The 57,671-nt window shown below is 56.8% G+C and carries 48 protein-coding genes, 1 tRNA gene and 1 pseudogene (1 of these 50 running past the window's edge); 32 read left to right on the top strand and 18 right to left on the bottom strand.

Features of this window, described 5'->3' with window-relative positions:
- Together BHW66_RS05445 and BHW66_RS05440 are read left to right on the top strand one after the other, a co-directional pair.
- Positions 1-159 carry the final stretch of an ABC transporter permease gene (locus BHW66_RS05445; protein ID WP_102735278.1) on the top strand. Its footprint begins 954 nt before the window's first position, so the window shows 159 of its 1,113 coding nt (coding positions 955-1,113); its start codon lies beyond the left edge, outside the window; it ends in the stop codon at positions 157-159.
- A 151-nt stretch (positions 160-310) separates the two neighbouring features.
- A tRNA-Arg gene (locus tag BHW66_RS05440) sits at positions 311-385 on the top strand.
- 269 nt (positions 386-654) lie between these two features.
- On the opposite strand, the gene BHW66_RS05435 is transcribed toward BHW66_RS05440, so the two are convergent.
- Together BHW66_RS05435 and BHW66_RS05430 are read right to left on the bottom strand one after the other, a co-directional pair.
- Positions 655-1,500, bottom strand: a complete 846-nt coding sequence (locus BHW66_RS05435; protein WP_102758948.1) for a PEP-CTERM sorting domain-containing protein — start codon at positions 1,498-1,500, stop codon at positions 655-657.
- 716 nt (positions 1,501-2,216) lie between these two features.
- Positions 2,217-3,536 (bottom strand): MFS transporter, encoded by a 1,320-nt coding sequence (locus BHW66_RS05430; protein WP_102758946.1) that lies wholly within the window; start codon positions 3,534-3,536, stop codon positions 2,217-2,219.
- 186 nt (positions 3,537-3,722) lie between these two features.
- On the opposite strand from BHW66_RS05430, the gene dinB reads away from it, so the two are divergent.
- The 5 genes from dinB (at position 3,723) to recR (ending at position 8,087) form a co-directional block, all read left to right on the top strand.
- A complete protein-coding gene (gene dinB, locus BHW66_RS05425; protein WP_012420369.1) occupies positions 3,723-4,802 on the top strand; it encodes a DNA polymerase IV in 1,080 nt (359 codons plus the stop codon).
- Positions 4,803-4,876: 74 nt separating this feature from the next.
- Entirely contained in the window at positions 4,877-5,428 is a 552-nt protein-coding gene (locus BHW66_RS05420) for a peptide-methionine (R)-S-oxide reductase (protein WP_257227950.1), read from the top strand.
- Between the two features lie 273 nt (positions 5,429-5,701).
- Entirely contained in the window at positions 5,702-6,949 is a 1,248-nt protein-coding gene (gene fabF, locus BHW66_RS05415; RefSeq protein ID WP_102735280.1) for a beta-ketoacyl-ACP synthase II, read from the top strand.
- Between the two features lie 87 nt (positions 6,950-7,036).
- Positions 7,037-7,486: a hypothetical protein gene (locus tag BHW66_RS05410; protein ID WP_102758945.1), complete on the top strand. Its 450-nt coding sequence runs from the start codon at positions 7,037-7,039 to the stop codon at positions 7,484-7,486.
- Positions 7,479-8,087, top strand: coding sequence for a recombination mediator RecR (recR, locus tag BHW66_RS05405; protein WP_012420364.1), 609 nt, complete (start codon positions 7,479-7,481; stop codon positions 8,085-8,087). The genes BHW66_RS05410 and recR overlap by 8 nt, the downstream gene beginning before the upstream one ends.
- A gap of 166 nt (positions 8,088-8,253) precedes the next feature.
- Here the strand turns inward: recR and BHW66_RS05400 are convergent, their stop codons facing one another.
- The 3 genes from BHW66_RS05400 to BHW66_RS05390 all read right to left on the bottom strand — a co-directional run bounded on the left by BHW66_RS05400 (position 8,254) and on the right by BHW66_RS05390 (position 11,853).
- A complete protein-coding gene (locus BHW66_RS05400) occupies positions 8,254-8,478 on the bottom strand; it encodes a hypothetical protein (protein ID WP_102738267.1) in 225 nt (74 codons plus the stop codon).
- 13 nt (positions 8,479-8,491) lie between these two features.
- Positions 8,492-10,051: a hypothetical protein gene (locus BHW66_RS05395; protein ID WP_102758944.1), complete on the bottom strand. Its 1,560-nt coding sequence runs from the start codon at positions 10,049-10,051 to the stop codon at positions 8,492-8,494.
- A gap of 92 nt (positions 10,052-10,143) precedes the next feature.
- On the bottom strand, positions 10,144-11,853 hold the full coding sequence (locus tag BHW66_RS05390; protein ID WP_164907804.1) for a sodium:calcium symporter: 1,710 nt from the start codon (positions 11,851-11,853) through the stop codon (positions 10,144-10,146).
- A 134-nt stretch (positions 11,854-11,987) separates the two neighbouring features.
- Between BHW66_RS05390 and BHW66_RS05385 the strand changes: the two genes are divergently transcribed.
- From BHW66_RS05385 to BHW66_RS05350, 8 genes are all read left to right on the top strand, one after another.
- On the top strand, positions 11,988-12,611 hold the full coding sequence (locus tag BHW66_RS05385; protein ID WP_046435424.1) for a peroxiredoxin: 624 nt from the start codon (positions 11,988-11,990) through the stop codon (positions 12,609-12,611).
- A gap of 283 nt (positions 12,612-12,894) precedes the next feature.
- On the top strand, positions 12,895-13,788 hold the full coding sequence (locus BHW66_RS05380) for a mechanosensitive ion channel family protein (protein ID WP_180975878.1): 894 nt from the start codon (positions 12,895-12,897) through the stop codon (positions 13,786-13,788).
- A gap of 66 nt (positions 13,789-13,854) precedes the next feature.
- Positions 13,855-14,580: a UMP kinase gene (pyrH, locus tag BHW66_RS05375; RefSeq protein WP_012420358.1), complete on the top strand. Its 726-nt coding sequence runs from the start codon at positions 13,855-13,857 to the stop codon at positions 14,578-14,580.
- A 51-nt stretch (positions 14,581-14,631) separates the two neighbouring features.
- Positions 14,632-15,198 carry a ribosome recycling factor gene (gene frr / locus BHW66_RS05370; protein WP_102758941.1) on the top strand — a complete coding sequence of 189 codons (567 nt, stop codon included), beginning with the start codon at positions 14,632-14,634 and terminating at the stop codon, positions 15,196-15,198.
- 24 nt (positions 15,199-15,222) lie between these two features.
- Positions 15,223-15,543, top strand: coding sequence for a polymer-forming cytoskeletal protein (locus BHW66_RS05365; RefSeq protein WP_012420356.1), 321 nt, complete (start codon positions 15,223-15,225; stop codon positions 15,541-15,543).
- Between the two features lie 736 nt (positions 15,544-16,279).
- Positions 16,280-16,741: a MarR family transcriptional regulator gene (locus BHW66_RS05360; protein ID WP_102758939.1), complete on the top strand. Its 462-nt coding sequence runs from the start codon at positions 16,280-16,282 to the stop codon at positions 16,739-16,741.
- Complete coding sequence (locus BHW66_RS05355) at positions 16,738-17,652, top strand: DUF1848 domain-containing protein (protein ID WP_102758938.1); 915 nt, start codon at positions 16,738-16,740, stop codon at positions 17,650-17,652. Before BHW66_RS05360 ends, BHW66_RS05355 begins: the two co-directional genes overlap by 4 nt.
- Entirely contained in the window at positions 17,649-18,584 is a 936-nt protein-coding gene (locus BHW66_RS05350; protein ID WP_046435410.1) for a radical SAM mobile pair protein B, read from the top strand. Before BHW66_RS05355 ends, BHW66_RS05350 begins: the two co-directional genes overlap by 4 nt.
- Positions 18,585-18,586: 2 nt before the next feature.
- Here BHW66_RS05350 and BHW66_RS05345 read toward each other — a convergent pair whose 3' ends face one another.
- The 3 genes from BHW66_RS05345 to BHW66_RS05335 form a co-directional block, all read right to left on the bottom strand.
- On the bottom strand, positions 18,587-19,156 hold the full coding sequence (locus tag BHW66_RS05345) for a sugar O-acetyltransferase (RefSeq protein WP_046435409.1): 570 nt from the start codon (positions 19,154-19,156) through the stop codon (positions 18,587-18,589).
- A complete protein-coding gene (locus BHW66_RS05340) occupies positions 19,149-19,766 on the bottom strand; it encodes an HD domain-containing protein (protein ID WP_046435407.1) in 618 nt (205 codons plus the stop codon). The genes BHW66_RS05345 and BHW66_RS05340 overlap by 8 nt, the downstream gene beginning before the upstream one ends.
- Before the next feature lie 162 nt (positions 19,767-19,928).
- On the bottom strand, positions 19,929-22,451 hold the full coding sequence (locus BHW66_RS05335) for a pitrilysin family protein (RefSeq protein ID WP_102758937.1): 2,523 nt from the start codon (positions 22,449-22,451) through the stop codon (positions 19,929-19,931).
- Between the two features lie 239 nt (positions 22,452-22,690).
- Between BHW66_RS05335 and BHW66_RS05330 the strand changes: the two genes are divergently transcribed.
- From BHW66_RS05330 to BHW66_RS05320, 3 genes are all read left to right on the top strand, one after another.
- Complete coding sequence (locus BHW66_RS05330) at positions 22,691-22,933, top strand: hypothetical protein (protein ID WP_012420350.1); 243 nt, start codon at positions 22,691-22,693, stop codon at positions 22,931-22,933.
- 145 nt (positions 22,934-23,078) lie between these two features.
- The gene (locus tag BHW66_RS05325) at positions 23,079-23,558 is read left to right on the top strand and encodes a glycine zipper 2TM domain-containing protein (RefSeq protein ID WP_012420349.1); all 480 of its coding nucleotides are present in this window, start codon (positions 23,079-23,081) and stop codon (positions 23,556-23,558) included.
- 35 nt (positions 23,559-23,593) lie between these two features.
- On the top strand, positions 23,594-24,553 hold the full coding sequence (locus tag BHW66_RS05320; RefSeq protein WP_102758936.1) for an aldose epimerase family protein: 960 nt from the start codon (positions 23,594-23,596) through the stop codon (positions 24,551-24,553).
- 84 nt (positions 24,554-24,637) lie between these two features.
- Here BHW66_RS05320 and BHW66_RS05315 read toward each other — a convergent pair whose 3' ends face one another.
- On the bottom strand, positions 24,638-25,285 hold the full coding sequence (locus BHW66_RS05315; RefSeq protein ID WP_012420347.1) for a PhoU domain-containing protein: 648 nt from the start codon (positions 25,283-25,285) through the stop codon (positions 24,638-24,640).
- 185 nt (positions 25,286-25,470) lie between these two features.
- Positions 25,471-26,253 (bottom strand): phosphate ABC transporter ATP-binding protein PstB, encoded by a 783-nt coding sequence (gene pstB / locus BHW66_RS05310; protein ID WP_046435399.1) that lies wholly within the window; start codon positions 26,251-26,253, stop codon positions 25,471-25,473.
- Positions 26,254-26,455: 202 nt separating this feature from the next.
- Between pstB (BHW66_RS05310) and BHW66_RS05305 the strand changes: the two genes are divergently transcribed.
- The 13 genes from BHW66_RS05305 to BHW66_RS05245 all read left to right on the top strand — a co-directional run bounded on the left by BHW66_RS05305 (position 26,456) and on the right by BHW66_RS05245 (position 42,415).
- Positions 26,456-27,418 carry a phosphate ABC transporter substrate-binding protein gene (locus BHW66_RS05305; protein WP_031930921.1) on the top strand — a complete coding sequence of 321 codons (963 nt, stop codon included), beginning with the start codon at positions 26,456-26,458 and terminating at the stop codon, positions 27,416-27,418.
- A gap of 91 nt (positions 27,419-27,509) precedes the next feature.
- A complete protein-coding gene (locus BHW66_RS05300; protein WP_094139890.1) occupies positions 27,510-29,864 on the top strand; it encodes an ABC transporter permease subunit in 2,355 nt (784 codons plus the stop codon).
- A gap of 37 nt (positions 29,865-29,901) precedes the next feature.
- Entirely contained in the window at positions 29,902-31,656 is a 1,755-nt protein-coding gene (pstA, locus tag BHW66_RS05295) for a phosphate ABC transporter permease PstA (protein WP_046435395.1), read from the top strand.
- Positions 31,657-31,678: 22 nt separating this feature from the next.
- A complete protein-coding gene (gene pstB, locus BHW66_RS05290) occupies positions 31,679-32,458 on the top strand; it encodes a phosphate ABC transporter ATP-binding protein PstB (RefSeq protein WP_022198888.1) in 780 nt (259 codons plus the stop codon).
- Positions 32,459-32,483: 25 nt separating this feature from the next.
- The gene (locus BHW66_RS05285) at positions 32,484-33,158 is read left to right on the top strand and encodes a phosphate uptake regulator PhoU (RefSeq protein WP_022198889.1); all 675 of its coding nucleotides are present in this window, start codon (positions 32,484-32,486) and stop codon (positions 33,156-33,158) included.
- Between the two features lie 609 nt (positions 33,159-33,767).
- The gene (gene cysK, locus BHW66_RS05280) at positions 33,768-34,697 is read left to right on the top strand and encodes a cysteine synthase A (RefSeq protein WP_046435389.1); all 930 of its coding nucleotides are present in this window, start codon (positions 33,768-33,770) and stop codon (positions 34,695-34,697) included.
- A gap of 56 nt (positions 34,698-34,753) precedes the next feature.
- Positions 34,754-35,437, top strand: a complete 684-nt coding sequence (locus tag BHW66_RS05275; protein WP_102758934.1) for a phosphoadenylyl-sulfate reductase — start codon at positions 34,754-34,756, stop codon at positions 35,435-35,437.
- The gene (gene cysD, locus BHW66_RS05270) at positions 35,407-36,372 is read left to right on the top strand and encodes a sulfate adenylyltransferase subunit CysD (RefSeq protein WP_257999710.1); all 966 of its coding nucleotides are present in this window, start codon (positions 35,407-35,409) and stop codon (positions 36,370-36,372) included. The genes BHW66_RS05275 and cysD overlap by 31 nt, the downstream gene beginning before the upstream one ends.
- 45 nt (positions 36,373-36,417) lie before the next feature.
- Positions 36,418-38,145 carry a sulfate adenylyltransferase subunit CysN gene (cysN, locus tag BHW66_RS05265; RefSeq protein ID WP_102758932.1) on the top strand — a complete coding sequence of 576 codons (1,728 nt, stop codon included), beginning with the start codon at positions 36,418-36,420 and terminating at the stop codon, positions 38,143-38,145.
- Between the two features lie 85 nt (positions 38,146-38,230).
- Complete coding sequence (locus BHW66_RS05260) at positions 38,231-39,205, top strand: ABC transporter substrate-binding protein (RefSeq protein ID WP_180975877.1); 975 nt, start codon at positions 38,231-38,233, stop codon at positions 39,203-39,205.
- Complete coding sequence (locus BHW66_RS05255) at positions 39,198-39,995, top strand: ABC transporter ATP-binding protein (protein ID WP_094139900.1); 798 nt, start codon at positions 39,198-39,200, stop codon at positions 39,993-39,995. The genes BHW66_RS05260 and BHW66_RS05255 overlap by 8 nt, the downstream gene beginning before the upstream one ends.
- Positions 39,980-40,759: an ABC transporter permease gene (locus BHW66_RS05250; protein WP_022198896.1), complete on the top strand. Its 780-nt coding sequence runs from the start codon at positions 39,980-39,982 to the stop codon at positions 40,757-40,759. The genes BHW66_RS05255 and BHW66_RS05250 overlap by 16 nt, the downstream gene beginning before the upstream one ends.
- A 15-nt stretch (positions 40,760-40,774) precedes the next feature.
- Entirely contained in the window at positions 40,775-42,415 is a 1,641-nt protein-coding gene (locus BHW66_RS05245) for an NADPH-dependent assimilatory sulfite reductase hemoprotein subunit (RefSeq protein ID WP_102758931.1), read from the top strand.
- Positions 42,416-42,564: 149 nt separating this feature from the next.
- On the opposite strand, the gene BHW66_RS05240 is transcribed toward BHW66_RS05245, so the two are convergent.
- From BHW66_RS05240 to BHW66_RS05225, 4 genes are all read right to left on the bottom strand, one after another.
- A complete protein-coding gene (locus BHW66_RS05240; RefSeq protein WP_102758930.1) occupies positions 42,565-42,948 on the bottom strand; it encodes a hypothetical protein in 384 nt (127 codons plus the stop codon).
- Positions 42,949-43,027: 79 nt separating this feature from the next.
- Entirely contained in the window at positions 43,028-44,152 is a 1,125-nt protein-coding gene (locus tag BHW66_RS05235; protein WP_102758929.1) for a Rid family hydrolase, read from the bottom strand.
- Positions 44,153-44,169: 17 nt separating this feature from the next.
- Positions 44,170-46,032, bottom strand: a complete 1,863-nt coding sequence (locus tag BHW66_RS05230) for a PQQ-binding-like beta-propeller repeat protein (protein WP_102758928.1) — start codon at positions 46,030-46,032, stop codon at positions 44,170-44,172.
- 14 nt (positions 46,033-46,046) lie between these two features.
- On the bottom strand, positions 46,047-49,592 hold the full coding sequence (locus BHW66_RS05225; protein ID WP_146023980.1) for an SUMF1/EgtB/PvdO family nonheme iron enzyme: 3,546 nt from the start codon (positions 49,590-49,592) through the stop codon (positions 46,047-46,049).
- Positions 49,593-49,747: 155 nt separating this feature from the next.
- Here BHW66_RS05225 and BHW66_RS05220 point away from each other — a divergent pair.
- Positions 49,748-49,972, top strand: a pseudogene (locus BHW66_RS05220) (hypothetical protein); the annotation flags it as partial.
- 68 nt (positions 49,973-50,040) lie between these two features.
- Here the strand turns inward: BHW66_RS05220 and BHW66_RS05215 are convergent.
- Genes BHW66_RS05215 through gyrB form a run of 4 tightly spaced genes read right to left on the bottom strand, consistent with a single transcriptional unit; the run spans position 50,041 to position 57,211 of the window.
- Positions 50,041-51,312: a peptidase U32 family protein gene (locus tag BHW66_RS05215; protein WP_102758926.1), complete on the bottom strand. Its 1,272-nt coding sequence runs from the start codon at positions 51,310-51,312 to the stop codon at positions 50,041-50,043.
- 3 nt (positions 51,313-51,315) lie between these two features.
- Positions 51,316-51,948, bottom strand: coding sequence for a lactate utilization protein (locus BHW66_RS05210; protein WP_046435481.1), 633 nt, complete (start codon positions 51,946-51,948; stop codon positions 51,316-51,318).
- 59 nt (positions 51,949-52,007) lie between these two features.
- Positions 52,008-54,629: a DNA gyrase subunit A gene (gene gyrA, locus BHW66_RS05205; RefSeq protein WP_102758925.1), complete on the bottom strand. Its 2,622-nt coding sequence runs from the start codon at positions 54,627-54,629 to the stop codon at positions 52,008-52,010.
- A 23-nt stretch (positions 54,630-54,652) separates the two neighbouring features.
- Positions 54,653-57,211, bottom strand: coding sequence for a DNA topoisomerase (ATP-hydrolyzing) subunit B (gyrB, locus tag BHW66_RS05200; RefSeq protein ID WP_102731945.1), 2,559 nt, complete (start codon positions 57,209-57,211; stop codon positions 54,653-54,655).
- Positions 57,212-57,671: the final 460 nt, after the last annotated feature.

Here is a 57,671-nt window from a genome sequence, read left to right as displayed (position 1 = left end):
CTGCTCAACCCCATGAGATACGGGCTGGAACTCATCCAGCGCATCTTTCTGGAAGGAGCCGGCTTCCTGGATCTCTGGCCCCTTTTCGCGGCCATCATGGCCGTTACCGTGGTGGCCGTCCTGGCTGCCGTCTTTTCTTTCCATCACAAAATTTCCTGACACCCCTTCCTTCTCTCCGGAATACCCGGAAACCTCCCTGCCCTGAATTTCCCCGTTTCATATTTTCATCATGCCAATCCCGTCACCGGCATAAAAATACTTGCATCCGGCCCGTTTTTTCTATTCTATTTCTCTCGTTCCTCGGGAACATGGGCTCGTCGTTCAATGGATAGGACATCGGTTTCCGGTACCGACGATGTAGGTTCGATTCCTACCGGGCCTACCACTTTTTTTTTTTGAAAGAAAGTGGTTACTCCCGGCAATAACAGGCCTTTTTCCTTTCTTGCAGCGTTGCAGAACAATAGCCGGGGCTAATCCGGTTACGGCATCCTCCGGGGAAGAATAGGCCCATGCATATGCACTCTCCCGGCTTCTCTCTCCCGTTCCGCCCGGACATCTTCCGGAAATACGCCGCCCTTCCGGGAAATAATAAAAAAACTCCCTTCCGTTAACCGCGGAAGGGAGCTGAATGGAAACAGGAATCCAAGTTTGCCGTTACTTGCGGCGGCGGCGCATCGCCAGGCCAGCCAGGCCCAGCAGGCTCAGGGAAGCCGCTGCGGGTTCCGGAACCACATAGGAAACGCTGTATCCGTTTCCATCCTTGGTAATCATATAAGAACCAACTTCGGCATTAGTCAAATCGTCCACAGCGGTGAGGGAATCAATGCCTGCAATGCCGCTGAGCATTTCCAAGGAAGTGTCCGTGCCGTCAAAAGACATATTGCTTCCCAGGGTAACCAGGTTCCTGGTCAGGATTTGATGACCGCTGGCAGTTACTCCGCTGGCGGTGCCTCCGTCAAGAGTCAGCGTAGCGGTCAGACTTGCTATCTTGGCATTGTATGAACTACCGTTGGAGGAAGTAAGGTTCATGATGCCCGTGGCTCCCAAATTGACGTAAAATCCTTCCCCACCCTGGCTCTTGGTATAAGCCAGGTTAAACGTGCCGTAGTTGTTCAACGTCGTGCGCTCACCATCGTTGCCGCCGTCATAACTGTTGAAGGTCAGCGTAGATGATTGATCAATATCAATAGAACAGCCGCCCTGGAATTTTTTTACGTTCCCTACAGTCAAATCCGCACCGTTTTGCAGGGCAAGCTTCAATGTCCAGCCTTCCAGCTGGGAAATGCTGCCGCTCGCGCCGGAAACGGAAATAAGAGACCATGCGTTGGAATTGGGCGTGCCGGGACCGGTTCCTGCCGACGGCCAGGAATCTGAACCGGTGATGGACCAGCTGGATTCTGTCTGCCAAAGCTCCTGGGTAATGCTCTCACCGCCGTTCCATACAAAATCGGCATGAGCCATTCCCGCCAGAGCAATGAGCGTAATGAGTGTCTTCTTCATTATCAGAGGAATATATAACAATAGTAATGACGGAATCATCTAACGGAAAGATGACCAGCATACTTGCCTCACAGAGGCTTGGGCTTCAATAACGGATTTTCAATCCGTTTCATGTGCCGGAGTGGATGGAGGGTTGCATGTGGCAGATGTCTTGCGGCATGGGGAAATTAATCTTTATTTTTAAAGTAACTTTTTTATATTAAAAATATTACATTTTGTTAAAATGTGATATTGGTGTCAAAATTGTTTCCAAAAAAACAACAGGAAATGCCCGCCACGGCAGGGAGTTTTTTTGGAGGAAAAATCATCCTGAAAACAGGGTTGAAATGATACTTAAATTATTTTTCCACAATATTTAGTATTGATTCCGGGTTGAAAATCCGCATGTTGCCGCCGCAGAGGGAAACCGCCGTCAAATAAAGAACATTCCAGAAATTATTCATCGCCGGAGAAAAACATCTGTCTTGCCTCCCGCCGCTTCCGCCATCAAGGGCATCACGCAATCCCCTGCCTGCAACTATCCCTCAACGGAAGGCCTGGCACTTATTCCTCCACAGAACACGGCTTTGCCACGCTTTTTCAAAACGCGCCAGATTCCCCAATACCCCAGCAGTTCACCTCTGACGGCGGCAGCCGCCGGAAAAGAGGCATCACCAGGAATTGCCGCATCTGGCGGGCCGTATCCGGACAAAACGGAAAATTCCCCGCCATAAGGATCATTTCTTTCCCTGTACTCCGGCCATTTTCCGGAACCTGTCCGCAAGCAGGAATCCGGTGGCCGCCCAAAGAAAGGAAATGGCGGCTCCGGCCAGCATGGCCCACGGAGAATGGGCCCCCAACACGTTAAAGTAGCTTTTCAGCCATGCGCTGACGGCGTCGCCGCCACGGTAAAGGACTGTATCAATAAAGCTCTTGGCTTTATATTTTTCTTCCGGGGACAATACGGAATTCAGCATTTCACGGCCGGGACGCACCATTCCGTATTCCCCGATGCGGCGTACCGCCATCACCACGGCCACGACGGCAAATACCGGAGCGAAAGCCATCCATACAAAACCCAGGGAAATAAGAACAGGAACAGCCGCCAGCAACGCCGCCAATCCGAATTTCCGAACAATGCGTCCCGCGAGAAATACCTGAAGCAGCATGGTACACCCCTGAACAACAACGTCCAGCACTCCGAATACCTGCGTCTGGCGCACCGGATCAGGAAAGGAAGACGCTACAACGCTCATCAGCTCAAAATACAGGAACGTATTGGTCCCGGCCAGCAGGATGATGAACAGCCCGATGCCCATCAGGAAGGGAGACCGGAATACGGCAGACGCCCCGGCAAACGGATTCCCTCCCAGAGGGCGTTCCCGGCAATCGGCCGGAAGACGAACTCCCGTTTCCGCATCTTCCGGGGAATTCCCGTCACACCAGCGGTGCAGGTACATTCCCGCCAGCATCGCCAGCGCCAGAAGAACAGCGGCGGCAAGGAACAACCACAGAAGGCCGGCCACTCCGGCAAGGGCGGCCGTCACCGCCGGCCCCGTCATGGCCCCAAGACTGCTTCCGCTGGCAATCAGGGCAAACAGGCGTTTCATCTGCCCCGGCTTCATGACGTCCGACAACACGCTCCACGCCACGGAAACGGTAAGCAGGTTAAATACGGACAGCCACACATAAAACGAACGGGCCGTCCAGATATTTCCCGGGCATGCCAGCACGAGCGCCGCGAAAACCGCCAGGTTAAGAATGAAAAAACCGTACGTCCACGGAAGAATGGCCTTTCTCCGCACCTTTGAGGAAACCCATCCAAATAAAAACTGGACTCCTATGGAAGCGGCGAAAGTAGCCGTAAAAAGCCACTGCAAACTCTGAACGCCTCCGGCAATGCCCATCGTTTCCCGGACCGGCCTCAACATGGAATAGGCCAGGAACAACAGGAAAAACAGGAGGATTCCCCCCACTGCGGCAGGCAATTCGCGGGTTTCCGCATGCAGCACCTTTTCCAGGCTCCGGCACAGGCGTTCCTTCATTCCGCTGGACATGTCCGGAATTTACCATGCCCGGAAGATTTTTTCACTTAAATCGTCCCGTTCCCCAAAAATCCGCCTTTCTTTCACCTCCCTGCCGGAGTTTCTCCTTCCAACTGGACTTGCAGGATAAGCCGGATTATGCTGGGGCATCCCATTCCCTCATGTTTCCCGCCTCATCAGGAATCATGAAGCGCTCCCATGAACCAGAGAAAAATCATCCATGTGGATATGGATGCCTTTTACGCATCCATAGAACAGCGGGACCATCCCGAATACCGCGGCAAGCCCATCGCCGTAGGCAGGCCGGAAATGCGCGGCGTGGTGGCGGCGGCCAGTTATGAGGCGCGCCGTTTCGGAGTGCGTTCCGCCATGCCTTCCATGAAAGCTCTCAAGCTTTGCCCCCATCTGATTTTCACCCGCAACCGCATGGATGTGTACAAGGCCGTCTCCGCGCAGATACACGCCATTTTCCACCGTTACACAGATCTGGTGGAACCCCTTTCCCTGGATGAAGCCTTTCTGGACGTCACGGAAAACAAGCCGGGCATTCCGCTGGCCGTCGACATTGCGAGGAGGATTAAGAAGGAAATCCGCCGGGAACTTCACCTGACGGCCTCCGCCGGCGTTTCCTACAATAAATTCCTGGCAAAAATCGCTTCCGATTACCGCAAGCCGGATGGGCTGTTCACAATCCATCCATCCCGGGCGGAAAAATTCATCGCGGCACTTCCCATTGAAGCTTTCTGGGGAGTCGGGCACGCCACCGCCGAACGCATGCGCGCCCTTTCCATCACCAACGGGGCGCAGCTCCGGGCACGGGACAAAGACTTCCTGGTAAGGCATTTCGGCAAGACAGGAGCCATCTTCTACAACTTCGCCCGCGGTGTGGACGACCGCCCTGTGGAACCTTCCCGCATGCGCAAATCCGTGGGTTGTGAAGAAACCTACCGGGAAAACGTCACCAGGGCGGAAGCGCTGGAACAACGCCTCCCCCTGCTGGCGGAAGAACTCGCGGGGCGGCTGGCCCGTTCCGGCTTCCGGGGAAACACCCTTACCCTGAAGGTTAAGTTCCCGGACTTTGTCCAGAAGACCCGCTGCGCGACCGTTCCGGAAATCCTGACGGAGAAAGAAGGCATCCTCCCCCTGGCCCGCACCCTGATGGAAGAACTGGATTCCGGGGACCGTACATTCCGCCTTCTGGGGCTGTCCGTCTCCCATCCCCAGGAAGAACAGCGGCAGGGCATTTGGGAACAGCTCTGGCTGGAGCTGGAGTATTAACTCTTCCACAGACTGCCATATTTTCAGGACTCTCCCCTTAAAAACGGCAATATCCACAAGATATTGTTTCAGGAATGAGCAAAACCCGCTCCAACCAGGTCATAAGCCATATGAATCAGGAAGAACGGAGACACTGGGCGTCATGGATAGGCATGATTGCGGAAGGCGTGGCTGGAGTCATGGCCGTGGATGGAGGGATTCCCGCCTCCCGGGACGTACCCGATCCCGGCCCTGCCCGTACGCGCCGCCCCCTCACGGAAACGGAAAAACGCATTATCGAACACCAGGGAACGGAACCGCCCTTTTCCGGGGAATTCGTCAGCTTATTTGAAACGGGCATCTATTCCTGCCGCAAATGCGGTGCTCCTCTGTTCCGGTCGGAAGACAAATTCGATGCCGGATGCGGCTGGCCCTGTTTTGATGATTCCCTGCCGGACGCCGTCACAAGCGTCCATGCGGGCTGCGGGCGGCGCACGGAAATCACATGCGCCCGCTGCGGAGGCCATCTGGGACACATTTTCAATGGAGAACGCCTGACTCCGAAGAATATGCGCTACTGCGTCAATTCCCTTTCCCTGGAATTCCGGGCAGCCCCTCTTCCGATAGCGGCGGATGCCCCCCGTTAAAGGGGCGCGGCAAGAAAAAATATCCGGCCGCCCTCCCACGCGCTGCCGGGCGCGGCCGCCGCAGCGGAATTTACCCAAAAATCCGTTCACGGCCCCGGAGTCTCAGCAGGCAACAGGAAATATCCTTGACCCGCAAAACCCTTGCCGACAGCAGGATACGCCTTTCAGCCCAACCTGTTTCCCCCGTGCCGGGAAACAGGGGGGATTAGCTTGACTTTCCCGCAATGTCGCCTATTCTGGTTCAAGCATTATTTGCAACCACTCACACTTATTATGACCGACCGCAGAATTGTTATCACCGGCATCGGAGTGATCAGCCCCCTGGGCAATGATCTCGCATCCACCTGGGAAGCCATGAAGGCTGGCCGCAGCGGCATTGACACCATCAAATCCATGGATGTTACCGGCTACTCCACGAAAATCGCCGGTGAAGTCAAAGATTTCGATCCCGCCCCGTACTTCAAGACGCCCAAGGACGCCCGCCGCGTGGACCGCTTCACGCACTTTGCCATGGGCGCTGCCGGAATGGCTCTCAAGGATTCCGGGCTGGATCTGGAAGCGGAGGACAAAACCCGCATCGGCGTCATGGTGGGCAGCGGCATCGGCGGCCTCGGCACGCTGGAAAGCCAGCATGCCACGCTTCTTTCCAAAGGGCCTGCCCGCGTGTCCCCCTTCATGATTCCGTACATGATCAGCAACATTGCCTCCGGTCTCATCTCCATGGAATACGGCCTCGGCGGTCCGAACATGTCCATCGTCACGGCCTGCGCCACCTCCAACCACAACATCGGGGAAGCCTGGCGCATCATGAAATTCGGGGATGCCGACGTCATGGTCTGCGGCGGGGCGGAAGCTACCATCCTGCCCACGGGCGTGGCCGGGTTCAGCAACATGAAAGCCCTCAGCTCCCGCAATGACGAGCCCCAGCGGGCCTCCCGCCCGTACGACGTGGACCGCGACGGCTTCGTCATGGGCGAAGGCGCCGGCGTTGTCATTCTGGAAACGCTGGAACACGCCCAGAAGCGCGGCGCAAAAATTTACGGGGAACTCGTCGGCTACGGCATCTCCGCGGACGCCTACCACCTTACCGCCCCGGACCCGGAAGGCCGCGGCGCTGCCCGCTGCATGAAGATGGCTCTGGAACACGCGGGAATGAAGCCGGAAGAAATCGACTACGTCAACACGCACGGCACCTCCACTCCGCTGGGCGACATCTGCGAAATCAAGGCCATCAAGGCCGTTTTCGGCGACCACGCTAAAAACGGACTGCTTATCAGCTCCACCAAATCCATGACCGGCCACCTCCTGGGCGCCGCGGGAGGCGTGGAACTGGCCGCCTGCCTGATGGCCATGCAGGACAACATCATCCCGCCCACCATCAATGTGGACAACCAGGATCCGGAATGCGACCTGGACTGCGTGCCCAATAAGGCCCGTGAAACCAGGGTGGACGCCGTCCTGAGCAATTCCTTCGGCTTCGGGGGGCATAACTCCTCCGTCATCGTGAAACGATTCGCCTGACCCTTTCAGGCCTCTCCTTTCCGGCGGAAGCGCTGATGTTTGCGGCCACCGCAGCCATCGCGCTTCCGCTTTTTTCATTTAAAAGCCATGCCCGCCAAAACGCACCAGGACATTCTGCTCATGCGCTGGGCCCTGTTCTCCGTAGCCGGGCTTATCCTGCTCGTGGCGCTCTATTCCCTGGGCCTTACTCCCATCTGGGCCCGGGAGCTGAAGGAAGCCATGGCCTCCGCCCCGTTTCTGCTTCCCCCGGACGCCCCCGCCCTTTCTCCCGGCACGGGATTCCTGCTGTGCATGGCGTTGACGCTGGCTCTTGTTTACGATTTGCTGCTCATCCGCGGCACGCTCCGCAAAACGGCCGTTCTGGCCGCTTTCCTCCTTCTTCTGGCCAGCTTTACCCCGGTGCTGGGGCTGTGGGGCCTTTTCTTCAATGCCATCCCATGCCTGCTCTCCGCAGGAAGCGCGGGCACGCTCGCCATCCTCTGGCCCCAAACGCCCCCCGCCCGGCGTCATTCCGAACCTCCTTCCGCTCATGAATAATCTGGACTATCCCATACCCGTGCTTGAACTGGTAACCGCCCTGAAACAGCTTCCGGGCATCGGCACCCGCGGCGCGGAACGCATGGCCCTGTGGATGCTCCAGGGGCACATGGGAGAAGCGGAGGCGATTGCCCGCACCATCGGCCAGGCGGCGGAACACGTCACGCCCTGCCCCGTCTGCGGCTTCTTCAGCACGGAAGGGGAACCCTGCGCCGCCTGCCGGGATGAAGAACGGGACAGCCGCCTCATCTGCGTGGTGGAACAGGCCACGGACGTCATCCCCATTGAACGCAGCAGCGCCTACCGCGGATTGTACCACTGCCTGGGCGGCAAGCTTTCCCCTCTGGATGATGTGGAGCCGGAAGACCTCAACATTCAATCCCTGGTGGAACGCGTCTCCCGGCAGCCTGATTGCGAAGTCATTCTGGCAACAGGCTCTGACGTGGAAGGGGAGGCAACGGCCACCTACCTCCACCATCTGCTCAAAGAAATGGATTGCAGGATATCCCGCCCTGCCCAGGGGCTGCCTGCCGGCTCCGGCCTCAGCCACGCGGACACGCTGACGCTGATGAAGGCTCTGGAAGGACGCACCCGGCTGTAAAGGAAAGCCCTTCCCGCATCAATCCCGGCACGGAAAAATTCCCGCCCATGCCCCCGTTCTTCACCGTCCGGAATCCCGGCATGGGAACGATTCCGTCTTTACAGCGGTTTTCCTGCACCGGGCGCGACACCTCTTTACCCCAATAACGAAGGGAAACATGTCCGCCTCATCCCGCCAGTCCGTCCACACGGGCGCGGTCAAAATCCGCCGGGCAAATCGTCACGTTCACCCGGTCGCCCGGTTTGAGCAGTTCCCTCAGGGAAGCGTTCTTTTTTTCTACAAAAGCCACGGCGGTTTTGCCATTCGGAAGGGTGGCGCGGAAAGCCGTATCCGCGATACGCTCCACAATAACGGCGACCGCCTGCACCATCTGGCAGGGATAAGGTTTCATATGAAAAAACGGGTTACCAATTCATTAATTCGTTCATCAGGTCATTCCCGGTTTTAAGCCCTTTTTCCGCAGCGTCCTGCAGCCGCGGCACAACCGGGACGGGTACTCCGTCCCCGGCGGGAATCCTGAACTTGCGGCCATTACGCTCCGCTCCATCCCCCGCTCCGTTTTCCCCGGTTCCCCTGTTCAGCAGCCGCGCCGCGACATCCGCCACCTCAGCCGCCTTGCCCATTCCTATTTCCGTCAGGCGGTTTCCCGCCGCCTTGATGAGCCGCGCGGACAAGTCCTCCGACGGATTGTCCAGCGTCCCGCCGATATTCACATTGGCCCACGCCAGATTGCCTCCCGCTCCCTGGCGGGAAACGGAAAACACATCGGAAAACCCCGGAAGAGCTTTCCACAGGCCGTCGGCCCGCAGCCCCACCTGCAGCCTTCCGGTCAGCGCCCCCCCTTTCCCGATTTCCAGCCAGCCTTCCACCCTCACCAGGTTTTCGCTTTCCACCAGAATATTGGAAATATGCCAGGCGGATTCCTGATAGGTGAACTGGGCGGACGCCTCGTGCAGGGGAAGATTCCGGAATCTGGAAGAACCGCAGAACAGGGCCAGCCTGTCCAGAACGGGAAGGCCGGTCAACATGCCGCCCTGCAACCTGGCGAGCCCGGCCACATGGGTTACGCCGTCCCGGCCGCCGCGCAGGTCTATCCCGCCGCTTACGCTGCCCTGGACATGCTTTTTCCAATGGTCTTCCAGGACGGAAGAGGCGGGGACGCCGTTCACCACCATATTCGCCGTCCAGGAGGAGGAAGAGCCGTCCCAGTCACCCTTGATGTCCAGATAACCGCCGGCAGCCGTAGTCAGGCGGCAGGACGGGACGTTCACCCTCCTGCTGGCATGGTTAAACTGCGCCGTGCCGGACATCAGGGAAAACTCCGGGCATCCCTTGAAAGGAAGGAGCAGCCTTCCCCCCTGCATTTCAAACCTGTACTGGCTGGAACCGGCGTCATAGGCGCTCTCCACGCGGGTCCCGTCCAAAACATACAGCTGGCCGACCTCCCCATAGGAAACGGACAGGGAATCAATGCTCCCCTTTTCCAGGCGGAACGTATCCGGCAGAATATTCTCTTCCGCCCAGCTCCTGGCCCCTTCCGGCTTTTCCCGGAAACGGAAAGGCACGGGAGCGAGCCGAAGCTTCAGCTCCGCAATATTGACGGAGGTAATGACGAACGCGCGCTTCAGCAGCTCCCAACGGCTGAATTCCGTCTCAATGTTCCTGGCCTGAAGGGAAGTCAAAAACTCATGCCCCTCCATCGTTACGCCGCCGCACCGGATGCCGGAACCGTCCCAGTCAAGAGGGTCTATCCTGGCGGTCTCCACATTCATATCATCAACAGCGGACTGTTCCAGCATGGCTAAAAAACCATCGCTCTTCAAATAGGCCCTGACGTACAGATAGGATCCCGCCACCACAGCCGCCGCCAGAACAAGCAACCCCAGCACGCCCCACAGCAGCAGCTTTTTCCAGACGCTGCCGGCACGGGGCTTTTTCCTGCGTATCCTCCTTATTCTGGGCATGACGCCAGCCTATATCAAATCCGGCTCCGGTCAAGCCTCCGGATTGCCGCAAACTGCGGGGAACGGGCATCCGCGCAGCAGGCCTTCCCCGCCTATCGCGGACCGTGGTACACCTTATGCCTTCCGGAAGCCATGGTGATGAAAATCAGGAACAGGGCATAAGCCGCCAGAAACCCCATGGGAATGACCGCTCCATGTTCCCCACGCCCCAGCGCTTCAATGGGCGCGGCCTGCTTCACCCAGATATTCTGCGCCAGCCAGGCCAGGAAAATCGCCAGCAGCAGCGTAGGCGTCACAAACTTCATGATGAAACGGTAAATTCTGGGAATGCGGATGACGGAACCGTCCTCCAGATCCTTCAACCCCCGGTCCACCCCCAGTTTCCAGGAAAACAGAATCATCATCACCATGGCGCTCACAAAGAAGCACAGCGTGCCCAGAAAGAAATCATAAGTATCCATCGCCAGCAGGTTGCCGCTGTACCAGGCAACGACAAACGTACCCGTAGCCGTAAAAAAGCCCTGCACCACCACAGCCATTTTGCGTTTCAGCCCCATGAATTCCTCAATAAAGGATAGGCCCACCTGCATCATGGAAATGGAGCTGGTCACCGCCGCCACCGTCAGAAGAAGGAAAAACAGGCTGCCGAATACCACGCTGGACCCCATTTTTGCAAAAGCCTGCGGAAGCACCATGAAACCCAGCGCGAAGGTCCCCTGCCCGGCGGCTCCGGCCACTCCCAGGAACGCCACGGCGGCGGGAACCGTCATCATGCCGGCAATGCCCACCTCGCACACTTCATTGGAGGCGGCGGCCGAAAAGCCGCTCAGCGCGATATCCTCCTTCTTTTTTACATAGCTGGCATACGTCAGAATCAGCCCCGTTCCTACGGAAAGGCTCAGGAAAACCTGTCCGGCAGCCGCAATCCAAAGCTCAATGTTTTTCAGGCCGTCCCACAGGGTCACCTCAGTCAGCCTCCGGGTTCCTCCGGACATTTCCACCTGCCGCACGGCTTCATCCATGGCTCCCGCCTGGGAGGCCGAGACCATGGAAACCGTCTTCCAGTCCCCGCTGTTCCGGTCCAGCTCCTCCACCAGCACCTTGCCGGGATTCCACATATACCCCAGCCCCTGTTCGATGCTGCGGTCCGGATAAGAAGGATCCGGCGTGCCAATGCACAAAATGCGCACCAGCAGCACCAGGGAAATCAGAAGCAGCAACGGCATGAACCAGCGCGAAAACATTTCGATGCCCCTGCTGATGCCCCGGTAAATAATCCCCAGGTTCAGAAGGATGACCCCGCTGACGATCCAGAGCAGCCCGTTGTCCGACAACAGGGCGCTCCCGTCGCCGTACATGCCCGTGAAACTGAAAAAAGTCTGCGCCGTCCCCTCCGCCGTGGCAAAAACCTCCGGGCAGGTGAGCATCTTCCAGAAATAGCCGCAGCACCACGCTTCCACCACCATGTAATAAAAGGCCACGGAAGAAGGCCCCAGAACCGCCAGCACGCCCAGGAACTTCCACAGCCTGGACCCTTTGGTCAGGTACCAGAACACGCCGGGGGCGCAATGGGCGCCCATCTGGCCGCCGCGCCGCCCGATGGACCACTCCGCCCACGCCACGGGCACGCCCACCAGAACCAGCATGAGGCCGTAAGCCACCATGAAGGCGCCCCCTCCGTATTGGGCAGCCAGCCCCGGAAAGCGCAGAAAATTTCCCAGCCCGACGGCACTGCCGGCCACAGCGAGAATCACGCCTATTTTTCCGGACCACTCGTCTTGTTGCGCCTTTGAGGATGACATGGAGGGAATACTGACAAAAAAAGCTTCATTTTCAAGAGAAAACAGGCTCTTTTGGAACGAACGGGATATCATTGCCGCTTGACTTTCGTCCGTTTTTTGGAATCATTCTTTTAGAACCAAACCAAAAAACAACCATGCTTCTCATAGGAAAACCGGCACCTCATTTCAGCGCTAACGCAGTAGTAAACGGTACCATCGTACCGGATTTCAGCCTTGACCAGTTTAAGGGCAAAAAGTACGTAATCCTGTTCTTCTACCCGAAGGATTTTACCTTCGTGTGTCCTACCGAGCTGATCGGCTTCCAGGAAGCCCTGGGCGAATTCGAAAAGCGTGACGTGGCCGTCGTCGGCTGCTCCACAGACAGCGAATTCTCCCACTGGGCCTGGGTCAACACCCCCCGCAGCCAGGGCGGCATTCAGGGCGTGACCTACCCCATCGTCTCCGACATCAACAAGACCATTTCCGCCGATTACGGCGTGCTGGCCGGGGACGAGGAAATTGACGAAGACGGCAATGTGGAAGTCAACGGAGAACTGATCGCCTACCGCGGCCTCTTCCTGATTGACAAAGACGGCATCGTCCGCCACCAGCTCATCAATGACTTCCCGCTGGGCCGCTCCATTGATGAAGCCATCCGCGTGGTTGACGCCCTCCAGCACTTCGAACTGTACGGGGAAGTCTGCCCCCTTGGCTGGCACAAGGGAGACGCGGCCATGACCCCGTCCCACGAAGGCGTGGCCTCCTACCTCAGCAAGTAAGCAGCCCCCCCGGCAATATTTCAAGGCCGCTCCCCTCTCCGGGGAACGGCCTTTTTTCATCCCCGCCTTCCCCTCTTCCCAACCAGGCGCCATATCCGGCCATGCATCCGCCGCCTTTCTTGCGCCGGAAACCGCTCCCCTTCTGCGGGATGAACCTGTGCGTCCGCCGTGCCTGAACACCGTGCCCTTTCCGCAGCCGGAGGAACTGTCATAAACCGGGGGGAATACGCGCGCGCCCCTTGAGCCGGGAAGAAGCGTCTGCTACATCCTTCATATGAATCTCATGGCAGACGCATCCTCCAGGGAAGATATCTGGACAAAAACCATGGACTTCCTGAACATGCCGGACTGGCTCAAGCTGGAAATGGTGCAGTCCGTGGGCGCCAAAATCCTGCATGTGGCGGTCTGGCTGGTAATCAGCTGGATACTCCTGAAACTGTTCTGCCAGGTGCTCCGGAAAATCACTGTGCTGAAAATGTCGCCCCAGGCCTCCCGCCTGACGGTAAAAATCGTCAAAAACGCCGGCTACATTATTATAGGCGTGGAGGCCTTTGCCCTGATGGGGTTCGATATCCTGACCCTGCTGGGAGCGGCCAGCATCATCGGCGTCGCCGTAGGCTTCGCCTCCCAGACTTCCCTGTCCAACATCATCAGCGGCCTCTTCCTGGTAGGGGAAAAGCAGATCAACCTGGGGGATATGATTGAAGTGAATGGAATCACCGGGAACGTGGACTCCATCAACCTGATGTCCGTCCAGCTCCGGCTGCCGAACAACACCATGGTGCGCATCCCCAATGAAATAATCATCAAGAATCCGGTCAGCAATATCACCCGTTTTTCCACGCGCCGGTGCGACCTGAGCCTGGGCGTGGACTATAACTGCGACATTGAGCATGTCGTGAACGTCCTCCGGGAAGTGGTCAAACAAAACAAATTCTGCCTGGATGACCCCGCGCCCCTCATCTCGTTTTCAGGGTTCCAGGACTCTTCCCTGGGCTTTACCGTAGGGGCCTGGTGCCGGAAAGACAATTTCCTGGACTGCCAGAAAACGCTCGCCCATGACATCAAGCGCCGCTTTGAGGAAGAAGGCATTTCCTTCCCCTTCCCCACCCGCAGCCTGGAGAGCAGAAGCCCCATCAAGGTGGAAATCTCCGGACCTCCGGAGAAAAATCAATAAGGAATCTCTTTTTGCTTTCTTTTTGCCCCGTGAAATTTCAATCTTGTCTGCGTAAAATCCGCATCTATGTCTGACACATCCGCACCAGCCTATCGAAGAATCCTTCTGAAACTCAGTGGGGAAGCCTTGCGCAGCCCCGGCAGCATGGACAACATTTCCCCGGAAATCGTCGCCCGCATTGCTGAAGAAATCGCTCAGGCGCACCGCGCCGGCGTCCAAATAGGCCTGGTCGTGGGCGGCGGCAATTTCTGGCGCGGGGCGAAAGCCAGCGTGCGCGGCATGGACCGCGCCACGGCGGATTACGTGGGCATGCTCGCCACCGTGATGAACGCCCTGGCCCTTCAAAGCGCGCTGGAACGCGCGGGGGTCCCCTGCGTGGTGCAATCCGCCATTGAAATGAAAAATGTCGCGGAATCCTTCATCCGCCTGAAGGCCCGCTCGTATCTGGACAACAATAAAATCGTCATCTTCGCCGCCGGCACCGGTAACCCGTTCTTTTCCACGGACACCACGGCTGCCCTGCGCGCCAGCGAAATCAATGCGGAAGTGGTCATGAAGGCCACCTCCGTGGACGGGGTGTATGATGCGGACCCCAAAAAAGTCTCCGGCGCCAAGCGATTCGACACCATCTCCTATCAGGAATGCCTGGAACGCCAGCTCAAAGTAATGGACTCCACGGCCTTCACCCTGTGCATGGACAACAAAAAGCCCATCATCGTATTCGACATGCATACGCCGGGCAACATCACGCGCGCGCTTCTCGGGGAACCGATCGGCACCACCATCAGCTGAACCCCGCATTCCTTTTCAACCCACCAAAAACACTTAGCACCCACCATCATCATGGACGCAGAAACATTATTATTGGAAACGGAGGAATCCATGCTCAAGGCCGTGGACTTCGCCAAACAGGAATTCTCCGGCGTACGCACGGGCAAGGCTTCCCCCGGCCTCGTGGAAAACCTGGACGTGCATGTCTCCAGCTACGGCTCCGTCATGAAACTGAAGGGCCTGGCCGTCATCAGCACGCCGGAACCCCGTCTCATCCTCATCCAGCCCTTTGATCCGAGCACCGTCCACGACATCGGCCGCGCCATCAATGAAAGCAAGCTGAACCTCAATCCCCTGGTGGAAGGCCGTTCCATCCGCCTGCCCATTCCCGCCCTCACGGAAGAACGCCGCAAAGACCTTGTGAAGCTTGTCAAATCCCATGCGGAAGAAGCCCGTGTGCGCGTGCGCGGCGCCCGGAAGGCCGCCATGGATTCCGCCAAAAAGCTCAAGGCGGAAAACATCGTTACGGAAGACGGCCAGCGCGATCTGGAAACGCAGATCCAGAAGCTGACGGACAAATACGTGAAGGAGATTGACGAACTGGTGGCCGTCAAGGAAAAGGATATCATGACCATTTAACCCATCCCCAACCATTTTACGACAATGACAGACAACGTAACCAACTTCCTCGCCTCCGGCATCGAAATCAAGGGAACCATCCGTTTCCAGAATGACATGCACATCGACGGCAAAATCGAAGGCGAAATCATCTCCGACAAGGGAAAAGTCACCATCGGTGAAACCGCCCAAATCAAGGGAGACATCACTGCCGGAGACGTCCGCATCTACGGCAACGTGGAAGGCAAGGTCACCTCTGACCGCTGCGAACTCAAGCAGCAGGCCCGTGTCGTCGGGGACATGAAGACACGCAGCCTCGCCATGGAGGAAGGCGCCCACCTGCTGGGCCGCACGGAAATCGGCTAAAAAACAGCCGCCTCTGTTCTTCCCTGGCGTGCCTGCCTTGTACGGGCCGCTTCTCCAAAAGCGTAAAAGCGCGCCGGGGTTTCTCAGGGGGCGGCGAAAATGAGGAACGGAAAAAAGGTACCGCACTTTTTTCCAAATACCGTTCCCGCTCCGGAAGCGGAATTGCTGGGAACCCCTGGGTCATCTCCCGTTCTTCAGGAAGCGGACGGATGCCGTTTTACACAAATACCATCCGGCAGAAAAACCGCTTCTTTCTTCTGTCCGAACCATCGCCGGATATCACGCAGGCGCATCGCCGCCTGCGTTTTTTATTGAGTCTCCACGCTCTCTCTCCGCCTCCGGCGAAACATCCGTCACCGGAGCAGGCGGAACTTGCCCCGGTGCGGAAAAGCCCCGCCGGGCAAGCTCTCCAACTCCCGTGAACACGGAAAAACGTTTCCCCGGCAGCCACAGGCACCTGTCTTCCGAAGCCATGCGGCAAAAAAAACTCTTCTGCCGCGAAACAGAAGATACGGGAATAAAAACGGAAAACGTCCCGGATTCTTGAAAGGCCGGCAGCCATTGCCGCGCCGGCACCGTTTCCGGAAATTTGCCTGGCCACGCAAAAAGCCGTCCCTATCCCCCGCCTCTTTATCTGGAGCTTTATATTTGGGGCTTTACAAAAAACGCGTAAAGAGCTACATTCTTTTTATCAAATATCAGACCATCAAATATCATACTTTATTCATCTCCGCCTATGAGCAAAGAGAGCGTCAATATCCACGTAAACAACTACTGCCAGCTGCGGGACAAACAATATGCCGTCTATACGGAATACGCCAGAAAACACGGGTTAACCACCAAAGAGCTGTTTATTCTGGATATCATCTATTTCGCTCAGGACGGCTGCACGCAGGCCGGGATTTGCGAACGCCTCTCCGCCACGAAGCAAACCGTCAGCGCCGCCATCAAAAAATTCTGGAAGCTGGGGTACCTTTCTTTTGAAGAATCCAAAACCGACCGGAGAATCAGGTTGATACGCTTCACCGCAGCCGGAAAGGAATACGTGGAACGCATCATCCCCCCTGCCGCGCAGGCGGAAAACGACGCCATGGCGGAATTGAGTGGAGAACAGCAAGCGGAATTGATTCGTTTAACCGACCTTTTTTCGGAACAAATGCGTCTGAAATTTCAATCCATCAACAAAAACACGCTATGATTATCAATACAGGAGGACGGAAAGACACCGTCCAGTATTACACCCGCTGGCTGCTGAAGAGGTTTGAAGAAGGCTATGTCCTTTCCCGCAATCCCCTGTTCCAACATAAGGTGACTCGTTATGAACTGACGCCGGACCAAGTGGACTGTGTTGTCTTCTGCTCTAAAAATTATGCCCCCATTCTTCCGCATATCAACAGCATCACCGAGCGCTTCCATACCTACTTCCACTATACGATTACGGCCTACGGAAAGGAAATAGAACCGGGTGTTCCCGGCATTGATGAAAGCATGGCCACGCTGACAAAACTTTCGGAAATTGTCGGAGCAAACCGCATCGCATGGCGGTATGACCCGGTATTGCTGACAAGTGAATATACCGTCAGAAGGCATCTGGAGACCTTTGAACGCATGGCGTCCTTCTTATCCGGCCACATCGACCGCTGCATTTTCAGCTTTGTGGAAATGTACAGGAAGCTGCAAACCAACATGCCGGAACTAATCCCCCTCACGGAAAAAGACAAGGAGGAGCTGGCGGCCGGGCTGGGAGCAATCGCGGCCAAATATAAAATCCCCATTCAAACCTGCGGAACCAATGGCGATTACACGCGTTACGGCATTTCATCCTCCGGCTGCATGACCCTGAACATTCTGGGACAGGCCAACGGCGTTCAATTCCGCAACCTGAAACATCAAGGAATGCGGCAGGGCTGCCATTGCATTGAGAGCCGGGACATAGGAGCGTATGACACCTGCCTTAACGGCTGCAAATACTGCTATGCAAATACGAACCGGCAAAAGGCCCGTGAAAATTACAAACTCCATGACCCGGACTCTCCGTTGCTGCTGGGGCATCTGCGCCCTTCCGATACCGTGCAGCAGGGAATGCAAAGGAGCTTTTTAAAACCATGAACGCTGATGCAATCAAAGTAAGGGAAATTCAGGTAAAGAGCATCCTGTCAACGTCAAATCTGCCTGTGACCGATTACTCGGTCAATCCTTACGTGGGCTGCCCCCACGCCTGTAAATACTGCTACGCCTCGTTCATGAAACGGTTCACCGGTCATCCGGAACCATGGGGAACCTTTCTGGACGTCAAATACTGGCCGGAAATACGCAACCCCGGGAAATACGCGGGAAAACAGCTGTTTATCGGTTCCGTGACCGACCCTTACGGACCTCAGGAAGAAATCTACAAAAGAACAAGGGCGCTCCTGGAACAGCTTCAAGGCAGCGGCGCGGAAATCAGTATAGCTACAAAATCCGATTTGGTGCTGCGGGACCTGGATTTGATAAAAACATTTCCCCATGCCCGCGTTTCCTGGTCCGTCAACACGCTTGACGAGCGCTTTCAGGCAGATATGGACATGGCGGTGAGCATCTCGCGGAGGCTGGCCGCCATGAAGGCCTTCCATGAGGCAGGAATCCGCACCACCTGCTTCATCTCCCCCATTTTTCCGGGCATTACGGATATTCCGGCGATTGTGGAGCAGGCTGAAGACAAATGCAACCTGATCTGGCTGGAAAACCTGAATCTGCGGGGCAGCTACAAATCCGTAATTCTGGAGTACATCAACAAACGCTATCCGCACCTGGTGCCCCTCTATCGGGAAATTTACCAGAAAGGCAGCCGCGGCTACTGGGAAGGACTGGACGCAGCAATACGGCAGCTGGCGGAAAAACGGGGGTTGCCGTACCTGCGCAATGACGATTCCATGCACCGGCCGTTCAACGAACCGCCGGTTATCGTGAATTACTTTTACCATGAGCAGATCAAACGTTCCGGCATGAAAAGAGGGGCGCTTCCGAATCCGCCGCCTCCCGCGGCGGCCTCCAGCCGTTGATGTCAAAAACGCCTGATAACCCTGCATGGACTCCCAACAGCAACGCAGCCGGCCGGCACAGAATGAGTAACGACACTTCCCGCTCCAATGACGCAGCCTTTTCCTATCCTCACACCTGGCAGTAGAATGCTGCCGCCTCCAATCCATACCTGATCCTCAATTTCTATTGGCAGTGCATAGGTGCGGAAAAATGTTCCCTTACCTTTTTTCCACCCCGTCACAAGGCGTTCCTGGGGCAAGACCGGATGCGAAGCCGTATAAATCTGAACATTGGACGCAATCAACACCTGGCTGCCAATGCGGATGGGCACATTATCCACCAAAGTGCAGTTCATGTTGATGACCACGTTGTTCCCTAAAAAGATGTTTTTCCCGTAGTCGCAATGAAAGGGCGTATCTATCATCACGTTATCCCCAATCCCACCCAGTAATTCCCGGAGAATTTCACTTCTTCTCCGCGTATCACTATATGCGGAAAAATAATATTCCCTTGTCAATTCCCTCGCCCGGGCGATTTGCCTTAGCGCATCGGGATGCGCCGTTTCCAAAAAATCTTCCGCTTCATCACACATGGCTTTCCTCCTGGCGGAAACTGTTTTCAACGACGCCCGGCAGAAGCTCATAAATGGAACAGCCCGCTTTTTTCTCAAAGAACGCCTTGAGCTGCAGAATTTTTTTCCACCGGTCCACCGTAAACGGATGCACTCCATACCGGAGTGTCACATCTACAAACCGTTTTTCCAAAAGGCAGAAACCTGTCGGCATGGCCAAAGCGTCACATAACTGGACCAGGCGGTCGTAGTCGTCATAGACCGCGTTCTCTACAAAATTTTTCATGAACAGGTAATCCTCCCCACTCACGTCAAACGTGCCGATGGAAGTATTGATATCCTGTATCATAAACGCATGGGAAATACAAATCTGCGCCGCCTTTTTCCAGCCTCTTGCCGCACAATAGCGGTACCCGTCTATCAAATGCTTTTCGGAACTTACTCCGGCATACCGTCCAATATCATGCAACAGCCCCAGGACATAAGCTTTTTCACCGGATAACCCTTTACAGTGCGAGGCTATATTTTTACAGGCTTCCGCCACATAGCGGGAATGTTCCGCCCAGCCCCCCGGGTTGGATTTATACGCTTCCCTGATTGCCCGTTCCGCAGTTTTCCTGTCCGGCTCCATCTCAGTCATGGCTGCCACTATAGCGCATCACCACTAAAATAAAAATCACGATTCCGCTACACCCCTCCCCCAGCCTTCAGATGATGTAACGCAAAAATATTCCTTTTTATTTAATCCTGCCTTTTTCCCGGACAGGGAAAAAGGAAATGATTTTCCGGGGAATTACTCCCCGGCAGGCGAACGCACGATGGACCAGGAACGCGGCTGGGCGGGATCCAGCACCTTCCTGATAAAGGCGTTCATCCGGGCCAGATCCATATTCCTGATAGCGTCCGTCTGCTGTTCAAACGCTTCCAGAGGCAGACCGAACAGGATATCCAGCGCCAGCATCTGGCACAAAGTTCCATTCGACTGCATGGCCAGCAGACGGGAAGACAGGGCGGCCGCCCTGGTGCGTTCCAGTTCCTCCTCCGTCATGCCCTGTTCATCAATCATCTCCAGTGTTTTTTCCAGCCTCCGCCCGGCTTCCTCCAATTGTTCCGGGGAGGTGCCCAGATAGAAGCAGATGCCTCCGGCATCCATGCCGATGAACAGGGAAGAACTGGCATAATAGGCCAGTCCGGCCTCCTCCCGGATATTGGTGAAAACGGGACCGGCCATATCACTGCACCAGGACTGGAACAGCAGAGCCTGGGCCATCTCCGGGGAAGCCACGTCCACGCCCGGCACCCCCACTACCAGCACGGCCTGCTGTTTATCCAGAACGGCCACTTCCCGGCCGGCCCGCAGCGCGGGCGTGGGAGTCAGGGCTGGAGGCGTTCCCGCCCTCATGCCTCCCAGATGTTTTTCCAGAAGAGGCAGGACCTCCTCCTTCCTGACATCTCCGGAAATGCAAATCACGGCGTTGGAAGCGCAGATAATGCGTTCATACTGTTTTTTGATGTCCTGAACCGTCAATGAAGACAGGCTTTCCGGCGTGCCGGAAGGGGAATTCCCATAGGAAACATGCCCGTAAGCCACCTTCCGCTCCTGCCGGAACGCCACGGAAAGAGGGTCTTCCATATCCTCCTCCGCATCCGCCACAAAAGATTCCTTTTCCCTCAGAAAGGCGTCTTCCGGGAAAGACGGATTCATGACCACATCCGCCATCAGCTCCAATCCGGCGTCCAGGTCTTCCGCCAGAACCTGACATCCCACGCTCAGGGAATTGTTACCGGTGGACGTGTTGATGGCTCCCCCGATGTCCTCCAGAAAACGGGCTATATCCGCCGCGGAACGGGTGGAGGTTCCTTTCAGCAGGCACTCGGACATCAGGTCCGTCACCCCGGCGTCATGCTCATTCTCCGCACGGCATCCAGCCTTGAACGCCATGCAGGCATAGGCCAGCGGCAGGCGATGGTCTTCACGGATCACCACCTTCATGCCGTTGCCAAGAACATGCTCGCTCAGGGCCGTTCCCGCAGAGGCGGAGGCCCTTTCTTCATCCCCGGCGTTGCTGCCCGGGGGGTCCAGGCTGACTTCCGTCACATTCGGGGAAGACAGCCAGGTGGAACAAACGCGGTGCAAATCTTCCGTAGTCACCCGTTCAATAGCTTCCTGCCATTCGGAAGACAGGTTCAAATTGCGCGAGCCGAACCAGTCCGCCCCCATTTCCGAGGCCACCCCGGAAGCGGAACTCCTGCGGCGCAGGCGACTGACCCGGGTCTGTTTGCAAACTCTCTTCAGGTCCTCCGTAAAATCCTCTTCCGCCAGATTGCGAAGCTCCTGAAGCACCAGGTCCCGCACCTTGTCGCGCTGGGCGCGGTCCACGTCCATGCTGATGGTAAACGCCCCTTCATCCGTCTCAGACTGGTTGGAATGCACCTCAATGCTGTACACCAGGCCCAGGCGGTCATGGAACTTTTCATAAAAACGGGCGGAACGTCCGCCTCCCAGAATGCTGGACAGAGCGGAAAGGGCTGGCGTATCCGGATGGGCGGAACAGGGCAGGCGCCAGGCAAGGTGCAGCTTGGAGTAAGGCACGGCAAACTCCTTCCGCACCCTGCGGGAACCGAACTGGTGAGGTTCATGGGGAATGGGTTCCCGGTTCAGGGGACGGGATTTCAGGTCTTCCACCAGCAATTCCAGATGGGAAAGAATCTCCGCGGCATCCACGTCCCCCGCGATGGAAAGAACCACGTTGTTCGGAACATAACGGCTGGCATGGTAATCCAGCACGTCCTGCCGCGTCAGGCAGTCAAAGGCGGCGCGCTCACCCAGAACGGGCCAGCGGCGGGGATGCTTGAGATACAGCGTCTGCATCAGAAGCTGGTAGGCCACGGAATCGGGATCATCCGCATACATGGCCATCTCCCGGCGCACGACCTCCTTCTCCCGCTCCATCTCGTCTTCCGGGAACGTGGGGAAAAATACAAGCTCCGTCAGAAGATTCAGGAAAATCTGCCAGGACTCCGCAGGGCCGTCTATATAGTACACGGTGCGGTTCACGCTGGTGTACGCATTCCAGTGGCCGCCGCGTTCCTGCACCTTGCGGGCCAGTTCCTGCCCGGAAAAATGCGCCGTTCCCTTAAACACCAGATGCTCCAGCAAATGGGAAAGTCCGCTCCCCTGCCAGTGCCCCTCATTCATGGACCCCGTGCCTACCCAGTACTGGAGGGACACTACGGGATGAGACTTGTCCTCCTTAATCAAAACCGTCAAACCATTTCCAAAACGGCGCGTCACAGGTTCCTTGGCTGAACTCATGTTCCCTACCGTGCCTCAAGAAGGCGCCCCATGCAAGCCGGCGCTCCGTACGTGCCCCCGGACTGTCAAACTTACCCCGGAGGCCAAAAGCGCGTCCTCATCAAAAAAAACCGCCCTAAAAAGAATCCTCTCCGCGCATTTTTTTGAACAAATATCACTCCCTGCCGCTCTATCTGTCGTAGAACGGCAGCTCTTCTGCCGCTGCATTACCAACACCACACAACCTCACATATCATTATATGAAAAAAATCCTCGCTGTAGCAGCCTTTGCTTTCGCCTTCAGTGTCAACGGTTACGCTCAGGAAGCCGCCGCTCCGGCGGAGTCCCCCGCCCCCGCTGCCCAGAAGTGCTGCAAGAAAGACAAAAAGTGCCCCAGGAAATGCGCCAAGGAAGGCAAATGCCCAGAAAAATGCGGCCAGCCTTGCAGCAAAGGGGAAAAGCCCTGCGACTGCCCCAAAAAGGGAGAAGCCCCCAAGGCCTGACCCAACGGACCGTTAAAATAAATAAGAACCCTTGCCGGAACCTTCCGGCAAGGGTTTTCTCCGCCGGAAGAGGGCAGCCGCGCTCCTTCCGTTGACTGCGAAATTACTTGATCTTAACCTTCAACCCATTTTATAAATCGTCATCATGAAAACAGCTTCCATTCTTACCATCGGCTGTGCAGCCATGGCGCTGTCCATTACTTCCTGCACCAACTTCGGTTCCCCGAACACCTATAACCTGAACGAAATCGGCGGAGCCCAGGAAACCTATACCGGCACGGTCACCAGCGTGGAAAACGTCAAGATCCAGGCCAATAACGCCAACACCGGCACCGGAATCGGCGCCGTGGCGGGCGGGTTGACCGGCGCCATGTTCGGGGGCGGCAACGCCAAATTCGCGACGGCGGCGGGCGGCGCCATTCTGGGCGGCATTGCCGGCAACCAGATTGACAAGGCCGTCAACAACACGACCGGGGAACGCATCACCGTGCGTCTGGACCAGAAGAGGAACGGCACCCGCAACTACACGGTCGTCCAGGTCGCCAGCAGGAACAACCCGATTCAGGTCGGGCAGCGCGTGCGCGTGATCATCGGCAACAACGGTTCCCGCGTGCTGGCCTATTAATTGGACATCCACTACTGACCAAGCTATATACCGGCATGATCTTCGGCACCTTACCCGGCGGCGCACCTGTAGAATTGTTTGAACTGTCTTCCGACAAGCTGACGGTACGCATCAGCAACTACGGGGGGCGCATCATCTCCGTCGTCAAGGACGGCATGGACATGATCGTAGGGCCCAAACGCTTTGAAGACATGCTGAAAGACACCTGTTATTGCGGTGCGATTTGCGGACGTGTCGCGAATCGCATCGCAAAAGGCAGGTTCTCCATTGACGGGGATTCCCGCACCGTGGCCGTCAACAACGGCCCCAACCACCTGCACGGCGGCATCCAGGGGTTCGACAGCAAAGTCTGGCAGGTGCAGGAAGCCGGGCGCAATACGCTGGTGCTGACCCTGCACTCCGCAGACGGTGAGGAAAATTACCCCGGCAACCTGGAAGTGGTAGCCACCTACACCGTGGTGGAAGAAACCCTTCATCTCCGCCTGGAAGCGTATGCGGACGCGGCCACAATCGTCAACCTCACCAACCACGCTTACTGGAACCTGTCCGGCAAACCCACCATTGATTCCATGACCCTGGAGATACGGGCCTCCGCCTATACTCCGGTGGACGCGACCAATATCCCCGACGGCCGTATTCTTCCCGTGGAAGGAACGGACTTTGACCTGCGGAAAGCAGCCCTGCTGGGGGAACGCAACTCCGCCGCCCACCCGGACACCGCCGCCGGACTGGACCACAACTACGTGCTGGATTCCGAACCGGGCGACAAAATCGCCGCCATCCTTCTTGATCCGGAATCCCGGCACCGCCTGATTGTGGCGACGGATGCTCCCGGCCTCCAGGTATATACCGGGGAATACCTGCCCCAGGCGCGCCAGGGAATAGCGCTGGAAGCCCAAGGCTTCCCCAATGCCGTCAATACCCCCCACTTCCCCAGCGTCATTCTGCGTCCCGGCCAATCCGCCACGCGCAGCATTACCTGGACTGTCAGATAGGCGGCATGCCTGAATCCCGTTTCCGAACAAAAAACGGCGCTTCAACAACGCCCGCTGCGGGCTTTCCTGTGCAGGCACGCGGCATCAGGAGGCCGCGTAAAGCCCTTCCGCCGCTACCTTTTGGAGCCCTTCCGCGATGCGTTCCAGGGAACGGCTCACAAAAACCAGATCCGCAACGGAAACCAGATTGTCCTGATATTGCTCAGGCAAGCAGGCAAATGCCTCCGTCAGGGACGCCGCATGCTCCGCCAAATCCTCCAGCGCAGGGACAAGCTCCGCCAGAGCCTCCCCGTCCCAGGAGGAAACAGCCTTATTCACAGCCCTGAACCGCTCCGCCATTTCCCGATAGACAGGATCCGCCAAGGCAGCCTCCCGGATGCGCGGGCGCTTATTCAGCCTGTTGGCCCTTTTGGCGATGGTCACGGCCTCATCACCAATCCGTTCATACATGGAGGACATGCGCAGGGAAGCCAGCACCACTTTGAGGTCGGAAGCCACCGGACTGAAAAAAGCCAGCAGATGCAGCCCTTCCCTGTCCACCGTCATTTCCAGCTCGTCCAATTCTTCGTCATCAGCAATAACCCGGTTGGCGGAAGACTCATTCTGCTGCAAAAGGCCGGCGGCGGCCAAATCAAGGGCGCTCTGCGCCTTATAGGCCATCTGGAGCAAATGCGTATTCAGGGAGGAAAGGGCGGCGTCAAACTCCCTCAGGGTGTGCGCGTCGTGATTCATGATTCGGAATATTGGCTTGATGATTGGATAAGGTTTTGCCGGCATGATAAAAAAGATGCTGCTTGCGCAGGCTGTTCTTTCTGGCGGCGCTGGCAGCCAGCCTTCGTCCAGAGCCGGGAACATGGGGAACACGCCCGGCTCCATTTTTGGAAATATTCTTTGGAAAAATCATAATCGTCTCTCTGTTAACTGAATCTTCCCGTAATGTAATCCTCCGTTTCTTTCAGGGAGGGATTGGAAAAAATCTTCTCCGTAGCATCAAATTCCACCAGCCTGCCCAACATGAAAAAACCGGTCAGGTCCGAAACGCGCGTGGCCTGCTGCATATTATGGGTAACCACAATGATGGTAAACTTGTCCTTGAGACGGTGCATCAACTCTTCCACCCTCACCGTCGCAATGGGGTCCAGGGCGGAACAGGGTTCGTCCATCAGCAGGATGCGCGGCTTCACGGCAATGGAACGGGCAATGCACAGCCGCTGCTGCTGGCCGCCGGAAAGACCATTGGCGGAAGCATGGAGACGGTCCTTTACCTCATCCCAAAGAGCGGCATGCCGCAGGCTTTCCTCCACAGCCTCGTCCAGAATGCCGCGTTTTTTTACCCCCGCCAGCTTCAATCCGTAGGCTACATTCTCATAAATGCTCATCGGGAAAGGGTTGGACTTCTGGAAAACCATGCCCACCTCCCGGCGCAGACGAATGGTATCCAGGGAAGGAGAAGTCACGTCCACCCCATCAATGCGGATGGAGCCTCCCGTAACGCGCGCCTCCGGAATACGGTCATTCATCCGGTTGATACAGCGCAGCAGCGTGGACTTCCCGCACCCGGAAGGGCCGATGAACGCTGTCACCCTGTTCCTAGGGACTTTCATGGTGACGTTGAACAGGGATTGCTTGCTCCCATAACAAAAATCCAGGGAATCCACCTCTACGGCGGTCTGGTCGGCTGCTGCTGGATGCGGAGTCATGTTCTTCTAATGGCGCGTCCTGCGCCTCTGGACGCATGGTATCCCAAAAACAGGGCTCCCTGGCTACTCCGGGTTTGTGACGATTTCTTAACCAGGATTCTCTTCCTCACCATGGGGGCGGGAGGGTATCACTACCCCGTCTTCCGCCATGAACGGCCCCGCCGGACGGAAACGGAAGACGCAACACACCAAAAAAGACGCCATGAAATTTGTCGCCAAAATCCTGACCATCGCCGCCGCCCTCAGCTCCCTGAGCATGGGCGCCAACCAAGTGACCGTTGACAGCAGCATCAAGCCGTATGCGCCCACCAGCGGCGTTTCCGGCAACCTGAACGCCGTCGGCTCCGATACGCTGAACAACCTGATGACCCTCTGGGCGGAAGGATTCAGCAAAAAATATCCCAGCGTCAAAGTCGGCGTTGAAGGCAAAGGCTCTTCCACTGCGCCGCCCGCCCTCACGGCAGGCACGGCCCAGCTCGCCCCCATGAGCCGCCAGATGAAGCGGGAGGAAATCGCCGCCTTTGAAGCCAAATACGGCTACAAGCCGACGGAAATCAAAGTGGCCCTGGACGCCGTGGCCTTCTTTGTCAACAAGAACAATCCCATCCAGGCCCTTACCCTGGCGCAGATCGACTCCATTTTCTCCTCCACTTTCAAGCGCGGCGGCTCCAACATCACCGACTGGGGCGATGCGGGAGTGCCCTCCATGAAAGGAAAAGCCATCTCCATCTACGGCAGAAACAGCGCCTCCGGCACGAACGGGTTCGTGAAGGAAATAGCCCTGAAAAAAGGGGATTATAAAAACTCCGTGAAGGAACAGCCCGGTTCCTCCGCCGTCGTGCAGGGCATCAGTTCCGACGAACAGGGAATCGGCTATTCCGGCATCGGATACGTCACCTCCGGCGTAAAAACCCTCTCCCTGGCGGAAAAAAGCGGAAAGGCGGCGGTACAGCCTTCCTACGATAACTGCATCAACGGAACATACCCGCTCTCCCGTTACCTGCTGATTTACGTCAACAAGAAACCGGGAGAACCCCTGGACACCCTGACCAGGGAATTCATCAAATTCATCGTATCCAAAGACGGCCAGGAAATCGTGACCAAGGACGGTTATTACCCGATTCCCGCCAAAGTCAGCGCAGAAGTGCTCAAGAGCATTGAATAAACACTCCCTTCCCGTGCCGTAAACACATGCCGGGGCAGGACTCCGGCCCGCCCGCCGGAGTCCTGCCCTCCAACTTCTCCTCTCTGCCGTCATGAGTTCCAATGCTCCCTCCCCCACACCTTCCAGAAAGCCCAAACCCGTTCCGGAACGCTTTCAGGTGGCAAAAACCACGCTGTGGTTTGACCGCATCATGACCAAAACCATCATCGGCGGAGGATTCACCGTCATTGTAGCCGTTTTCGGCATTCTTTTCTTCCTGCTGGCCGTTACGATTCCTCTCTTCCAGAGCGCGGACGTGGAAGAACGGCAGCACCCCGCGCCCTCCTCTCCGGTTCCGGGAACCTGGGGCCTGGACCCTTCCGGCACGCTTCCCTTTGTCTACGGCAACGGGAAAAACATCTTCTTCCTGGACAAAACTACCGGGAACCTGTCCTCCGTTCCCGTTTCCCTGCCGGACGGCGAAACCGTCTGCGCCCATTCCTATGACGCATCCCTTACCGCCTACCCCATCGCCACGGAATCCGGCAAGGTGGGCCTCATCCATGTTCATTCCGGACTCAACGTCCACGGCCGGACGAATGCCCACGGCCCGGACAAAGCCGGAGCGGAGGCCGGCCCTCTCTACCCCCTGACGGAAAACGGCTCCGTCCCCGGCAAAATATCCGGCATAGCCTATGCGGACGCGGGAGAACGGAAAATATTTACCGCAACCGTGGAGACGGAACAGGGCACGCGCCTCCTGCTGATGACGCTGGAAGAATCCCGCTCCCTGCTTCATGAGGGAGAACTGGCGCCTTCCGGATTCCATGACCTGACGGACCAGCTGGAAGGCCGCCCCACGGCCATGCTGCCCGGAGCCTCCGGAGACAGCCTCGTCATCGCTACGGACGCGGACAAACTTCTTTACTTCTCCTATGATGAAGATGGGGAAACATGGGTCAGACGCCAGATGATTCCGACCCCGCTGGGGAAAGGGGAAAAAATGACTTCCGTCAACTGGCTTTTCGGAGACATGTCCCTGGTCATAGGAGGCGACAGGGGAAGCCTTAAGATTTTCAGCCTTTATCCCCATTCCCGCCCGGACGGCACTTCCCTGCGCCTCTTCGGCCAGACCAGGCAATTCTCTCCCATGGACGGTCCGGTGCAGCATTACGCGGCATCCGGCATCAACCGTTCCTTCCTGGTCTCCACTCCGCGGGAACTCAGGCTCTGCTACGGAACCACGGCCGACATCCGCTGGAACAGCGGACCTCTGGAATTCGTTCCGGTCCAACTGGCCGCCAATACGGAATTCAACGCCGCCATTGCCGTGGACCCATCAGGAAACATCCATTTCTTCTCTCTGGAAGACAAACACCCGGAAGCCGGCGCCAAAGCCCTGGTCGGGAAAATATGGTATGAGGGGTACGATTCTCCCAAATGGCTCTGGCAATCCGTGGGCGGCACGGATGATTATGAATCCAAGCTGTCCCTGATGCCCCTGGTCTTCGGCACGCTGAAAGGCACCCTGTACGCCCTTGTCTTCGCCGTCCCGGTAGCGGTCACGGCCGCCATTTACACGGCCCACTTCATGGCCCCTGCCGTCAAACGGGTGGTAAAACCCGTCATGGAAATCATGGCCTCCCTTCCTTCCGTAGTACTGGGCTTCTTCGGCGCCCTTTACCTGGCCCCCAGAATGGAAGACAAAGTCCCCGCACTGCTCTGCATGGCCGTCCTCATTCCCGGCCTGGCGGCCCTCATCGCATGGTTCTGGACCACCCGGCCCGCAGCCTGGCGCAACAAATTCAGCCGCGGTGTGGAATACATCGTCATGACCCCCGTCATCCTGCTCTGCGCCTGGTTCTGCTGGGAATACCTGGGCTACTGGCTGGAACAGCCCCTCATCAGCCTCTGCCGCAGCGTCATGGGCCTGTGGGGAGACGGGGACTTCCAGGCCGCCAGTTTCGCAGACCTGTGGCGCAACGGCTTCGGCATGCCCTATGAACAGCGCAACTCCCTGGTGGTTGGATTCATCATGGGCTTTGCCGTCATCCCTGTCATCTTCACCATTTCCGAGGACGCCCTGAGCAACGTCCCCCCTTCCCTCATCGCCGCCTCGGAGGCTCTGGGGGCCAGCCGCTGGCAGATGGTCCGCACCGTTGTTCTTCCGGTGGCTTCCGCAGGCATTTTCTCCGCCCTGATGATAGGTCTGGGCCGAGCCGTGGGGGAAACCATGATCGTACTGATGGCCACGGGAAACACCCCCATCATGGACTGGAATATCTTCAACGGCATGCGCACCCTCTCCGCCAACATCGCCACGGAACTGCCGGAGGCGGCGCAGGACTCCACCCACTACCGGGTCCTCTTCCTGGGCGGCCTTATCCTCTTCTCCATGACATTCATTCTGAACACTCTGGCGGAAATAGTGCGCCAGCGTCTCCGCAAACGCTTCAACGTCGTGTGAACCATCCATCCCTTTCCCTCCCATCCATCCACCTTCCATGAAACAGGACTTCAGCCTTCCGCCCGCCCCCAAACGCCCCCTGGGGGAAGTCAATATCTGGCTCGCCTCCATCGGGCTCTCCCTGGGCCTCATCATGATTTTCGGCCTGCTGGGCATCATCGTCTTCAACGGTCTGGAGGCCTTCTGGCCCAAAACTATCCATGAACTGACGCTCGCCCCTTCTTCAAAAGAAGAACAACCGCTTGTCCTGTACGCCGGCATCACAAAGGACCAGACGCGCCACGTCCCCGCAGACCCCGCCCATCCCGGCTCCACAGCCAAAGACGTGCGGGAATACCAGCTTTTCACCGGCAGCAAGGAATCCTATGGACAATCCTACCGCTATGTGGACGCGCACAATGTCACTGCCTCCGCCACCCCCAAAGGCCTTCTGTGCCTGGAACGCATGGAGGGAGGGAAAGCCCTGGTCAAACCTCTGGAACTCAAGCTGGCCTCTGGAGAAACCATCCCCGCCGCCTCACCGGAATTCATGGAGGCTTTCCGCCGCGTGCTGGACCGGGAAACAGACCTGAGGGACAGGGTCAAAACCATTGACACCAGGGACATCGGCTCCGTCAATACCCGTCTGGCGGACGCCAGACGGGATATCAAGGCCATAGAACGTTCCTACGACATCCGGAAAGAAAATGGACAGCGTACGGCCGTCCCCAGGAAAAACCCCATTCTCACGGATATGGACGACCCGGCCGGTGAACTGGACCGGCTCCGCGCCAAAGAGGAACAGCTCAATGCCGAATACGCCCGGTACACCGCGGAAGCAGCCAGACTGAGGGCTCAACAGGGCCGAGACTCTCTTGTGTATGCCCTGGGAGACGGGGAAAAGAAAGAAATCCGCATGGATAAAATCGTTTACGGCTACCAGCCGAATGACCTGGGATTCTTCGGAAAATGCGGCATCTTCCTCCACAGCCTGTACCATTTCATCACGGATGATCCACGGGAGGCCAACACGGAGGGCGGCATCTTCCCCGCCATTTTCGGCACCTTCATCATGACTTTGCTCATGAGTGTGCTGGTCACGCCCGTGGGGGTCATCGGAGCCATCTACCTGAGGGAATACGCCAGACAGGGGACTCTGGTTCAGGCCGTGCGCATCTGCGTGAACAACCTGGCGGGCGTGCCTTCCATCGTCTTCGGCGTTTTCGGCCTCGGCTTCTTCGTTTACTATCTGGGAGGGAGCATCGACGAACTTTTCTACTGGAAAAAGCTGGCTGTGGACAACACGCCCACTTTCGGGACCTCCGGCATCCTGTGGGCATCCCTCACACTGGCCCTGATGACGCTGCCCGTAGTCATCGTCTCCACGGAGGAGGCACTCTCCGCCGTCCCCCGCGGGCTGCGGGAGGCGGCTCTGGCCTGCGGGGCCTCCAAATGGCAGATGATTAAACGCATCATCCTCCCCAGCGCCCTGCCGGGCGTCATGACCGGCCTCATTCTGGCCATGGCCCGTGGCGCCGGAGAGGTAGCCCCACTCATGGTCACGGGAGTGGTCAAGCTGGCCCCCTCCCTGCCCATTGACGGGGAAGGCCCCTTCATCCACCTGGAACGCAAATTCATGCATCTGGGCTTTCATATCTACGACGTGGGCTTCCAGTCTCCGGACTCGGACGCCGCCCAGCCCATGGTTTTCGCCACCACGCTGCTCCTCATCCTGCTGGTGGTGGTCATGAACCTCACGGCCATCCTCATCCGCAACCGCCTGCGCAAAAAATACGCGGCCTCCAGCTTCTAACCCCATTCTCCTTCACCATCCCATGACTGAACCAGCCTCCGCAGACGACGAGCCTATCATTGAAGTGGAAGACTTCTCCTTCTTTTACGGGAGCAAACAGGTTCTCTTCAACATCGGCATGACCTTTGAAACCAACCGGGTAACCGCCCTCATCGGGCCCTCCGGCTGCGGAAAATCCACGCTGCTCCGCAACATCAACCGCATGAACGACCTGGTCCCGGACGTGCGCCACCAGGGGGATATCCGCATTGACGGCACCAGCCTGTATGACCCGCGCGTGGAAGTCATCTCCCTGCGCAAGCGCGTAGGCATGGTCTTCCAGAAATACAACCCTTTCCCTAAAAGCATTTACGAAAACATCGTCTTTCCCCTCCGTGTGGCCGGCCGCAACAGGCGCGCGGAACTGGACGAAACCGTGGAACGAAGCCTGAAGGGAGCCGCCCTGTGGGATGAAGTGAAAGACAAGCTGCATGAAAGCGCCTACGGCCTTTCCGGCGGCCAGCAGCAGCGGCTGTGCATCGCGCGCGCCATTGCCAACCGCCCCCAAATCCTGCTGATGGATGAACCCTGCGCCGCCCTGGACCCTATCGCCACCTTAAAAATAGAGGACCTGATGGAAGACCTGAAAAAAGAACTCACCATTGTCATCGTCACCCATAACATGCAGCAGGCCACACGCATCGCGGACCGGACCGCCTTCATGTACATGGGCCGCCTGGTGGAATACGGGGAAACGTCCCAAATCTTCACCAATCCTACGGAAAAAGAAACGGAAGCCTACATTACGGGCCGTTTCAGCTAAAAGCCCATTCCAAACCATTCTCCTCATGACATCCCCCGGCAATCACATCCTCCCCCACTACGACGCGGCCCTGAACGCTATCCGCCTCCGCGTCAATGCCATCTGCGGAAGCCTGCTGAAATACATGGACATTCTGGAACGGGTCATTTCCGGCCCGGACAGCGACGGGGCCAACAGCATCATTGCGGACAGCGACCCGCTGCAGGAAGAAACCCGGCAGGTTCTCTCCCTCTGCTCCTCCGTACTCACCCAGTTCCATCCGCTGGGACGCGACCTGAGGCTCGTCATCACCTTCTCCCGATGCGGAGACAAGCTCCAGGAATGCATGGAGGAAATAACGGGTATCGCCAAGCATGCCAAGGCCTCCATCAGGCATCAGGAATCCCTCTCCCCGGATATTGTGCTCCCTCTGCTGGAAATGGCCGTATCCGAATTCAGAGACGCCGCCAGGTGTCTGGAAACGCAGGATGTGGACGCCGCCAGGGAAATACGCCTGCGCGACAAAAAACTGGACAAAGCCCATCGCAAAGCGCTGGCCCTTCTGGTCTCCCCCGAACGGGAGGACTCCTCTTCCCTCAACGTCAACCTTCTCTTCATTATCCGTTCTCTGGAACGGATAGGAGACATTGCCAAAACCATCGCCGCCACCGTCGTCTTCCTGAAGGAAGCCACGGACATCCGCCACGGAAGAGAAAGATAAAACAATTCCTGCCTGTACGGCGATTCCCTGTTGCCCATACAAAGATCATGATGAACAGCATGATCCGAATTTCGTGCGTCAGAGGCTTCCCCCATAAGTCCTAACGGCTCATCTTCTCAACAGCTGTGTTTTTGCACACCATCCTTCAAATAATCACAACTGCCAAATTATCAGCATACAGGCAATAAACATTCCAGGGATATGCGGCAAAGGATGGAATGGGGCAAAACAAACAGTTTTCCCAGCGCCACAATTACTCTCCGGGAAAAGGAATAATTCATAACGTCAACCGGAGAGACTCAATACAACTGCATGCTCCAGGAAGGCAAGGAAACAAGGCATCTGCCCCTCGCACGCATCCTTTCACCTTCACGGCCAATAGCTTGAAAACGGAGAAAACCGGCCTTTTACTCTCAATCTCTGAAATTTTACAGCCGTCCATTCCCAGCTCTTCTACCATTTTTATTTACATAAAAACACAAATAATAAAATAATATTTCATATTCTTTGATTCATATTGACACTTCCGGAGGATAAGAGTAACTAATCCCTATTATTCCTATCGGAATACAAAAGAAATCTAAATCTATCCCTGTAAAGCACGTCACGATGAACATTTACACCTCCATATCGGAACTGGTCGGGAAAACACCTCTTCTGGAGCCAAGGAATTATGCCCAGGCACATCGTCTGAATGCCCGGCTCCTGCTCAAGCTGGATCACCTGAATCCAGCAGGAAGCATGAAAGACCGTATCGCACTCGCCATGATCAACGAGGCAGAAGCATCGGGCCAGCTCCAATCGGGTTCCGTCATCATTGAACCAACCAGCGGCAACACGGGCATTGGCCTGGCGGCTATTGCCGCTTCCCGGGGATACCGCATCATTCTTACCATGCCGGAAAGCATGAGCGTTGAACGACGAAATATTCTAAAAGCCTACGGAGCCGATATTGTCCTGACAGAAGACAGCCAAGGGATGAAAGGAGCCATCGCCAAAGCCCAGGATCTGGCGGCCGCCACTCCGGGCTCCTTCATTCCCAGTCAATTCACCAACCCGACCAATCCCAGAGCCCATTATGAAACAACAGGTGTTGAAATATGGGAAGATACGGACGGAGAAGTAGATATCGTCGTAGCCGGAGTAGGCACCGGGGGAACAATAACCGGCATAGGCAGACTGCTCAAGGAACGCAAACCCGGAGGAATCACCGTCATTGCCGTGGAACCGGCAGATTCCCCCGTATTATCCGCCGGCCAGGCCGGAAGCCATCAAATTCAGGGAATAGGAGCCGGCTTTATCCCAGAAACCCTGGATACGGATATCTATGATGAAGTCATCACAGTTTCCAACGAAGATGCCTTTTCCACAGCTAAAGAATTGGGTGTCAGAGAAGGCATTCTGACCGGGATTTCCAGCGGAGCTGCCCTATGGGCGGCCGTCCAGGTTGCTAAAAGAAAAGAGAACACAGGGAAAAATGTAGTAGTGATCCTCCCCGATTCAGCGGATCGGTACTACTCAACTCCTCTGTTCATTTGACATCCCGTTCTTTTCTACCGGATACGGCTATCCACCTCCAACCAGCTCCAACATTCATGAACGCTCATTCCCCAACCGCTACAGACACGTTGCGACAAGCCGCAGCGCAATACGAAGGAAACCTTGTTTTTGCTACATCATTCGGGGCAGAAGACCAAGTGCTCACCCATATGATCTCCCATCTTGGTCTGAATATTCCTCTGGCGACTCTGGACACGGGGCGCTTGTTTCCGGAAACCTATGAACTCTGGGCAAGAACGGAGGAAATATACGGCATTCGCATTATTCCTTATTTTCCGGTAGCGGAAGAAGTGGAAAACATGATTCTGGACAAAGGCGTCAATCTGTTCCGCAACAGTATGGAATACCGTCACGAATGCTGCAATATCCGTAAACTGCGCCCTCTGGAAAGACTACTTGCCGGGAAAAAAGCGTGGATCTGCGGCTTACGCTCCACTCAGTCCATCACCCGGAAAGGGCTTCATATCACAGAAAACGATGAGGCGAACGGCATCATCAAAATCAACCCACTGGCCAACTGGTCAGAAGAAGATGTCTGGAACTATATCCGCGCCTACGGCGTTCCCTACAATCCTCTTCACGATGCAGGATTCCCCAGTATCGGGTGCGCCTGCTGCACAAGAGCCGTCAAAAGGACGGAAGATGTACGCGACGGACGATGGTGGTGGGAAGAAAAAGAACACAGGGAATGCGGCCTACACCGCAGGCCAAGACATTAACAATCAAAAAAAGAACATACAAAATGAACAGCATTTACAGACTCAGCCAGCTAAAGCAGTTGGAGGCAGAAAGCATTCACATTTTCCGGGATGCCATCAGCCAGTTTGAAAATCCCGTACTTCTTTATTCCATCGGGAAAGACTCCTCTGTACTGGTCCACTTAGCCAAAAAGGCATTCTATCCGGGCAGACTCCCATTCAAGCTTCTTCATATAGACTCCACATTCAAATTTCGCGAGATGATAGAATTCCGGGACAGATTCGTTCAGGAAAATGATCTGGATCTGATTGTCCACAGTAACCAGGAGGGCATTGCCGCCGGCGTTAATCCTTTTACTTACGGCAGCCGCAAATACACGGATATTATGAAAACACAGGCATTGATTCAGGCGTTGACCGCAGGAAAATATGATGCCGTATTCGGAGGCGCCCGCCGCGACGAAGAAAAATCACGGGCCAAGGAACGAATCTTCTCTTTCCGGGATAAATTCAACCAATGGGACCCAAAAAATCAACGGCCGGAATTATGGAACATTTATAACGGTCGTATCAATCCGGGAGAAAGCGTCCGTATCTTTCCTCTGTCCAACTGGACGGAACTGGATATCTGGCAATATATCCGCCTGGAAAAAATACAGGTGGTGGACCTGTATTTCGCTAAACCCCGTCCCATTGTGGAACGTGACGGCTCCCTGATTATGGCGGACGACGACCGCCTGCCTTTGGAACCGGGGGAAACACCGCAAATGAGAACCGTCCGTTTCCGCACACTGGGCTGTTACCCTCTAACCGGAGCCATAGAATCTACAGCCCGCACTGTAGAAGAGATTGTGGCGGAAATGCTGGAAACCAGGCTGAGCGAGCGTTCTTCCCGCATCATTGACCACGACGGTGATGCCTCCATGGAGCAGAAAAAACGGGAAGGATATTTTTAACCCCTATTATGAACCATTCTGACGACACCTCTTATTTTTACCATTATGGACATCGACTCATACCTGAACGAACACGAAAATAAAAGCCTGCTGCGCGTACTTACCTGCGGTTCCGTGGACGACGGGAAATCTACACTCATCGGACGCCTCCTTTATGACAGCAAACTGATTTTTGACGACCAGCTGGCAGAGCTGCGCAAAGCCAGTGAAAAAAATGGAACCGCTGGGGCAGGTAAAATTGATTACGCCCTGTTGCTGGACGGCCTTAAAGCGGAACGGGAACAGGGAATAACCATTGATGTAGCCTACCGGTACTTCACCACCCCCCGCCGCAAATTCATCATTGCCGACTGTCCCGGCCATGAACAATACACACGGAACATGGCCACCGGAGCTTCCACGGCGGACGCGGCCATCATCCTGATTGATGCCCGCCACGGAGTACTCACACAAACGAAGCGGCATGCGTTCATCGCCTCTCTTCTGAAAATACGGCACCTCATCGTAGCCGTCAACAAGATGGATCTTCTGAATTACTCTGAAGAAAAATTCCGGAAGATTGAAGAAGAATTCGGAAGCTTCACGCAACAGCTGAATATCCCGGACGTTCGTTTCGTTCCCATTTCCGCCATTGAAGGGGAAAATGTGACGCAGACAACAGGGAAAACGCCCTGGTACCAGGGAGATCATCTGCTTTCCATCCTGGAAACGCTGGATTCCAGCGACAGCAGGAATCTCCGGGATTTCCGCTTTCCGGTACAGACAGTCATACGCCCCAATCTCGATTTCCGGGGGTTCGCCGGTTCCATTACCTCCGGAGCCATCCGCAGGGGTGACCCTGTCGTAACGCTGCCTTCGTTTCAAAACAGCCGGATCAAGAGGATCGTTACTCCGGACGGAGATCTGGAAGAAGCATTCTCTCCCCAGGCCGTCGTATTGGAACTTGAGGATGAAATAGATATCAGCAGCGGTGACATGATCGTCAAAAAAGGGAATCTCCCCCATATCGAAGATCGGCTGGAGGCCCGTGTCATCTGGATGTCTGAAAAACCCCTTCTTCCCGGAAGCAAATACATGATTCGCCATGCGGGCAGAAATATCCAGGGGCGGATAGCAGAACTCCAGTACGACATAGACGTCAATACACTGGAAAGCCGCCATGCGACACAGCTTCCTCTGAACCATGTCGGCCGTATCGTCCTGGAAACAAGTTCCCCCTTGTTCTATGATTATTACCGGGATAACCGCTCCGGAGGAGCTTTCATCCTGATTGACCCGCTGAATAACGTCACGGCGGGAGCCGGTATGCTTCGCCCTCCTCACAGAGATAAGGCTCCCGAAAAAGAACAGGAGCAACTTCCGACATTCGTTTCAAGCGATGAACGCGCAGAAACCTTCGGGCATGGCGGAAAACAAATTTACATAGCGGGAGAAGACAGCGAACTGGCGCGCAGCTTCGCCAAGCAGCTGGAAAGGGAACTCCACCGGCTCAAGGCCCATACCTACGGTCTGGATTTCAAGGCGGAAGGCGTATGGGGAAGATCCGCTAAAGAAATCGTCAATGCCTCAGGCCTGCTGGCCGAAGCGGGGCTGATGAGCATTGCAGTATTGCCGAGACTTCCCGTCCTGCCCAGAAACACCAAGGGAGCCTACTGCATCTGGCTGGGGAACGTCGTCTCCGCTCCAGAAACGGCAGACCGCATCCTCCCCCCCGCAAAGGCAAATGAAAATACCGCGTTTCTTCTGGCGCGCACTCTCTATGTGGAATTTTGATTTTATCCCATTTTAATACCCGTTCCATCATTTTATGAAAACTCAGCCTCTTGCATTAAATGCTCTTCTCTGCGTTGGCGCTCTCTTGGCTCCAGCCTTTCTGGCATCCTGTCGGGAAGCCCCCGAACGGCAGGCTCAAATACGCTTTGGCCTTTTTCCCAACGTAACCCATGTCCAGGGGCTGGTTGCCAGGCATTTCAGCCGCACGGGGGAGGGATGGTTTGAAAAACGCATCTTTGAACGGACGGGGAAAAATATCTCCATTCTATGGTATGCTTACAACGCCGGCCCTGGCGCTATGGAAGCCATGTTCGCCAATTCCCTGGATTTTACCTACGTTGGGCCGGGCCCTGCCATTAATGCGTATTCCAAATCCAACGGAACTCTCCTGCAAATCGTAGCGGGAGCCGTACAGGGAGGGTCCGGACTGGTCGTTCCCACCCATTCCGGAGCATGCACGCAAAAAGACTTTCAAGGGAAAATCATCGCTACCCCCCAATTGGGCAATACTCAGGATATAGCCTGCCGGACATGGTTGGCCCTGGGAGGCGTAACAGTCACTCAAACCGGAGGAGACGCAAGCATACTTCCTACCCCCAACCCAGAACAGATACCCCTCTTGCGTCAAGGCAAACTGGACGGCTCCTGGACTGTAGAACCATGGATTAGCCGCCTGGAAAAAGAAGCCGGAGGCAAGCTCCTGTTTCTTGAAAAGGATGCCGTAACCACTGTTCTGACAGCTCAAAAGGATTTCCTGGAAAAACAGCCGGACGTGGCGCAGGCCATGATTGAAGCTCACAGAGAACTCACTCTCTGGATCATCGGACATCCCCAGGAAGCTCAAAAAATCGTCGTAGAAGAATTGAGGGAACTCACCCGTTCCAACATTGATCCCGCTTTAATTATCCATGCGTGGCCCAGGTTAGTTCTCACGAATGAAATATCCGAAGAAAAGCTCCACGAATTAGCCAAGGATACGGTACGGACCGGATTTTACAAGAAACTCCCCCACGTCGAAGGCATCATCCGGAATGATAAAAATAATCCCGCCCATGAGTAGATTATCCATACGAAACGTTTCCAAAAGTTATTTTTCCAGAAAAAAATCGCTTCTGGCTCTTTCTTCCGCCAATCTGGACATAGGGGAAGGAGAATTCATCTGCCTGGTAGGTCCAAGCGGTTGCGGCAAAACAACTCTGCTGAATATGATCGCCGGTCTGATCAAATCGGATACGGGAAGCATCTCCTATGATGGGGAAATAATCTCAGGACCGGGACTGGACAGGACAGTCGTTTTTCAGGATTTCGCCCTGTTCCCCTGGTTAAACGTGCTGCACAACGTAGAATTCGGTCTCCGATTTACCGGAATTCCCCGCGCAAAACGCCTCCAAATAGCTTTGGAAAACCTGAAATCAGTAGGCTTGGACAACTTTGCACATGCTCGTATCCATGAACTCTCCGGAGGGATGAAACAGCGCGTGGCCATAGCCCGGGCCCTTGCATTGCGTCCCAGGGTTCTCCTGATGGATGAGCCCTTCGCCGCATTGGATGCCATGACCAGGGAACAGCTTTATGCGGACCTCCAGGCCATTTGCGCCGGGCATGGAATTACCGTCGTCTTTGTCACCCATAATGTACGGGAAGCCGTATGCCTGGGAGACAGAGTCATTTTATTTTCATCCCACCCTGGACGTATTTGCGGAGAATTCTGCATTCGTTTGCCGCGCCCGCGCCAAATCAATGATCCGGGAGTGGCCCGGCTAGCTTCAAACATCACACGGGCATTAAAATCGATTTCCAGGCCCGCAGAAGAAAAACAAGACGCACAAACATCATGCACCCTTCCATAAAAAATATTCTCCAATCCTCAGTATTCATCTTGCTGGCCTTGGCTATATGGGAATACGGTTCTCTATCCGGCTGGTGGAGGCCTTTCCTATTCCCGGCGCCTTCCGCCATAAGCGGCTATCTTGAAGAAGCAATCAGGGACAACTCTCTCTGGGCCGCTACGGTCGTTACTATCCGGAGACTGCTCCTGGGGTACCTGGCCGGAATCTCCATCGGAATTCCAGCAGGACTTTTATCTGCCCGCTTCCAGCTAATGAGAAACACCATCGGAGTTCTGGCATTGGGATTTCAAGGGCTTCCCAGCGTTTGCTGGGTCCCTCTGGCTATCCTGTGGTTCGGCCAGGAAGAAGCGGCCATCCTGTTCGTCGTTGTCATGGGCACCGTCTGGTCGGTCATACTGGCCACAGAAAATGGACTTGCCAACGTCCCTCCGATTTATGCCCGCGCAGCACGGACAATGGGAGCCGGCTCTGCCTACACGCTGCTCTTTGTCACGCTTCCGGCTTCTGCTCCATTCATCGTCAGCGGTATGAAGCAGGGCTGGGCCTTTTCCTGGCGCTCCCTGATGTCCGCAGAAATTTTTGTTCCCATCCTGACAGGACTGGGATTGGGACAGCTCCTGCACTTCGGAAGAGAACTCAATTCCATGGAGCAGGTCATGGGCATCATGTTCGTTATTATTCTCATAGGCCTGCTCTCAGACAAACTCATCTTCTCCCCCCTGGAACAAGCCATCTACAGACGCTGGGGGACTAATTTAGCTTAACCAACAGAAAATATCATGACTAAAGAAGGATACACATCCAACGAACGAATCAAGGAGGAAAGCGATTTCCTCAGAGGAAACATCTCTGACCTCCTCCATGACGGCAGCATTACCCATTTCCCGTCCGAAGAAGAATTTCTTTTGAAATTTCACGGGATTACCCAGCAGGATAACCGGGATGAACGGCTTATCCGGAAGAAAAACGGACAGGAAAGAAACTGGTTATTCATGTTGAGGCTGCGCCTCCCCGGGGGCCGCATGACGCCCAGCCAATGGCTAGCCGCGGAAACGCTAAGCGACCAATTCGGCAACGGCACCCTTAAACTTACGACACGCCAGGCCATTCAAATCCACGGAGTCGTCAAACAGGACTTGAAACAGACCATGAAAGATATCCACCACGCGGCCATCACCACGATTGCCGCCAGTGGGGACGCCACGCGCAATGTCATGGTTTCTCTGCACCCGGAAGATTCCGGCATCCATGAAACTGTCTTCAATCAAGCCCGGGAACTCTCCCGAAAACTGGAACCGCAGACGCACGCCTATCATGAAATATGGCTGGATGCCAAACGAATCTACTCGGGCGCGGAAGAAGAACCTTTGTACGGTCCCGGCTATTTGCCGCGCAAATTTAAAATCGCTTTTACGCTTCCCCCGGAAAATGATGTGGATGTGTACGCCCAGGACCTGAGCTTCGTGGCTATTGAAAAAGAAGGGAAACTCCTGGGATATGACATCCTGGCCGGCGGAGGAATGGGCTATGCTTACGGCAATCCCGGTTCTTTCCCCCGCCTTGCGGATATTATCGGATTCTGTTTCCCGGAACAGGTGGAGGAAGTAGCCCGGCAGGTGCTTTTGATCCATAAAGAATTCAGCACCCGCTGCAACAGAAAAACATCCCGGCTCAGGTACACCATTGCCGGCAAAGGGCTGGACTGGTTCACTAACGAACTTGCAACACGCCTTCCATTTCCGCTTCAAGCGGCCAGACCTTTTTCATTATCTACGAACGGAGACGCCGCAGATGTTCCTGGCCGCCAGACCATTGAAATTGAAGGAGGCCGCATCCAGAATTCAAACAGGCAACAGCTCAAAACCGCTTTTCATGAAATAGCTTCCATTCATCAAGGAGATTTTTTCATCACAGGTAATCAGAATCTGGTCATTGACGGCATCACACCGGATACTGCCGAACAAATCAAATCCATCATTGGGAAGTACAATCTTCTCCCCAACGATTCGGGGCTCAGGCGCAATTCCTCCGCCTGTACCAGCCTGCCATTTTGCCCGCAGGCCCTTACAGACTCCGAAAGGCTGCTTCCAAAACTGGTGGATGAACTGGAACCGCAGTTAAAAGAACTGGGGCTATGGGACGAAGACATTTCCATCCGCATGACCGGGTGTCCCAACGGATGCTCCAGACCATATCTGGCAGAACTGGCTTTCGTCGGCAGAGGTCCGGGCAAGTACAATATCTGGATGGGCGGTTCCAGAAGAGGAGACAGGCTGGGCTTCATCTATCAGGAATCTGTACCCGTAAAGGAAATCGCAGACGTGCTCCGACCAGTATTTGCACGTTTTGCGGCGGAACGCAACCAGGGGGAAGGATTCGGTGACTGGAGCATCCGCGCATTACATCCGCAATCTTTATAAAAGCATAAACACCCGGAGCCGTTTTTGCCGCGGACGGCTCCGGGGCAAATCCTGCTATCTTTGAAAATCAAAAAAGATACGCCAAAAATAAAATTATAAAGCCTCTTCTCCCCCCAGGAAAAACATCCCTCCGTCGCCGCCAGGAACTCTCATTCCATCCTGCTAACGCTGAAACAATACACGGCGGGGTTAATCAGGGCCAGGGGAAGATAAAACACGGCAAAGGAAAGCGAGCCGCCATACAAGACCAGGCACAGGATGGACATGACAAACAGCACGCTGATTTTCAAGCTCCGCGCCCAGTCCAGACGATGCACCAGCCAGACCAGGACGGCGCACACAAAACCAATCACCGCGCACAACACGCCGCCCAGGGTCAGAAACTGCATGTAGCTGGAACAGAACTGCTCCAGCCACCGCACATTATCCGGACCCGGAGGATTCCCTTCCCAGGCAAAAACGCCCGGCGGCAACAGCACCCACAACAGCACGGAAAGAAATACCAGACGGTCTGTATTAAGGCGATAAGTCATGCGCTTTCATGATACCATTTCCGTGCACGGGATAACAAGGGAAATCGCCCGTGCGCCAAGGTTCCGGGAACGGCAGGATTTACAAAGGGGCAAAGGCTGCCTCTCCGGCTCCATTAACGGCTATCCCGTCTATTTCCACCAGCCAGCCGGGGCGGCAGACAGGGGCTTTCAGCATCACATGCGGCACTGCGGCCAACGGAGAGTCCATCAGTCGGTTCCGAACCGTTTCCCGGTCCGCCCAGTCGCGCAGGTACACTACGGCCTGCTTCAGGTCGGACAGGCAGCCCCCGCTCCTTTCCATCAGGACGCTCATGTTTTCCAGGGTGCGGGCCGTCTGGCCCACCACGTCCCCCGGATGGACAATGTTTCCCTCCGCGTCAATACTGGCGGTGCCGGAAAGGAAATAATGGGAGCGGTCTCCGTACACGATGCGGACGCCGCGCTCAAAGGCCACCCGGTACACATGCGTGGGGGACAGGTAGTCCGGCGCTTCCATGTACCGGACCTGCCCGGGCTCCAGCCCCACGATGCCCAGACTGTCCATATGCAGCAGGCGGCCCGGCAGCTCCGTACAGCCTTCAATGCCGGTACTGGCGATGAAATGGCTCTCCGGAGTCAGTCCGTAACGGTCAAAGCATCCGTTGCGGCCTTCCACCAATCCCCGGTAGTTGTTATCAATATCCCGGCAATAAATCCAGGTGCGGTGAACCAAATCCGGCACGGCTCCCCCCTGTAAGGCGGCAATCCGGTCCAGCCAGCGGAATTCCTCTCGCATCTGGCCGCAGCTGTCCGGGGAGGAAAATTCCCTCTTGCCCGCCAGGAACAGACGGTAATGCGCGCGGAGGGCTTCCACGACCGTTCCGCCCTGCTCCGCCCTACGCCTTTTTCCCAGCATTCCGCCGATGTGCCAGGCTTCCAGAGCCACGCGGGCCCCGTTCGCAGGGGGCTGTCCAACTATGGAAACATAAGAATTCCGTTCTCCTGTTATCCGCCGCAGCGGAGCCGACTGGCGCACCGGGTCGCTGACATGGAAACGCAGCAGGAATTCATCTTCTTCCCCTCCCCCCAGATTGCGGTACCTGGCCATCAGGGAACGCAGTTCTTCCTCAAAACTCGCGCCCGGCTCCGCCGTCATGCAGAAGAAGCATTCTTCCGCTCCGTTTGTTCCGGACCATTCCAGTCGTTCAGGTACATTCGCCGTCATGATGCCCTCCCGCCCCTTTACAGGGACTGCACATAATTGATCAAATCCTCCAGTTCACGGTTATTCAGGGAACTCGTCTTCCCGCGGAGATCCCCCGGATTGCATGTCGTGATGGCTTCCCGTATCGTCTTCGCACGGCCGTCGTGCAGGTAAGGGGCGGTCCGCCACACTTCCACCAGGGAAGGCACCAGAACGCTTTTACCTTCATCCAGCCCCGTGGCCGTCCCCGTGGCCACCAGTTCCTTGTTAGTGAAGTAAGGATGGGGGTGGCACCGCACGCACCCGGCTGTTTTAAACACTTCCCTGCCCCTCCGGGCAGATTCGGACAAAGCCCCCCGTTCCACGCCGGGAGCATGGCACTGGGCGCACCCCTCCCCCCCTGTCTGCTGTTTGGAAGGGAGATGAGCCACCAGGAACGGGCTGGGAACTTCCTTCATGTTTTTCAGGTATGCATTCACGCATTCCGCCAATTCACCGGAAGGTTCCAGAAACTGGATGTGCACAAAACCCGCCGTCACGGCCACTTCCGCAGAGGCGCGGACGCCCAGCGTCATCACCGGGCTCGTCCGGTGGGAAAGGAACATGGTGCGCGTATTTTTCGGGTTGCCCATGCCGTCATTCAGCAGATCCCAGTTCAGGCCGTCCACCCGGCCGTCCGGGTGGCAGGTGGCGCAGCTCTGCCACCCCTGGAAGCAATGGGAAGCGTCATTAAAATACCGTTCCCCCAGTTTTTCCCGGGAAGGCCGGAATGGGGCATTCAGGGGAATTGCCCTGGATTTGCGGGCATCCTTCAGGGAGATTTCCGCCAGAGAATCAGAAAAATAGCCGGCCACATAAACGTTTTTCCCATCGGAGGCCACGGAGCGCGGGCCGTTCAAGGGCAGAGCGATCCGGGCGCGGAGACCGTGCAGGAAACCAAGCCTTTCGGAAACCGGCTCATTGCTCCGGTCTTCCCGCTTCATGCGCTCCAGCAGGGCCGGGAAATCAATTACGGAGAGTTCATGCGTCCCCGCATGCGTCACGAACAGTTTTCCGCCATCTCCGGAAAAAGAAACGCCCCACGGGTTGGCCGCCCCCGCATCCGGGTCATCCAGCAGAACGGGATGAGGCTTGTCCGGCTCGTCCGTATTGATAACCGTCACGGCATTCGTATTCATCCAGCCGCGGTCCAGCTGCGTGGTAGGCGCCTGGTACCGGCTCAATACATGCGCCACGGCCAGATAACGTCCATCCGGGCTTATCGCCATGCCGCGCACGCCCTGCGTCCCGTTGGAAAGCGGGAAATGGACAGCTTTTCCGTCTTCCACCAGAGTCAGCGCGGCAGCCGTGAAATCCCCGTCCGCAGCCCCGGCCGGCAAATGGCCGGCAGCCCAGATTTTCCTGCCGTCCGGAGAAACGGCCAGCACTACGGGTTCACGGGGGACATTCCAGGAATTCAGCACGGTTCCGGCAGCGGCGTCCATTTCCAGCACGCGGGAATCAAACCGGCAGGCCACATACAGCTTCCCTTCCCGCAGCACAGGAGACATGGGCGTATGCCCGGCAGGAAAAGAACGCTTCAATTCCCCGCTTTCCAGGTCCACTACTTCCACCACTCCGCGCGCTCCCCCCTCCGCCACATAAACCGTCGCGCCATCCACGGCCATGCCGTTGGGAGGCTGGGCCAGCCGGATGCTTTTCACCTTTTCCCCGGAAGCAGGGTCCACCAGTTCCAGCACGCGGCTCTCATGCCCCAGCACAGCAACCAGGTGATTAACGACCTTCACATCCACCGGAGCCAGAGGGCTGGAAGCGGCATCCTCCCCCTGCCTGCATGAAATGAGGACCAGCAGACAGCCAAGAACAGTCGCAGAGACGCGGAACATTTTTGTCAGTTTCATGGCAATTTCAACAATCAGTCTTCTATGATCACCCGGAACCCCACGTTGTACACCGGACGCCAGCCGGGATATCCCCAGCGCCAGGAGGATGTGGCCCGTCTGGGACGGTCATACCAGGAACCGCCGCGCACCGCACGGGGAACACGGGAATCCAGGCTTTCATTGCGTCCGTCCCCTTCCTTCCAGGGATAGGGCCTGTATTCGGAACGGGTCCATTCCGCGGCATTGCCGATCATGTCGTACAATCCGTAGGCATTCGGCTTGTAACTCTTGACGGGGGCCAGGTGAAGCTTTCCGTCATTGTATGTTTCATCCCTCGGCACGAAGTCCCAGAAACGGTTGGGATTTTTAATCGGCTTGGGATCCACGCCGGAAACGGCCAGCTCCTTCAGCGTCACGTCCCCCAGGTTGGCATACGCGGAAAAATCCGCATCCCGTTCCCCGAAGAAGAAATCCGTATCCGCGCCCCCCCTGGCCGCGTATTCCCACTGCGCTTCCGTAGGCAAGGTCACTTTTTTCCCGGTTTTCCCGGAAAGCCAGCGGCAAAATTCCATGGCCCGGGCCCAAGGCACCCGGATGACGGGAAAACGCGGATCGGCATCCATGTCGTAGCCGGGCTTCACCTGATCCTTGTAATGCATGTCATACCATCCGTTAGCATACTCCGGGTCGAAGCGGCGGTATTGTTCCAGCGTCACTTCCGCCTCTCCCATCCAGAACGGCCTTTCAATCCCCACCGTGGAAACAGGACGTTCCGCCGGTGTTTCCCGTTCATTCCCCATCCTGAACTTCCCTGCGGGAATGCGGCGGAACGTCATGTTCACGCCGTCCCCCAAATCCACAGTCAGCGTTTCATTTCGCGGTTCCGGAACGGGAACGCTCTTTTCTCCGGCGCGGGTAATGGAGTTCCCGGCGTCAGGGATGGAACCGCCGCCGCTTCTCCGGAACAGGGAATCCTTCATCGTCACGTAATTACGTTCCGCTCTTGAAAATCTGCCGTGCAGGTCATAACGGCGTTTCAGCAGCCCTTCATTGCGCTCTCCCGGCCATTCGCCCAGATAAGGGGCGTTCATGTCCATCCACGTGACCAGGCGGTTCCAGTCCTCCTGCGGCATGTCCACGCCATGGTGGCCTTTTTTAAGGAGCTGGTAAAGCTCCGACGTATCCGCGAAAAACTCCGTGGGGGCCAGCCCCAGATAGTTCCCCTCCGGGCCATTGCGGCGCACATAGGGGTGCAGGTTCCAATAAGAGACGGAACCGGGGGCGGGAGCCCCCTTGACGGCCTCCAATGTCATGAAATCCGGCACTCCTCCACGGGCCTTGCTTTCCGCTGTGTGGCAGCGTATGCAATGGCGATCCAGTACGGGCTGCACTTCATTCATGAAGGAGAAAGTGCGCGCCGGACCGTACCATGGAACGATAGGAGCGGGTTTCTGGCGGGAAGCCATGACGGTCCTGGCGGGGGGAGCGCAGTTCTGCCGTTCATGGCAGCCGATGCAGCTGAGCGTTTCCCCCGGCATGGCGGTAAACCAGCTCCGCATCAGCGCCAGGGCGCGCCCCTCCCCGTCCAGCACCTGAAGCGTCAGAGGCTGACAGGCGGGAGCCGTGAAGATGGCGGAACCGTCAGGATTCACGGGCACGGTGCCGTACAGCACTTTCAAGTCCCAGTTGCTTTCCATGCCCATGGCATAGTGGCTTCCCGTATTGCGGGGGCTGTACTCGGACATAAACACGCGCAGGGCCCTGGCTTCCCCTCTGGGCACTCCGGCCATGGCGCGGCCCCGGTACACGTCGGAAATATAAACCGTAGCCGTCTTGCTTTCCGTCTTCACCCGGTCATGCAGCACGGGCGGTTTTTTGCGTGGCCCCAGGGGCGCGGGGTCTGCATAGACGAAGTAGGAGGAGGCCGTGAGAGGAACGATGTTATCGTATATGTCGCACCAGACCACATTGGTCACGCCCTGGTCGCCGGAAGGGGAGGAAACGGCCAGAAAACACTCGTCATTCAAAGGATAAGGTCCTGCGAAATAAGGAGTCTTCAATCCCTGCACCAGCTGATCTTTGGTCACGTTCTCCACAGGCTTTCCATACCCCGGAATCTTCTGAACGGCACCCTCCGTGGCGGTGCGCCCCCTGTTCACGTCAAAGAGGACCAGTTCCCCCAATCTCTTGACTCCATGATGCCCGCTGACAATGCCCGCAAACATGCCCGGCCTGCCGGGGAGGGGCCGTGCGTTGAACAAGCTGTTGGGCCAGTAGGAGTTGGAACCATAGTATTCCTTCTGGTCGCTGCCGTCCGGATTCATGTGCATCAGCACACGGCTGAAATAGTGGGCGCTTTCCGTGTACTCCCAGCGCAGGAACATCACCCTGCCGTCCGGCAGCATGGTGGGGAACCAGTTATTGTCCTGGTCAAAGGTAAGCCGGCGGGTCGTTTTCTTTTCCCGGTCGTAAAGGTGGAGGTTGCCCACGTAATCCACCCCGGCCACGCAGGGCACCCCCTGCATGCCGGAAGTATTGACGAAAATAATCCGGCCGTCCGGCAGGTAGCAGGAATTATAGCTGTCCGTATCCGCCGGCATATGCGCGGTAAGGGATTCCTTTTTCCCGGTTTTCAAATCCAGCTCAAACACGTCCCATGGCCTGTTTTCCTTCTTTCCGAATCCGTTCCCGGTGAACATGAGCTTCTCCCCGGAAAAATCAACATCCAGATGCCCGACCCAGCGGTCGTCCGCCAGCAGCTGCTCCACAGGGGAAGAAGAGGAAACCCCGTTAAATTTCACAATGCCGCTGCGGTATTTGCGCCCGGGCCCCGGCATGCTGGAAATACCCTGCCAGTTCGCCGGACGGTCATGATTGAAAGAACTTTTCCCGGACGGATTGAAACGCCGCACGCTCACCCATGCCTTCAGGCCGTTCTGTTCCGGCAGGGCATCAATCAGGGCTTTTCTCCGCAGATCCACCATCTCCCGCAGCAGGGCCGCCTGTCCCGGCCCGGCCTGCTCCACCCACCGGTCCAGAGGCCCCAGCTCCTTCTCCCACTCATCCAGCCGCGCCAGGAAACCTTCCGCACCGGCGTACCGTTCCCCGTACTTGTCCCGGTTTCTCTTCACCGCGCGGCGGATGGCCGCAGAGTCATAATAGGACGCCAGCTTCTTCAGCCTGAGGAAACGGACTCGTTCCTGAATGGCTTCCTGATGCTTAACCAGGTCATCCCAGGAAGAAACGGCTCCAATACTCTCTGCCGGAACGGAAAGAATTTCCGCCAGCGCGGCGCCGGCTGCCTTCCCGTCGGGCCACGCCTGAAATACGGGAACCAGCAAAACCATCGCATCCCCGCAATCGTCAGCGGCAGCAGGCTCGGAAAGGGAAGCAGCATACTCCGCCGTCCGCGTCCACACCTGCCGCATCCATGCATCCTTTTCTTTCGCGGAAGGCGCAGGAGGGATTACGGCCAGCTCCCGCAACCAGGGCTGCAAACCGGAAGCGTGGAGCATTCCTGCGCCCAGCAAGGCGCAGGAACATGAAAAAAGACGCAGAAAGGAAATATAATCAGGCATGGCATACGGTTTTAAAATAATACGCCAGGGAAATTCTTTTTCATTCAATAGGAAGACTACTTTACGGCATTTTCTCTCAAACGTCAGACAATGAATGAATAACTTAATTGATTCGGATTTCTAGACCGGAAGCCAAACGTGAATTTCAAAAGACCCCGGCTGAAATCATCGCGGGAGTGGAAGAGGAACCGGGAGGAATGAAACTCCATGAAGTGGTCCGTCTGATCAACGACATCGCCGCCCGTTATGAAGTGGCAGCCCTCACGATAGCCGAGCCGATGCCGCGCCTGACGATCAAGATCAGAAACATGCTCAGCCAGCTCCCCCTGCTGAAGCCGGACGCCCCGCCGGCCCAGCCGGGCAGGAAACGGCAAAATTAAAATCATCCTGCCGTCGATTCCCGGTCTTTGGAAAAGGCAGGCAGAGGAAGAAAGGGACAACCGGACATTCAGGCATCCTCCAGCATCCGGGGGCGCAGCAGGTACACCTTGTCCCGGCGGCGCACCTGTTCGGGAACCGCCAGATAGACGGTTTCTCCCTTTTGAGCGGCTTTTACGGGCTCCATGCCCTCTGCCGTCTCCCTCCGCATGGCTGCCACTTCCATGCGGACGGCTCCCGTAGTGGGGCCTGTTATGAGGATGGTCTGCCCCGCGGACAGGCCGCCGGCTTCCAGGAACAGGGCCGCCACCCCGTTCTTCTTATAAAAGTTCTCTACCCTGGCAATGTGGATCTTCAACAGGGCTGCGCGGCTGTTGGCGGAACCGCTCCATTCCCCCCACTTCACGCCCAGGTAATACCCGCCCTGCCAGAATCCCCGGTTGAAAACGGATTCCAGCCGTTTCATCCACGCTTCCGCCCTGTCCGAGGAAAAGGTTCCGTCCTGGCACGCCCGCGCGGCTTCCCGGTACACGGAGGTGACCGTCCTGACGTAATCCGAGGAACGGCCGCGCCCTTCCAGCTTCAGTACGGAGACGCCCGCGTCCAGAAGCTGGTCCAGCACCGGAATGGTGCACAGGTCCTTGGGAGACATCACGTATTTATTGTCTATCACCAGCTCATTGCCCGTTTCCTCGTCCGTCACGCGGTAGGCGCGGCGGCAGTTCTGGAAACAGGCCCCCCGGTTGGCGGAGGAGTTGTAGGCCGCCAGGCTCATGTGGCATTTGCCGGACACGGCCACGCATAACGCCCCGTGGGCGAAAATTTCCACCCGCAGCAGCTCCCCGGAGGGGCCTTTCACGCCCTCCTTCCGGATGGATTCAATAATATGCCTGATTTGCGCCAGGGTGAGTTCCCGGGCCAGCACCACCACATCCGCGTACTGCGCGTAAAATTTGACGGAGGCCATGTTGCAGACATTGGCCTGCACGGACATATGGACTTCCAGCCCAATGGAACGCGCATAAGAAATCACCGCCAGGTCGGAAGCGATGACGGCATCCACACCGGCTTTCCGGGCGGCGTCGCACAGGGCATGCACCGCCTCCAGCTCTTCATCGTACACAATGATATTCAGTGTCAGATAAGCTTTGGCGCCCGCCTCATGGCAGCGCTCGACGATTTCCGGCAAATCTTCTTCCGAAAAATTGACTGTGGCGCGGGAACGCATGTTCAGCTTTCCTACTCCGAAGTACACGGAGTCCGCTCCGCCCTGCAAGGCGGCCTCCAGAGATTCAAACGACCCCGCCGGGGCCATGATTTCTATCCGGTTTTGAAAAGGCATGGGTCAAAGTCCTCCGGGTTCTTCCATCAGAATGACGGAAATTCTTCCCTTGGGAAAGCATTTAACAATGGACATGTGAATATTGCACAGGCGGTCCGGGGAATTACAATCCGCGCAGATTCCGGTGTGCATGCAGGGAGTCCTGAACCCTTCATGCCGCCTGGCGTTCAGGGGCGCAATGCGGCGGATGCGTTCCCGGGCCTCTGCCGGCGTGGCCACCAGCTTGTTGGAACCGGCCAGCAAAATGACACGCCGGGGTCCGAATGCCACCGGAGCCACACGGTTGCCCACCATGTCCACCCAGTGCAGGGTCCCTTCCATGCTGACGGCATTGACGCCGGTTAAAAACAGGTCCGCCGTCATGCCCTGGCGGCGGATTTCCCATTTCTCCTCCCGCACCATGCCCGGAACAAAGCCGTCATAGAACTGAATGTCCGGATTGGAGTGCAGGTCATCAAGAATGCCCGCAGCCTTCAGGGTCATGGAATCCCCATAGGAAGCGGACGACGGCCTGAACTCCCGCACCAGGCCGCGCATCACCTCCGCAGCCTCCCTCAGGCCCGGCACTACAAAACTCCGAAATCCACGCCGTTCCAGACGTCCGGCACATTGCTCCAATGAAAGGGGGTCTTCCATAAAAACGGCCCATGAAGCCCCCTGCTCCGGCATGACGCCGGAGCAGGAAAACCTGGATGTTACTCTTCCGCCGGAGCTTCCATTTCACCGGACACTTCCCCGACTCCCGCGTCTTCCGTTTCCGCCGGGGCTTCTTCATCTTCATCATCGGGAATGACGATGGAAATGTCCTGGATGGATTCGCCCTCATTCAGCGTCATGAGCTTCACGCCCTGGGTGGCGCGACCCGTTTCACGCACGGTCGCCACCTTGATGCGGACGGATTGTCCGGCCGTGGTCATCAGCATCAGTTCGTCCTCGTCGGACACGACCGTGGCGGAAACCACCTTGCCGGTCTTATCCGTGCAGTTCATGGTCTTGATGCCGGTGCCGCCGCGGCCCTGCGTGCGGTATTCATCAAAGGAAGTGCGCTTGCCGAGGCCGTTTTCAGAAGCCACCAGCAGGGTTTTCTGCGGGTCCACAATGGCCAGGGCCACAACGTAGTCCCCCGCCCGCGGGCGGATGCCGCGAACGCCGATGGTGTTGCGGCCCTGCGTACGCAGATCTTCTTCCGGGAAGCGGATGCTCATGCCGTCATGCGTGACGAGCACGATTTCATCGGCCCCGCTGGTAAGTTCCGCGTTCACCAGACTGTTGCCTTCCTCCAGATTAATGGCAATGATGCCGGCCTTGCGATAGTTGGCGAAATCGTTCAGGCTGGTTTTCTTCACCGTGCCGTCCTTCGTGGCGAAAACAACATTGCCGCTGCCTTCCGCAAAGGTAATGTCATTGCCTTTTTCATCCACCCGGCGTTCCAGGCGCAGGATGGCAGCGATGGCTTCTTCCGGCTGGAGATCCAGCAGGTTCTTGATATTGCGGCCCTGCGCGCTGCGCGCCGCTTCGTCAATCTCATACACGCGGTCCACGTACACGCGCCCGGTGTTCGTAAAGAACATCAGGTAGTCGTGGTTCTGGGCGGCGAACAGGTGTTCGATAAAGTCCGCTTCCGCATCCTTTTTGGCTCCCCTGGTAGTGGCAGCCTTCACGCCCTTGCCCCCGCGCGCCTGCACGCGGTATTCCGCGGAGTTGGTGCGCTTGATGTAGCCGCTGTGCGTGATGGTGACGATCATCGTGTCATTCGGGATGAGATCCTCAATGGCCATATCCCCGGAGAAGGGAATGATGCGCGTGACGCGCGGCGTGGCGTACTTGTCCTTAATCGCCTTCAGTTCGTCCTTTACAATGCCCAGCACGCGGGATTCGTTCGCCAGAATATCCAGGTAGTCCTTGATGCGGACCAGCAGTTCCGCGTATTCCCCGGAAATCTTGTCGTTTTCCAAGGCGGTCAACTGGTACAGGCGCAGATCCAGGATGGAGTTCACCTGACGTTCCGTGAAGACGTAGCGGTCCCCCTGGATGGAGGCCTGGGAACGGATCAGGATGCCCAGGCTTTCCGCCGTCTGCGTGGAGAATGTGTAATTCTGCAGGCGTTCACGGGCTTCATCCCGGTTTTTGGAATCCCGGATAATGGAAATGAAGTCATCCATGTGGTGCAGGGCCAGCAGGAAGGCTTCCAGGCGCTCGGCATCCTTCTCCGCATCCCCCAGCAGATAGCGCGTGCGGCGCACGACCACCTCGCGGCGGTGCTCGATATAGAAGTTGATGGCGTCCATCATGGCGAGCGTCTTGGGGCGGTTGTCATGAATCGCCAGCATATTCACCGCAAAGGAAGTTTCCATGGAGGTGAGCTTGTAAAGCTGGTTCATGACCACCTGCGGGCGGGCATCCCGCTTCAGCTCGATTTCAATGCAGGTTTTCTCATCGGAAAGGTCACGGATGCCGGAAATATCCGTCAGGATTTTATCCTTGTACAGTTCCGCAATGCGTTCCTGAAGGGCGGCGCGGTTCACGCCATACGGCACTTCCCGGATGATGAGAAGATCCTTGCCGGAATCCGTTACTTCCATATCTATCTTGCCGCGGATGCGCACGGAGCCGCGCCCGGTGCGGAAGTAGTTGTCAATGCCTGAAAAGCCCAGCACGTCGCCCCCGGTGGGAAAATCCGGCCCCTTGATGTACTGGCGCAGCTCTTCCACAGTCATGTGGGGATTGTCAATCACGGCGCAAATGCCGTCCACCACTTCCCCCAGGTTGTGCGGAGGCATGTTGGTGGCCATCCCCACGGCAATCCCCGTGCCGCCGTTCACCAGAAGGTTTGGGAAAGCGGAGGGGAACACGGTGGGTTCCGTGTGTTCATTGTCGTATGTGGGAACAAAATCCACGGTGTCCTTGTCCAAATCCGCCATCAGGGCCACGCCCATACCGGAGAGCTTGGCTTCCGTGTATCGGGCAGCGGCGGGGGGGTCTCCGTCCGGCGTGCCGAAGTTGCCCTGGCCGATCACGAGAATATCCCGCATGGACCAGTCCTGCGCCATGTTCACCAGGGTGCCGTAAATGGCGGCATCCCCGTGAGGGTGGTAGTTACCCATCGTGTCGCCCACGATTTTGGAGCATTTGCGGGTCTTGCCCCCAGGGGACAGATTGAGTTCCTTCATGGCGTACAGGATGCGCCGCTGGGAAGGCTTGAGGCCGTCTCTCACGTCCGGCAGGGCGCGGGAGATGATGACGGACATGGAGTAGTCCAGGAAAGAAGTGGAGAGCTCGTTGGCTACATCCACCGGTTTGATTCTATTATTTTCCATGGTGCTGAAAGAGAGTGCGGGGGTTAGATGTCAAGGTTGCGGACATTGAGGGCATGGTCCACGATGTAATTCTTGCGGGGCTCCACCACATCCCCCATCAGGATGGTGAACATTTCATCGGCCCTGACGGCGTTGTCGTCGTTCAGGATGACGCGGAGCAGCTCGCGCCGTTCCGGGTCCATCGTCGTCTTGAACAGGTCCTTGGCGTCCATTTCACCCAACCCTTTGAATCGCGTAATTTCCACCCCGCGCTTGCCGATGGAGATGACGGATTCCAGAATGTCCATGACGGAAAACAGGGGGGTCACTTTTTCCTTGTCCCCCTCGCCCTCCACCAGTTCAAACAGGGGCGTGTCCATGGAGACAATCATATTCCCCGGAATGCCCAGTTCCGCCAGCCGTGCCAGAGCCCGCGTGATGGCTTTGGCTTCATGCAGTTCATGGGTGATGGAGCGGCGGCTGGGCCCCTCCCGTTCCGGAAGCGGATTTTCCAGCAGCTCCTCTTCCGAGGGCATGCCGAAGATGAAAAGGTCCCTGTTTTCGTCGGAAAAGGCAGTCAGGGCCTCCATGTCATGGAAGAAGAGTATTTCCTCTTCATTGCCGCAGCGCACCTTCACCAGGAATTCCGGGAATTCCCCGTTGGCCTCCCGGTGGCTGAGCAGGTCTTCCAGGGAACCTCCCTGCGCCTGCATGGATTCCGTATAACGCTGGAGGTTGACCAGCGTTTCCAGAATGGCGGAGAGCTCTTCGGGAGAGAAGGAACGGGAACCGTCCGCGAAACGCAGGGTCACGTCATTGACGGCCAGTTCAATCAATTTGCGGTTCAGGGCCACGTCATCCTGCACGTACTCTTCCTTTTTCCTGCGAATGATGCGGTACAGGGGCGCCTGGGCGATGTACAGATACCCGGCGCGCACCAGCTGCGGCATGTGGCGGCAGAAGAAAGTGAGAAGGAGGGTGCGGATGTGGGCGCCGTCCACGTCGGCATCAGTCATGATGATGATTTTGTGGTAACGCACACGGTCCAGCTTGAAGGAGGCTTCATCGTCCCCTTCCCCGATTCCGGCGCCGATAGCCGTAATCATGTTCTGGATTTCTTTGCTTCCCAAGGCTTTGTCCAGGCGGGCCTTTTCCACGTTCAGCACTTTCCCGCGCAGGGGCAGGATAGCCTGCGTGCGGCGGTCGCGCCCCATCTTGGCGGAACCGCCTGCGGAGTCACCTTCCACAATGAACAGCTCGCACTTCGCGGGATCCCGGTCGGAACAGTCCGCCAGTTTGCCGGGCAGGCCGCCGATGGAGAGGGCGCTCTTGCGGACTGTTTCGCGCGCCTTGCGGGCGGCTTCCCGGGCACGGGCGGCCGTGATGCTCTTCTCGATGATCTTCTTGGCCATCGCCGGGTTTTCTTCAAAATACGTCTTGATTTCCTCGTACACGACGTTGCCCACCACGCCTTCAATCTCCGTATTCACCAGCTTGTCCTTCGTCTGGGAGGAGAAACGCGGGTTGGGCATCTTGACGGAAATGACCGCCACCAAGCCTTCACGAACGTCTTCGCCGCTCAGGGAGGGATCTTTTTCCTTCAGCAGGCCGTTGGCCTTCGCGTAACCGTTGATGACGCGCGTCAGGGCGCCGCGGAAACCGGAAAGGTGCGTTCCCCCGTCCCCGTTGTAAATGGAGTTGGCAAAGCAAAGGATGTTCGTTTCATACGTGTTGTTGTACTGGAACACTACGTCCACCAGAACATCGTCCTCCATCTTCTTGCCGTCGTACTCCACTTCCACCTTCCGGACGCCGGAAATGGAAATGGGGTCTTCGTTGATCACTTCCTTGTTCGTGCCCAGCTGGCGGACGAACTCCACAATGCCGTCCTTATAGAAGAACGTTTCCCGGCGCGCCGGAGCTTCACGCTCGTCAATCAGTTCAATGACCAGGCCGGGATTCAGGAAAGCCAGTTCCCGCAGGCGCGTCGTCAGGCGGTCAAACTTGAACTCCGTGGTATCCGTGAAAATGGTGGCGTCCGGGAAAAACGTGATCGTGGTTCCCGTGACTTCACAGGCACAGGAACCTACGGTACGGAGGGGTTCCACCGTCTTGCCTCGCTCAAACTTGATCTGGTAACGCTTGCCGTCCCGGCGCACCTCCGCCTTGAACCAGTCGGACAGGGCGTTCACGCATTTGGCGCCCACACCGTGCAGGCCGCCGGAGTACTTGTACGCGCCCTGGCCGAATTTGCCGCCCGCGTGCAGGTTGGTCAGAACCAGTTCCACGGCGGGAATGCCAAACTTCGGGTGGATATCCACCGGAATGCCGCGTCCGTTGTCCACGATGGAAATGGAACCGTCCACATGAATGACAATGTCAATCTTGCTGCAATAGCCGGCCAGATGCTCGTCAATGGAGTTATCCAGCACTTCAAATACACAATGGTGCAAGCCCCGTTCGTCAGGGTCCCCGATGTACATGCCGGGCCGCTTCCGCACGGCCTCCAGGCCTTCCAGTTTGTCAATCTGCGCGGCGCCGTATTCATGCTGCGCCGTCGTGGAAACGGTGGTTTCAACAACCTCGTTGGTATCTTCGGACATAACCGAAATATACTACGCTTATCTTAATTTTTTGCAAGACTAATGTTATAAACCGCGTGCGCGCGCGTAGGGCCTAGCCTTGCAAAATTCCGCTGAAATCGCATAAAAAAGGCCCTATTGCTCGCGTTCCGTTCTTTTCCGGCTCCGGACAGCGGAGAGGGCTTTCGGAAACATTTGGCGCGTTTTTACAGATTTGAGGAGAGGATGAGGCGTTTCACGGGAGGGGACGAGGGGAAAAAGGGCCATGGCTTCCGTGGGGACGGCGTATTCTTTTTTCTTGCCGCTGTTTTGTTTTTGGCCCATCCGGGCGACCCCAGGGGCTTTCCTCAGGCAACAGAGCCGTTCCGGAGTTGTTCCGGAGCGGCTCTGGAGGGCCAGGAGGAAGGCTTTTCGGGGGTGGGTGGGGTGCCTTCTCCTTGGGTTTTCTTTCTTTTAGAAGTCGTAGCGGTAGCCGACGCTT

The organism is Akkermansia sp. 54_46 (assembly GCF_001917295.1).
GTDB lineage: Bacteria > Verrucomicrobiota > Verrucomicrobiia > Verrucomicrobiales > Akkermansiaceae > Akkermansia > Akkermansia muciniphila.
The sequence above is the reverse complement of the archived record's forward strand: the minus strand, read 5'-3'. Positions and strand labels throughout refer to the sequence as shown.

Excerpts from the sequence above, each read along its gene's own strand:
- BHW66_RS05340 (WP_046435407.1), bottom strand. The coding sequence starts at position 19,766 with ATGGAGCCGGACAGGAAAACTGCGGAACGGGCAATCAGGGAAGCGTAT.
- recR (WP_012420364.1), top strand. The coding sequence starts at position 7,479 with ATGAATAATCTGGACTATCCCATACCCGTGCTTGAACTGGTAACCGCC.
- BHW66_RS05435 (WP_102758948.1), bottom strand. The coding sequence starts at position 1,500 with ATGAAGAAGACACTCATTACGCTCATTGCTCTGGCGGGAATGGCTCAT.
- pyrH (WP_012420358.1), top strand. The coding sequence starts at position 13,855 with ATGTCTGACACATCCGCACCAGCCTATCGAAGAATCCTTCTGAAACTC.
- gyrA (WP_102758925.1), bottom strand. The coding sequence starts at position 54,629 with ATGGAAAATAATAGAATCAAACCGGTGGATGTAGCCAACGAGCTCTCC.
- frr (WP_102758941.1), top strand. The coding sequence starts at position 14,632 with ATGGACGCAGAAACATTATTATTGGAAACGGAGGAATCCATGCTCAAG.
- pstB (WP_022198888.1), top strand. The coding sequence starts at position 31,679 with ATGACTGAACCAGCCTCCGCAGACGACGAGCCTATCATTGAAGTGGAA.
- BHW66_RS05390 (WP_164907804.1), bottom strand. The coding sequence starts at position 11,853 with ATGTCATCCTCAAAGGCGCAACAAGACGAGTGGTCCGGAAAAATAGGC.
- BHW66_RS05240 (WP_102758930.1), bottom strand. The coding sequence starts at position 42,948 with ATGACTTATCGCCTTAATACAGACCGTCTGGTATTTCTTTCCGTGCTG.
- BHW66_RS05235 (WP_102758929.1), bottom strand. The coding sequence starts at position 44,152 with ATGACGGCGAATGTACCTGAACGACTGGAATGGTCCGGAACAAACGGA.
- BHW66_RS05215 (WP_102758926.1), bottom strand. The coding sequence starts at position 51,312 with ATGCCTTTTCAAAACCGGATAGAAATCATGGCCCCGGCGGGGTCGTTT.
- BHW66_RS05345 (WP_046435409.1), bottom strand. The coding sequence starts at position 19,156 with ATGTGTGATGAAGCGGAAGATTTTTTGGAAACGGCGCATCCCGATGCG.
- BHW66_RS05350 (WP_046435410.1), top strand. The coding sequence starts at position 17,649 with ATGAACGCTGATGCAATCAAAGTAAGGGAAATTCAGGTAAAGAGCATC.
- BHW66_RS05410 (WP_102758945.1), top strand. The coding sequence starts at position 7,037 with ATGCCCGCCAAAACGCACCAGGACATTCTGCTCATGCGCTGGGCCCTG.
- BHW66_RS05355 (WP_102758938.1), top strand. The coding sequence starts at position 16,738 with ATGATTATCAATACAGGAGGACGGAAAGACACCGTCCAGTATTACACC.
- BHW66_RS05335 (WP_102758937.1), bottom strand. The coding sequence starts at position 22,451 with ATGAGTTCAGCCAAGGAACCTGTGACGCGCCGTTTTGGAAATGGTTTG.
- BHW66_RS05315 (WP_012420347.1), bottom strand. The coding sequence starts at position 25,285 with ATGAATCACGACGCGCACACCCTGAGGGAGTTTGACGCCGCCCTTTCC.
- pstB (WP_046435399.1), bottom strand. The coding sequence starts at position 26,253 with ATGACTCCGCATCCAGCAGCAGCCGACCAGACCGCCGTAGAGGTGGAT.
- cysN (WP_102758932.1), top strand. The coding sequence starts at position 36,418 with ATGGACATCGACTCATACCTGAACGAACACGAAAATAAAAGCCTGCTG.
- BHW66_RS05245 (WP_102758931.1), top strand. The coding sequence starts at position 40,775 with ATGACTAAAGAAGGATACACATCCAACGAACGAATCAAGGAGGAAAGC.
- fabF (WP_102735280.1), top strand. The coding sequence starts at position 5,702 with ATGACCGACCGCAGAATTGTTATCACCGGCATCGGAGTGATCAGCCCC.
- BHW66_RS05285 (WP_022198889.1), top strand. The coding sequence starts at position 32,484 with ATGACATCCCCCGGCAATCACATCCTCCCCCACTACGACGCGGCCCTG.
- BHW66_RS05330 (WP_012420350.1), top strand. The coding sequence starts at position 22,691 with ATGAAAAAAATCCTCGCTGTAGCAGCCTTTGCTTTCGCCTTCAGTGTC.
- gyrB (WP_102731945.1), bottom strand. The coding sequence starts at position 57,211 with ATGTCCGAAGATACCAACGAGGTTGTTGAAACCACCGTTTCCACGACG.
- BHW66_RS05275 (WP_102758934.1), top strand. The coding sequence starts at position 34,754 with ATGAACGCTCATTCCCCAACCGCTACAGACACGTTGCGACAAGCCGCA.
- BHW66_RS05395 (WP_102758944.1), bottom strand. The coding sequence starts at position 10,051 with ATGCCCAGAATAAGGAGGATACGCAGGAAAAAGCCCCGTGCCGGCAGC.
- BHW66_RS05225 (WP_146023980.1), bottom strand. The coding sequence starts at position 49,592 with ATGCCTGATTATATTTCCTTTCTGCGTCTTTTTTCATGTTCCTGCGCC.
- BHW66_RS05250 (WP_022198896.1), top strand. The coding sequence starts at position 39,980 with ATGCACCCTTCCATAAAAAATATTCTCCAATCCTCAGTATTCATCTTG.
- BHW66_RS05400 (WP_102738267.1), bottom strand. The coding sequence starts at position 8,478 with ATGAAACCTTATCCCTGCCAGATGGTGCAGGCGGTCGCCGTTATTGTG.
- BHW66_RS05230 (WP_102758928.1), bottom strand. The coding sequence starts at position 46,032 with ATGAAACTGACAAAAATGTTCCGCGTCTCTGCGACTGTTCTTGGCTGT.
- cysK (WP_046435389.1), top strand. The coding sequence starts at position 33,768 with ATGAACATTTACACCTCCATATCGGAACTGGTCGGGAAAACACCTCTT.
- BHW66_RS05325 (WP_012420349.1), top strand. The coding sequence starts at position 23,079 with ATGAAAACAGCTTCCATTCTTACCATCGGCTGTGCAGCCATGGCGCTG.
- BHW66_RS05380 (WP_180975878.1), top strand. The coding sequence starts at position 12,895 with ATGGCAGACGCATCCTCCAGGGAAGATATCTGGACAAAAACCATGGAC.
- BHW66_RS05210 (WP_046435481.1), bottom strand. The coding sequence starts at position 51,948 with ATGGAAGACCCCCTTTCATTGGAGCAATGTGCCGGACGTCTGGAACGG.
- BHW66_RS05420 (WP_257227950.1), top strand. The coding sequence starts at position 4,877 with ATGAGCAAAACCCGCTCCAACCAGGTCATAAGCCATATGAATCAGGAA.
- BHW66_RS05300 (WP_094139890.1), top strand. The coding sequence starts at position 27,510 with ATGAGTTCCAATGCTCCCTCCCCCACACCTTCCAGAAAGCCCAAACCC.
- BHW66_RS05360 (WP_102758939.1), top strand. The coding sequence starts at position 16,280 with ATGAGCAAAGAGAGCGTCAATATCCACGTAAACAACTACTGCCAGCTG.
- BHW66_RS05305 (WP_031930921.1), top strand. The coding sequence starts at position 26,456 with ATGAAATTTGTCGCCAAAATCCTGACCATCGCCGCCGCCCTCAGCTCC.
- dinB (WP_012420369.1), top strand. The coding sequence starts at position 3,723 with ATGAACCAGAGAAAAATCATCCATGTGGATATGGATGCCTTTTACGCA.
- pstA (WP_046435395.1), top strand. The coding sequence starts at position 29,902 with ATGAAACAGGACTTCAGCCTTCCGCCCGCCCCCAAACGCCCCCTGGGG.
- BHW66_RS05365 (WP_012420356.1), top strand. The coding sequence starts at position 15,223 with ATGACAGACAACGTAACCAACTTCCTCGCCTCCGGCATCGAAATCAAG.
- BHW66_RS05430 (WP_102758946.1), bottom strand. The coding sequence starts at position 3,536 with ATGTCCAGCGGAATGAAGGAACGCCTGTGCCGGAGCCTGGAAAAGGTG.
- BHW66_RS05255 (WP_094139900.1), top strand. The coding sequence starts at position 39,198 with ATGAGTAGATTATCCATACGAAACGTTTCCAAAAGTTATTTTTCCAGA.
- BHW66_RS05385 (WP_046435424.1), top strand. The coding sequence starts at position 11,988 with ATGCTTCTCATAGGAAAACCGGCACCTCATTTCAGCGCTAACGCAGTA.
- BHW66_RS05320 (WP_102758936.1), top strand. The coding sequence starts at position 23,594 with ATGATCTTCGGCACCTTACCCGGCGGCGCACCTGTAGAATTGTTTGAA.
- cysD (WP_257999710.1), top strand. The coding sequence starts at position 35,407 with ATGCGGCCTACACCGCAGGCCAAGACATTAACAATCAAAAAAAGAACA.